Origin of the sequence: Paenibacillus sp. OK060, assembly GCF_900101205.1 — a bacterium.
Lineage (GTDB): Bacteria > Bacillota > Bacilli > Paenibacillales > Paenibacillaceae > Paenibacillus > Paenibacillus marchantiae.
Genome location: NZ_FNFR01000010.1, coordinates 115343 through 173013, shown reverse-complemented (window position 1 = coordinate 173013; position 57671 = coordinate 115343). Strand labels below are relative to the sequence as shown.

The 57671-nt window shown below is 40.3% G+C and carries 55 protein-coding genes, 5 pseudogenes and 4 CRISPR repeat arrays (2 of these 64 running past the window's edge); of the genes and pseudogenes, 17 read left to right on the top strand and 43 right to left on the bottom strand.

From position 1 onward, the window contains the following. The 10 genes from BLS14_RS32825 to BLS14_RS28420 all read right to left on the bottom strand — a co-directional run. Positions 1-12, bottom strand: the 5' end (the start) of a protein-coding gene (locus BLS14_RS32825) for a hypothetical protein (protein ID WP_176854821.1). Its footprint begins 144 nt before the window's first position; only the first 12 of its 156 coding nucleotides appear in the window; its start codon is at positions 10-12; the stop codon falls past the left edge of the window. 31 nt (positions 13-43) lie between these two features. After that, complete coding sequence (locus BLS14_RS28460) at positions 44-862, bottom strand: type II toxin-antitoxin system SpoIISA family toxin (RefSeq protein ID WP_090955123.1); 819 nt, start codon at positions 860-862, stop codon at positions 44-46. A gap of 673 nt (positions 863-1535) precedes the next feature. Then, positions 1536-3998: direct repeats of the CRISPR family, unit length 33 nt; unit sequence ATTTCAATCCACGCACTCCATACGGAGTGCGAC. A 193-nt stretch (positions 3999-4191) separates the two neighbouring features. Beyond that, positions 4192-4482 carry a CRISPR-associated endonuclease Cas2 gene (cas2, locus tag BLS14_RS28455; RefSeq protein WP_090955121.1) on the bottom strand — a complete coding sequence of 97 codons (291 nt, stop codon included), beginning with the start codon at positions 4480-4482 and terminating at the stop codon, positions 4192-4194. 9 nt (positions 4483-4491) lie between these two features. Continuing rightward, positions 4492-5523: a type I-C CRISPR-associated endonuclease Cas1c gene (gene cas1c, locus BLS14_RS28450; protein WP_090955119.1), complete on the bottom strand. Its 1032-nt coding sequence runs from the start codon at positions 5521-5523 to the stop codon at positions 4492-4494. Continuing rightward, positions 5520-6179 carry a CRISPR-associated protein Cas4 gene (gene cas4, locus BLS14_RS28445; protein WP_090955117.1) on the bottom strand — a complete coding sequence of 220 codons (660 nt, stop codon included), beginning with the start codon at positions 6177-6179 and terminating at the stop codon, positions 5520-5522. The genes cas1c and cas4 overlap by 4 nt, the downstream gene beginning before the upstream one ends. Continuing rightward, entirely contained in the window at positions 6166-7041 is an 876-nt protein-coding gene (gene cas7c, locus BLS14_RS28440; RefSeq protein ID WP_090955116.1) for a type I-C CRISPR-associated protein Cas7/Csd2, read from the bottom strand. Before cas7c ends, cas4 begins: the two co-directional genes overlap by 14 nt. Then, on the bottom strand, positions 7042-9066 hold the full coding sequence (cas8c, locus tag BLS14_RS28435; protein WP_090955114.1) for a type I-C CRISPR-associated protein Cas8c/Csd1: 2025 nt from the start codon (positions 9064-9066) through the stop codon (positions 7042-7044). It lies immediately after the preceding gene. Then, positions 9063-9785, bottom strand: a complete 723-nt coding sequence (cas5c, locus tag BLS14_RS28430; RefSeq protein WP_090955112.1) for a type I-C CRISPR-associated protein Cas5c — start codon at positions 9783-9785, stop codon at positions 9063-9065. The genes cas8c and cas5c overlap by 4 nt, the downstream gene beginning before the upstream one ends. 95 nt (positions 9786-9880) lie before the next feature. Then, a complete protein-coding gene (locus BLS14_RS28425) occupies positions 9881-10084 on the bottom strand; it encodes a hypothetical protein (protein WP_090955110.1) in 204 nt (67 codons plus the stop codon). Positions 10085-10321: 237 nt separating this feature from the next. Further along, positions 10322-12781, bottom strand: coding sequence for a CRISPR-associated helicase/endonuclease Cas3 (locus BLS14_RS28420; protein ID WP_090955109.1), 2460 nt, complete (start codon positions 12779-12781; stop codon positions 10322-10324). 369 nt (positions 12782-13150) lie between these two features. Next, a CRISPR array of direct repeats spans positions 13151-13386; the repeat unit is 20 nt; unit sequence CACTCCATACGGAGTGCGAC. 751 nt (positions 13387-14137) lie between these two features. Here BLS14_RS28420 and BLS14_RS32820 point away from each other — a divergent pair. Genes BLS14_RS32820 through BLS14_RS28410 form a run of 3 tightly spaced genes read left to right on the top strand, consistent with a single transcriptional unit; the run spans position 14138 to position 14939 of the window. Then, positions 14138-14305 (top strand): hypothetical protein, encoded by a 168-nt coding sequence (locus tag BLS14_RS32820; RefSeq protein WP_176854819.1) that lies wholly within the window; start codon positions 14138-14140, stop codon positions 14303-14305. Positions 14306-14313: 8 nt separating this feature from the next. Continuing rightward, the gene (locus BLS14_RS33365; protein WP_090955107.1) at positions 14314-14565 is read left to right on the top strand and encodes a hypothetical protein; all 252 of its coding nucleotides are present in this window, start codon (positions 14314-14316) and stop codon (positions 14563-14565) included. Beyond that, the gene (locus tag BLS14_RS28410; protein WP_090955105.1) at positions 14562-14939 is read left to right on the top strand and encodes a type II toxin-antitoxin system PemK/MazF family toxin; all 378 of its coding nucleotides are present in this window, start codon (positions 14562-14564) and stop codon (positions 14937-14939) included. The genes BLS14_RS33365 and BLS14_RS28410 overlap by 4 nt, the downstream gene beginning before the upstream one ends. A 659-nt stretch (positions 14940-15598) precedes the next feature. Beyond that, positions 15599-16036: direct repeats of the CRISPR family, unit length 33 nt; unit sequence ATTTCAATCCACACACTCCATACGGAGTGCGAC. Between the two features lie 273 nt (positions 16037-16309). Here the strand turns inward: BLS14_RS28410 and BLS14_RS28405 are convergent. Continuing rightward, positions 16310-16807 carry an AbrB/MazE/SpoVT family DNA-binding domain-containing protein gene (locus BLS14_RS28405; RefSeq protein WP_090955103.1) on the bottom strand — a complete coding sequence of 166 codons (498 nt, stop codon included), beginning with the start codon at positions 16805-16807 and terminating at the stop codon, positions 16310-16312. Positions 16808-18043: 1236 nt separating this feature from the next. On the opposite strand from BLS14_RS28405, the gene BLS14_RS28400 reads away from it, so the two are divergent. Continuing rightward, positions 18044-18415 (top strand): hypothetical protein, encoded by a 372-nt coding sequence (locus tag BLS14_RS28400; RefSeq protein WP_090955101.1) that lies wholly within the window; start codon positions 18044-18046, stop codon positions 18413-18415. Positions 18416-18719: 304 nt separating this feature from the next. Here the strand turns inward: BLS14_RS28400 and BLS14_RS28390 are convergent, their stop codons facing one another. From BLS14_RS28390 to BLS14_RS32815, 11 genes are all read right to left on the bottom strand, one after another. Further along, complete coding sequence (locus tag BLS14_RS28390; RefSeq protein WP_176854817.1) at positions 18720-19784, bottom strand: hypothetical protein; 1065 nt, start codon at positions 19782-19784, stop codon at positions 18720-18722. Between the two features lie 163 nt (positions 19785-19947). Beyond that, positions 19948-20253 carry a recombinase family protein gene (locus tag BLS14_RS28385; RefSeq protein WP_256336733.1) on the bottom strand — a complete coding sequence of 102 codons (306 nt, stop codon included), beginning with the start codon at positions 20251-20253 and terminating at the stop codon, positions 19948-19950. Between the two features lie 185 nt (positions 20254-20438). Then, on the bottom strand, positions 20439-20654 hold the full coding sequence (locus BLS14_RS28380) for a hypothetical protein (RefSeq protein ID WP_090955096.1): 216 nt from the start codon (positions 20652-20654) through the stop codon (positions 20439-20441). A 48-nt stretch (positions 20655-20702) separates the two neighbouring features. Continuing rightward, complete coding sequence (locus BLS14_RS28375; protein WP_176854815.1) at positions 20703-20876, bottom strand: tyrosine-type recombinase/integrase; 174 nt, start codon at positions 20874-20876, stop codon at positions 20703-20705. 167 nt (positions 20877-21043) lie between these two features. Continuing rightward, entirely contained in the window at positions 21044-21652 is a 609-nt protein-coding gene (locus BLS14_RS28370) for a hypothetical protein (protein ID WP_176854813.1), read from the bottom strand. A 230-nt stretch (positions 21653-21882) separates the two neighbouring features. Further along, positions 21883-22212, bottom strand: a complete 330-nt coding sequence (locus BLS14_RS28365; protein ID WP_090955091.1) for a hypothetical protein — start codon at positions 22210-22212, stop codon at positions 21883-21885. A gap of 498 nt (positions 22213-22710) precedes the next feature. Next, on the bottom strand, positions 22711-23610 hold the full coding sequence (locus tag BLS14_RS28355) for a tyrosine-type recombinase/integrase (protein WP_090955087.1): 900 nt from the start codon (positions 23608-23610) through the stop codon (positions 22711-22713). A gap of 476 nt (positions 23611-24086) precedes the next feature. Further along, positions 24087-24377 carry a hypothetical protein gene (locus BLS14_RS28350; RefSeq protein WP_090955085.1) on the bottom strand — a complete coding sequence of 97 codons (291 nt, stop codon included), beginning with the start codon at positions 24375-24377 and terminating at the stop codon, positions 24087-24089. Positions 24378-24396: 19 nt separating this feature from the next. Then, positions 24397-24576, bottom strand: a complete 180-nt coding sequence (locus BLS14_RS28345; RefSeq protein ID WP_090955083.1) for a hypothetical protein — start codon at positions 24574-24576, stop codon at positions 24397-24399. Between the two features lie 129 nt (positions 24577-24705). Then, on the bottom strand, positions 24706-24885 hold the full coding sequence (locus tag BLS14_RS28340; RefSeq protein WP_090955081.1) for an aspartyl-phosphate phosphatase Spo0E family protein: 180 nt from the start codon (positions 24883-24885) through the stop codon (positions 24706-24708). Positions 24886-25150: 265 nt separating this feature from the next. Further along, entirely contained in the window at positions 25151-25372 is a 222-nt protein-coding gene (locus tag BLS14_RS32815; protein ID WP_090955079.1) for a hypothetical protein, read from the bottom strand. A gap of 941 nt (positions 25373-26313) precedes the next feature. Between BLS14_RS32815 and BLS14_RS28325 the strand changes: the two genes are divergently transcribed. Further along, on the top strand, positions 26314-26952 hold the full coding sequence (locus BLS14_RS28325; RefSeq protein WP_090955075.1) for a glucosaminidase domain-containing protein: 639 nt from the start codon (positions 26314-26316) through the stop codon (positions 26950-26952). Between the two features lie 60 nt (positions 26953-27012). Here BLS14_RS28325 and BLS14_RS28320 read toward each other — a convergent pair whose 3' ends face one another. Continuing rightward, entirely contained in the window at positions 27013-27765 is a 753-nt protein-coding gene (locus BLS14_RS28320; protein WP_090955073.1) for a hypothetical protein, read from the bottom strand. 719 nt (positions 27766-28484) lie between these two features. Between BLS14_RS28320 and BLS14_RS28315 the strand changes: the two genes are divergently transcribed. Beyond that, positions 28485-29066 carry a hypothetical protein gene (locus tag BLS14_RS28315; protein ID WP_090955071.1) on the top strand — a complete coding sequence of 194 codons (582 nt, stop codon included), beginning with the start codon at positions 28485-28487 and terminating at the stop codon, positions 29064-29066. Positions 29067-29177: 111 nt separating this feature from the next. Here the strand turns inward: BLS14_RS28315 and BLS14_RS28310 are convergent, their stop codons facing one another. Both BLS14_RS28310 and BLS14_RS28305 read right to left on the bottom strand, forming a co-directional pair. After that, on the bottom strand, positions 29178-30092 hold the full coding sequence (locus BLS14_RS28310; RefSeq protein ID WP_090955069.1) for a hypothetical protein: 915 nt from the start codon (positions 30090-30092) through the stop codon (positions 29178-29180). 420 nt (positions 30093-30512) lie between these two features. Further along, positions 30513-30932 (bottom strand): hypothetical protein, encoded by a 420-nt coding sequence (locus BLS14_RS28305; protein WP_090955068.1) that lies wholly within the window; start codon positions 30930-30932, stop codon positions 30513-30515. 320 nt (positions 30933-31252) lie between these two features. Here BLS14_RS28305 and BLS14_RS28300 point away from each other — a divergent pair, with 320 nt between their 5' ends. Next, complete coding sequence (locus BLS14_RS28300) at positions 31253-31531, top strand: hypothetical protein (RefSeq protein ID WP_090955066.1); 279 nt, start codon at positions 31253-31255, stop codon at positions 31529-31531. 181 nt (positions 31532-31712) lie between these two features. Here BLS14_RS28300 and BLS14_RS28295 read toward each other — a convergent pair whose 3' ends face one another. Together BLS14_RS28295 and BLS14_RS28290 are read right to left on the bottom strand one after the other, a co-directional pair. Then, positions 31713-32429 (bottom strand): hypothetical protein, encoded by a 717-nt coding sequence (locus tag BLS14_RS28295; protein WP_090955064.1) that lies wholly within the window; start codon positions 32427-32429, stop codon positions 31713-31715. 24 nt (positions 32430-32453) lie between these two features. After that, positions 32454-32783: a hypothetical protein gene (locus BLS14_RS28290; protein ID WP_090955062.1), complete on the bottom strand. Its 330-nt coding sequence runs from the start codon at positions 32781-32783 to the stop codon at positions 32454-32456. Between the two features lie 290 nt (positions 32784-33073). Between BLS14_RS28290 and BLS14_RS28285 the strand changes: the two are divergent. Then, positions 33074-33187, top strand: a pseudogene (locus BLS14_RS28285) (universal stress protein); the annotation flags it as partial. Positions 33188-33521: 334 nt separating this feature from the next. On the opposite strand, the pseudogene BLS14_RS28280 reads toward BLS14_RS28285, so the two are convergent. Continuing rightward, positions 33522-34007: pseudogene (locus BLS14_RS28280) on the bottom strand (recombinase family protein); the annotation flags it as partial. Positions 34008-34218: 211 nt separating this feature from the next. Here BLS14_RS28280 and BLS14_RS28275 point away from each other — a divergent pair. The 3 genes from BLS14_RS28275 (at position 34219) to BLS14_RS28265 (ending at position 36246) form a co-directional block, all read left to right on the top strand. Then, the gene (locus tag BLS14_RS28275; protein ID WP_063568440.1) at positions 34219-34695 is read left to right on the top strand and encodes a hypothetical protein; all 477 of its coding nucleotides are present in this window, start codon (positions 34219-34221) and stop codon (positions 34693-34695) included. A 383-nt stretch (positions 34696-35078) separates the two neighbouring features. Further along, positions 35079-35552, top strand: coding sequence for a peptidoglycan-binding domain-containing protein (locus BLS14_RS28270; protein ID WP_256336725.1), 474 nt, complete (start codon positions 35079-35081; stop codon positions 35550-35552). Between the two features lie 40 nt (positions 35553-35592). Continuing rightward, on the top strand, positions 35593-36246 hold the full coding sequence (locus BLS14_RS28265) for a hypothetical protein (protein ID WP_090955060.1): 654 nt from the start codon (positions 35593-35595) through the stop codon (positions 36244-36246). Positions 36247-36320: 74 nt separating this feature from the next. On the opposite strand, the gene BLS14_RS28260 is transcribed toward BLS14_RS28265, so the two are convergent. The 7 genes and pseudogenes from BLS14_RS28260 to BLS14_RS28240 all read right to left on the bottom strand — a co-directional run bounded on the left by BLS14_RS28260 (position 36321) and on the right by BLS14_RS28240 (position 40351). Further along, a complete protein-coding gene (locus BLS14_RS28260) occupies positions 36321-36767 on the bottom strand; it encodes a hypothetical protein (protein WP_090955058.1) in 447 nt (148 codons plus the stop codon). Positions 36768-36888: 121 nt separating this feature from the next. Then, positions 36889-37362 (bottom strand): M23 family metallopeptidase, encoded by a 474-nt coding sequence (locus BLS14_RS33360; RefSeq protein WP_256336732.1) that lies wholly within the window; start codon positions 37360-37362, stop codon positions 36889-36891. Positions 37363-37440: 78 nt separating this feature from the next. Next, a pseudogene (locus tag BLS14_RS33620) lies at positions 37441-37515 on the bottom strand (lytic murein transglycosylase); the annotation flags it as partial. Positions 37516-37533: 18 nt separating this feature from the next. Next, on the bottom strand, positions 37534-37959 hold the full coding sequence (locus BLS14_RS33615; RefSeq protein WP_371121676.1) for a transglycosylase SLT domain-containing protein: 426 nt from the start codon (positions 37957-37959) through the stop codon (positions 37534-37536). Further along, a complete protein-coding gene (locus BLS14_RS28250; protein ID WP_090955056.1) occupies positions 37956-38552 on the bottom strand; it encodes a hypothetical protein in 597 nt (198 codons plus the stop codon). Before BLS14_RS28250 ends, BLS14_RS33615 begins: the two co-directional genes overlap by 4 nt. Next, a complete protein-coding gene (locus tag BLS14_RS28245) occupies positions 38549-39352 on the bottom strand; it encodes a hypothetical protein (RefSeq protein WP_090955054.1) in 804 nt (267 codons plus the stop codon). Before BLS14_RS28245 ends, BLS14_RS28250 begins: the two co-directional genes overlap by 4 nt. Positions 39353-39367: 15 nt before the next feature. Further along, positions 39368-40351 (bottom strand): CD3337/EF1877 family mobilome membrane protein, encoded by a 984-nt coding sequence (locus BLS14_RS28240; RefSeq protein WP_090955052.1) that lies wholly within the window; start codon positions 40349-40351, stop codon positions 39368-39370. An 850-nt stretch (positions 40352-41201) separates the two neighbouring features. Here BLS14_RS28240 and BLS14_RS32365 point away from each other — a divergent pair. After that, positions 41202-41285: pseudogene (locus tag BLS14_RS32365) on the top strand (IS3 family transposase); the annotation flags it as partial. A gap of 45 nt (positions 41286-41330) precedes the next feature. Here BLS14_RS32365 and BLS14_RS28235 read toward each other — a convergent pair. Continuing rightward, positions 41331-41936, bottom strand: coding sequence for a hypothetical protein (locus BLS14_RS28235; protein WP_090955051.1), 606 nt, complete (start codon positions 41934-41936; stop codon positions 41331-41333). A 170-nt stretch (positions 41937-42106) separates the two neighbouring features. Between BLS14_RS28235 and BLS14_RS28230 the strand changes: the two genes are divergently transcribed. Continuing rightward, the gene (locus BLS14_RS28230) at positions 42107-42835 is read left to right on the top strand and encodes a phosphodiester glycosidase family protein (RefSeq protein ID WP_090955049.1); all 729 of its coding nucleotides are present in this window, start codon (positions 42107-42109) and stop codon (positions 42833-42835) included. Positions 42836-43360: 525 nt separating this feature from the next. On the opposite strand, the gene BLS14_RS33350 is transcribed toward BLS14_RS28230, so the two are convergent. The 5 genes from BLS14_RS33350 to BLS14_RS28205 all read right to left on the bottom strand — a co-directional run bounded on the left by BLS14_RS33350 (position 43361) and on the right by BLS14_RS28205 (position 50728). Then, entirely contained in the window at positions 43361-43495 is a 135-nt protein-coding gene (locus tag BLS14_RS33350) for a hypothetical protein (RefSeq protein WP_256336722.1), read from the bottom strand. A gap of 119 nt (positions 43496-43614) precedes the next feature. Next, positions 43615-45136: a CRISPR direct-repeat array (repeat unit 33 nt; unit sequence ATTTCAATCCACGCACTCCATACGGAGTGCGAC). A gap of 352 nt (positions 45137-45488) precedes the next feature. Next, positions 45489-46310, bottom strand: coding sequence for a nuclease-related domain-containing protein (locus tag BLS14_RS28225; RefSeq protein ID WP_090955047.1), 822 nt, complete (start codon positions 46308-46310; stop codon positions 45489-45491). 758 nt (positions 46311-47068) lie between these two features. Next, positions 47069-47365 carry a hypothetical protein gene (locus BLS14_RS28215; RefSeq protein WP_090955043.1) on the bottom strand — a complete coding sequence of 99 codons (297 nt, stop codon included), beginning with the start codon at positions 47363-47365 and terminating at the stop codon, positions 47069-47071. Positions 47366-47978: 613 nt separating this feature from the next. After that, positions 47979-48140, bottom strand: coding sequence for an aspartyl-phosphate phosphatase Spo0E family protein (locus tag BLS14_RS28210; RefSeq protein WP_090955041.1), 162 nt, complete (start codon positions 48138-48140; stop codon positions 47979-47981). Positions 48141-49507: 1367 nt separating this feature from the next. Next, positions 49508-50728 (bottom strand): S-layer homology domain-containing protein, encoded by a 1221-nt coding sequence (locus tag BLS14_RS28205; RefSeq protein ID WP_090955039.1) that lies wholly within the window; start codon positions 50726-50728, stop codon positions 49508-49510. 2240 nt (positions 50729-52968) lie between these two features. Between BLS14_RS28205 and BLS14_RS28200 the strand changes: the two genes are divergently transcribed. Beyond that, positions 52969-53496, top strand: coding sequence for a GlsB/YeaQ/YmgE family stress response membrane protein (locus BLS14_RS28200; RefSeq protein WP_090955037.1), 528 nt, complete (start codon positions 52969-52971; stop codon positions 53494-53496). 160 nt (positions 53497-53656) lie between these two features. On the opposite strand, the pseudogene BLS14_RS33610 reads toward BLS14_RS28200, so the two are convergent. Then, positions 53657-53772: pseudogene (locus BLS14_RS33610) on the bottom strand (hypothetical protein); the annotation flags it as partial. Between the two features lie 133 nt (positions 53773-53905). Here BLS14_RS33610 and BLS14_RS28195 point away from each other — a divergent pair. Then, a complete protein-coding gene (locus BLS14_RS28195) occupies positions 53906-54391 on the top strand; it encodes a stalk domain-containing protein (RefSeq protein WP_090955035.1) in 486 nt (161 codons plus the stop codon). Between the two features lie 105 nt (positions 54392-54496). Next, positions 54497-55624, top strand: coding sequence for a hypothetical protein (locus BLS14_RS28190; protein ID WP_090955033.1), 1128 nt, complete (start codon positions 54497-54499; stop codon positions 55622-55624). Positions 55625-55652: 28 nt separating this feature from the next. Here BLS14_RS28190 and BLS14_RS28185 read toward each other — a convergent pair whose 3' ends face one another. Then, complete coding sequence (locus BLS14_RS28185; protein WP_256336721.1) at positions 55653-56318, bottom strand: SLOG family protein; 666 nt, start codon at positions 56316-56318, stop codon at positions 55653-55655. Between the two features lie 307 nt (positions 56319-56625). On the opposite strand from BLS14_RS28185, the gene BLS14_RS28180 reads away from it, so the two are divergent. Then, positions 56626-57671 carry the 5' portion of a hypothetical protein gene (locus BLS14_RS28180; RefSeq protein ID WP_090955031.1) on the top strand. Its footprint extends 61 nt past the window's final position, so only the first 1046 of its 1107 coding nucleotides appear in the window; it begins with the start codon at positions 56626-56628; its stop codon lies off the right edge, out of view.

Sequence of the window (57671 nt, the reverse complement as noted above, 5' to 3'; positions counted from 1 at the left end):
AAAAAGTGTCATAAATATCACCTCGTATACTTAATATACCACACTATCCATCTATGAACCAATCAAATATCTGTACTAGATTCACAATATTATTAGCATCCATCCCATTTAAAATGGCACCAGATTCCGCTGCTTGGATAGTGATAATGAAACTATTGGACGTTCCAAAGAACGGTACACAAATCGTATTTCCTTCCTCTACCACGTAAACTGCAGCTTCTGCTAATTCTTTACTCATTTCCTCTTTGTTCTCTTCAGGGATTAGGATACTGTTGCTTCTTTCAATTTGACTAAGAGAGTTCCTTATTTTATTCATGCGTATTTCTAGATCGCTGTCGAATTGAATCGATGTAGTTGAGATCCGTAAGCCGAATGTATCCGTGTAATATCGAAGATACTCTTTTAACATAGACGAGTACAAATCCCACTCTGGCAACTGATCCTTCTGCTCATCTGTGAGCTCGGTTAGATGATGTTGTGAGTATTGAACAACTGCAGTGAACTGTGCCGTTTTTTGAAAACTGGAGAGTATGATTCGTTCATTATCCCGTATTGTTTTTTCAATGATTTGGTCATTTTTTTTGAATTCTGTATTTCCAATCTTTTGAATGCTTGGCGTTTCTAAAATTGCCAGATCAATGAAGATAGCTATACTAGCGAATTGAACGGCTTGAACCCAATCATTTAATAGAATGTGACCGGCTAAAATCATCCCAAAGTAAATAAGAGCCATAATGGTATAGGACGTTTTACGGATGTTCAACAAATTGCTTTCATACCAAACACGATTGTACCAATGTGTTACTGTTGCAAGTCCCGCTATGGCCATAAAGCCAATGGCCATCCATCCGAAATAAAACATGAGGTTCCTCCAAACACTGTAGACTTCCTAATGTTGTACAACATTTAAACTCTATTGAATTTATGAATCATATTTAAATACAACATCCTATTCTCCTGTTACTTCATTAAATCCCTCTAATATCACTTCTTCTTTAATTTGATCGGACGCTATAGTTTGCTGAAACGTTTCATCACGAACAATTTCATGACCAGACCAATTATAAGCTTTTATTTTACCTGGACCTAACAGTTCTGGATGAGGTATAAGGAACAGTCATTTAACTTCTGTTACATATCTTTTAAATCCTTCTTCCATATCACTGTGAGGAAGTATAAGCTGGATTACTTGGTTCCCTGTGCTAAGAATTAATAAAGCATAGGGCATACCAGTAGGCGCATCTGGGAGCCTAAACAATATGTTTTTTTGGGGGTAGGAAAATACATGTAGCCCAGGTACCGTTTTAGTTAAAACGCATACTACCTATTTATTGTGTGATCACTTTGTATTATCCAATCTACTGTTTTAGAAAAATGTTTAAAATCTTCTTTATCCATTAGAGTTAAGGCCATTTTGACATATGCTTTATAAACTGCAATAGGTATGTAGATAGTCTTGTGACAGTTACTGTTAGTTCCCCATTATGCTTATAGCGAGTTTTTCCGGTACCATTGCATCGGAGAGGATCTTAGGAATTTCAATCCACGCACTCCATACGGAGTGCGACTACGTCACCATGCAAGGATTGGCTTACATGCTGATTTCAATCCACGCACTCCATACGGAGTGCGACGACTATAGATAGCTACATCTACAGTCTCTTGAGCTATTTCAATCCACGCACTCCATACGGAGTGCGACCTTCAGAACTTAGCTCATCGATCAGGACATCGGATATTTCAATCCACGCACTCCATACGGAGTGCGACCATATAACTAAACACCATAATCATCGTAGCCAAAAATTTCAATCCACGCACTCCATACGGAGTGCGACAAGTGATGGATTGGGTAGTTTACGACGATTTTTGATTTCAATCCACGCACTCCATACGGAGTGCGACTATGGGATTGGACGTTCTTCTGGCAAGTATTTCGATTTCAATCCACGCACTCCATACGGAGTGCGACCCTGGACATCGTTAAGTTAGTGACCACAGTTAAGATTTCAATCCACGCACTCCATACGGAGTGCGACGGTACAAGCGACGGATGAAAGCACTGTGTTATGGATTTCAATCCACGCACTCCATACGGAGTGCGACTCCTTGGTTACACCCGGCAGATGACTGGTGCAGACGATTTCAATCCACGCACTCCATACGGAGTGCGACGTTAGCACGGTGGAAAATCAAAATCCCTGAAAAAATTTCAATCCACGCCTCCATACGGAGTGCGACATGGTGCCGCGCCGTACATACCCACGATTTTTTATTTCAATCCACGCACTCCATACGGAGTGCGACCACAGTCCAGCGATAGTTTTTTCAGAGCTTATAAATTTCAATCCACGCACTCCATACGGAGTGCGACGATTACTTGAATCGGATGATTCGATTCGCGGAAGCAATTTCAATCCACGCACTCCATACGGAGTGCGACGCAAGTTGTGGGCGATTTGTTCGACAGTTAAAAACATTTCAATCCACGCACTCCATACGGAGTGCGACTGCTCACCAAGGTTCAGGAGAACAGCGCCAAGATATTTCAATCCACGCACTCCATACGGAGTGCGACCTTTTCATCATCCATCGATGTCAGATCATGTAGGCTATTTCAATCCACGCACTCCATACGGAGTGCGACCATTTTCAAATTGCATCCCCTGTTTGACCTGAGTCATTTCAATCCACGCACTCCATACGGAGTGCGACACGACGACGAAAGCAACGCATGGCATGTTGATTATTTCAATCCACGCACTCCATACGGAGTGCGACCAGATCGAGTATGGGAGCTCAGGTAGCCTACGAGAATTTCAATCCACGCACTCCATACGGAGTGCGACTAATACGGATCGTCCTCTCTTATTCGGGTTAGTAGATTTCAATCCACGCACTCCATACGGAGTGCGACTTTCATGCTTCGCAAAATTAGTCGAGATATCTATATTTCAATCCACGCACTCCATACGGAGTGCGACTTACAGGTAACATACCCTTACGACCGGGCTCATTATTTCAATCCACGCACTCCATACGGAGTGCGACACCAAGGTACCGTATCAACATCTGTAGTCATCACAGATTTCAATCCACGCACTCCATACGGAGTGCGACTGTATTACCGACATTTTATCTTTATAATGATTTTAATTTCAATCCACGCACTCCATACGGAGTGCGACTAAGGGAGGATTGGGTAAATGTCTGGCACTTATTAATTTCAATCCACGCACTCCATACGGAGTGCGACCCATTGTCACCAATGTATCCGGGTCAGTTTCAGAATTTCAATCCACGCACTCCATACGGAGTGCGACACACGATTAACGAAATCGATAACGACTTCATACAGTATTTCAATCCACGCACTCCATACGGAGTGCGACTACGTTCCATCTGTGGAGATGATAACATCATCTTATTTCAATCCACGCACTCCATACGGAGTGCGACAGAACGGAAGATATGGGTATCACATTATCAAGTAAATTTCAATCCACGCACTCCATACGGAGTGCGACGATATCGGTTCTTTTATGTACGAAACAGATTGGTTATTTCAATCCACGCACTCCATACGGAGTGCGACCCCGACGTGACCACCGGAGCCGACCTTGGTAACATTTCAATCCACGCACTCCATACGGAGTGCGACTTTTTTGGCGGGTTTAACCTTTTGCTAACAGCTGGATTTCAATCCACGCACTCCATACGGAGTGCGACCTGCAATCGAAGCTGAGATCGAACGCCTACGTTTAATTTCAATCCACGCACTCCATACGGAGTGCGACTCCATGTTCACGGTGTTTGTCACCAGTGAAAAGATTTCAATCCACGCACTCCATACGGAGTGCGACCCGATACCACTGAACACGCTCTTGGTCCACTCCCAATTTCAATCCACGCACTCCATACGGAGTGCGACGAGCGAAAAAAGCAAATATGGATATCAACCACAAATTTCAATCCACGCACTCCATACGGAGTGCGACAGCGAAAAGTGACGTAATAACTATGTTTCAAGAATAGCTATTAACGTATTTTCGATATTTCTACTAATTCAAAACTGTTACTAAAAATTTTCAGCCCTAAATCATTGCCAAAAGGTCACAAAAATGACCTTTTCGACAAGTTTCGAGGTGCGAATCCCCCAGGGAAATCATGTGAGCTTGGCATTCGCACCGGCTACAGTATTAATGGATCACCCATGTCATAGGAATCTTTCGCTCCTACATGTTGGACTTTACTTTTGTAATTATCACCTAAATTATAGAATCGAAGACTATCTGTATCCTTGTCAATCAATTCTTCCAATTCAAACCGTAATCGTCTAAACTGGGTAGCGTCCAGTATACATTCAAATACAGAATTCTGCACACGTTGTCCGTGATCTACACACTTCTTTGCCACTTTAGATAGCCGTCTTCTGCCCTCACTATCTATCGTGCTTACATCATACGTAATCAAAATAAGCAATCATTACACCTACTTCCACAGAAACGGAGGATATTCATCCAGATCTCCGCGTATATATCTTGCCAGTAGTAACGCTTGAGTGTATGGTACTAGCCCCCAAGGTATTTTTTCATTCAGAAACGGGTGCATAATCTTGTCCTGTTTACGATCTTGCCACGCTTTTAACACTTTCTTTCGTGTATCATCATCCATAATCACTGCAAGATTTTCTTTCACATAAAATCCTTTATCGCTAACTACCTTCTTGTTAATAAGAGAAAGCACAAATCGATCGGCATACACGCCCCGGAGCTCCTCCATCATATCCAGTGCGAGAGAAGCTCTGCCAGGACGATCCCGATGCAAAAAACCAACATATGCATCAAGTCCGACAGATTCAAGTGCAGACTTCATATCATTAGCAAGCAATGTATAGGCAAAAGATAATAACGCATTCACTTTATCTAAGGGAGGTCTCCGACTGCGTCCGTAAAAGTAAAATGACTCCTTTTGCTGTAGGATCAGATCATCGAACACAGCGTTATATTGAACAGCTGCAGAGCCTTCCAAGCCACGCAATACGTCCAATTGCTCTACCTCGCGTAACAACTTCATTGTCTCGCCTAGCGACTCCGTAACCTTCTTCATTCGTTCCGTGTCGATACGTAGGGCATAATCCCGTGTTGCACGTTCCAAAATCCACTTGTTGTTGTACAATTTGCCTGTAATCATATTACGAGCAACCCTCGCACTACGCACCTCATCGTCCGAGATACGATACTGTTCTTTGCGAAGAACCACATTTCCACGATCTTCACCAATGACCCGTGCGAGGAATCTCCCTGTTCGTGTCATAAACGTCAAACTAACATTGCGAGACGCGCAAGCCCCCATCAATGCTGGACTTACTCCAGCATAGCCAAAGGTGCATACAGCCTCCAAATTATGAAGCGGGTAGCGAGCAAGAATTTCTTCCTCCTGCTTCACCACAATGTTTTCCCCATCCAGTCCAAGGTATGTATCGGGTAATGTTACAAATAAGGTGTTCAGCAGCTTTTTCATTCATTCAACCTGCTTTCGATGTAACTTGAAACGGAACGCTTATTCAAGATATCCGGCACACATATATTGTTCAAGGAACAACTCAGGCAATGTGGTCCAGCCTTGGCTTTGGGCGTATGGTTGCGTTCAAAGTAGTGTCTCATCTCATCAATACTGGCCCTCACACGTTCCCGATCTGCCGCAGTAATTATGACTTCTACCCGATGCTTGATCTCGTCATAATAAAAATAGGCCTTGTGAATATCACATACGAGCATCTCTTCAAGACACATGACTTGTGCTACCAATTGGGAGTGATCGGAATCATTTCGTTTGGGTTTGCCGCGTTTGTATTCAACAGGACAAGGAAGGTATAACCCTTCCTCCCCTGCAAGCGGAACTCCAGCCGGATCACGAATGAATTCAACTACGTCACAGATACCTGTGATGCCAAGTTCTCTCGATTGTACCGGAAGTGCACGAACCACTATCTTATCTCCTCGTTTTTCACGAAGAGCTGGTTGATCCGCCTTTCGATGCAAATGATCTCCCTCAATGGTACGCACGTTGTCTTCCCACTGCTGTTCAATATGAATCAATGCCCACTGCCTTCTGCAAAAGTTAAAATGCTGAATACCTGATAGCAGCAGATAGTCCTCTTCGTTATAGTCCTTCATATTCCTGTACTTCCAACCCGTCGAGCGGCTGAATGTCGTAGGTATAACGTGCATACGTGTTTTTCTCAGCCTCGTTGACTTCCGGATTCTCTTCTATGATCAATGAACGATGTACCTTTGCAGAAGAGTATTGTCCCAGCTTAGATTTGTGCTCCCACCAATACAGCTTGTATACCTCCATGCTTCCGTCAGGACGAGCAGAAGATGTATCGTTGGCGAACAATGTGCGAAGCGCCTCCCTCAACTTTTCCGCATCCTCATATGTAAATCCAGTCTTCTCTGCAAGCTGTGTGTTGATGCTGCCATAGATCACGTACACGCCAAAATCGACACGGTGTTTCATGCCCATGGTGTCCGAGCCACGTTTGTCTGGATCTTTGGGAGAGGTAACAGAGTTGACGCTTTTCGTAATTTGCATGCTGCTAATATCGATCCGATCCTGACTTACCGCAGTATGAATAGATACCGGACCACGAATACCTACCGACACATCTGTTCCGCTAAAAGCAAAAACCTGCCCAAAGCTGCGTACATCTATCCAAGACTGGCATGCCGCATCTGCATATAATTCCTTATTCGCTTTTTTACCCTTAGCGTGTTCCTGTACGGCTTCATTAGCATCGACTCGATCCTTGATCGAACGGTGTCCATCATCCCGACGATCATCAGACTGCACCAGTATCAACTCGCCCATATCTTGCAGACGGTTACGCAGCTTGCGCTTGATGCAAACGTCGGAAATCTCTCCGTAACCATCATAATTCTGACGTGGACGGTTCCCGTTCAGCGGGTCACCATTCGGATTGGCATTGCGGACAGAGACTACGACAGCAAAATCTATTTTACGATCCAATACGCTCATTCAATTCTCCTCCTGTGTATCGTTATCTTTACCTTGTTGTGTGTCTGATGTGTCTGATATACCTGTCGCTTCCGTCGCTTTTTTACTGGTGTACAGATCGTTACGCTGGCTGTAGAAGCCAAGCAAATACAATCCAGTTAGCGGTTTGTCTGTGTAATCTTCCAGGTTGAGCATCGCACCTACCTCATCTAGCAAACTGTTGTAGTATATTGCATCCGTACCCATTTTAGCTTGATAAGGTTGTAAGTTCGACTGAATAATACTCCAGGTACGTCCCGGACGTTGGGCAAAAGCATTCATGTAACGAACCGCATTGCTGGCCCGTTTCTCTTCTCGTCCCAGCGCTCTTCGTTCCAGCACATCGGCAATCGCCAGCATCCGCCCAAACAAATAACTGCGATCCGTCGTTTCCGTGTTCAAGCCCACATCGAAGCCCTCCTTTTTATTCTCCTTATTCACCAAGGCACAAGCGATGCTCAGCGTCTTCTCCCATTCCCATGGTTCCATCCCAACCGGGTTCGATGCACGCTGTACAGCACTTCGCACGATATCAAGCGGCAACTCACACCCTACTTCTATAATACATGGCAAGATTCGCTCCATCAGACCTTTAACCAGTTTGTCACTCGCTCTAGGTCCATAAGCTGCAAACGCAATATCTCTCGTGGCAGGTGCTCCAGTAAAGGTCGTCCATTGGCTGTCCTTGTCCTTCCGATATCGATGTTGCCAGTAACAACTGGTATGCCACGCTTGCAATCGGTCAAGATAATCTTCATGATTCAAATCTTGGTAATACGTGATCGACATTCGACCTGGCGTCGCCGCATCCAGCACCATAATTGTGACATGGGCATAATGCTCACCATCATAACGGTAACCGCCGATAGCCTTCTTAATCTCTCGTGCAAAAGCTTTGGACGTCGTATCGCCTGCTGGTGCAACATATCCCGAGTTGGACGATTTATCGTCATTGGCACCCAGATCGAAATCCTCTTCGAACTCCGAGTCTTCATCATACCCCTGCAACTCTTGGGCAGCTTCCCTCAGTTCCAATGCATCCTGATGCGGTTCCGGCAACTCCAGCCGCTGGTTTCCCCAGACGACAAACACTTTACCGTCAATCGTAATGCCCTGTCTGTCAATCAGCCATTTGAGGGCATTATGTCCCTTTTGTGATGCCATGTAACTGACAGATGCTGCCTCACGGCTTGTCCGAAATCGTCCACGATACGTAAATCCAGCAGAATCATTCGCCGAGATCAGCTTGGATTTGTCACCAGAATGTCGAATGCGAGAGGTATGTTTATCCGCAACAGGCAACTTCTCCCCAGTTACATAACAGATATCCATATCCACCAAACTACTCTCATAAAACTGAACAAATGACTGCTGTACCTCAATATCCCGCCACAGTCTCGCCTCCGGTTCACCAGGAATGTTGACAGCGAACCGCACAAACGCGCTGCTCTGATCAGATGCCAGCACATTGAAGATCGGCGGTTTCTCAATCGCTTCCTGACTTGGGGCCGGAGCCCACTTATCCCGCAACTTCCCCTGTTCATCAACATGCAGGATACCTTCGGCAACGAGATCAGCAATCAGCGTTCCTTTTCGGGCATAGTCATACACGCTCTTCACTTTTTCATGGGAGTAGGGCGAATCGCACCAAGCCTTCAATTGAGCCAGATAATCCTCATAAGGCGTGCCCTTCACATCACCGCAGAACTGATTAAAATCCCCAGCCACATACACCAACTTGTCAAAAAGCGGATATGGCACCGGAGCGCTTGTTCTGCTGGCCGCAGCTTCGGTACACGGAATGATCGTGCTGCCCTCCACCTTGTCTCGAACGTAGGCGGTGACGAAGTTTCCTTTTCCATCCAGATGTACTTCGATATGTGCAGTCTGGGTTGTATGAGCAACCGGGATCAGAGCGTATTCGCGCCCATTCTTTTTCGTTTCAAATCGTCCTACTGACAATATGTTGTCATTGTAGGTTTGCGCCAGATTCGCCAGCCAGCTCATACCATATCACGCCCCTCAAACCATTCGTCATACAACTCATCCACAGATTTCATGTTATCTGTGTGAAATGCTTTGGATTTGCCTTCCCCTATACTACGCACCAACGTGCAATCCTCGGGACGATCGAAACGAATAATGCCGTTATTCATCTTGGCCCGCCACAACCGCACTTCCCGCTCATTGCGCCCTGTCTCATCCGGGTAGTTCATGCCATGCACCATCGTTCCAAAATCAATCTCTGGCACCTTGTCGTACGCGCCTTCTCCTTCGCCGAATAGACAAGGCTCCACATATGCCTGACATTCGCGAGTTCCGAGAAAAATATCTCTGCGTCCACCGACGTTCACTGCTCGCTTGGCGATATTATGGTGTTTGTGCTCATTTCGGTCGTAGGCCAAGTCTTCCCGATGGGGATTGAACCTGAAATGGGCTTTGACCTGATAACATACGTCTTTCAAATATGTATAATAGGCCAGCGTATTTCCACCATTGTATTCGATAGGGCGCATCCCTTTGGATTCGGTCTGGATTGGCTTCACGATTCTAACCTCATCCACGATCCAGATAATGGTTGGTTTCCAGTAGATGGATTCTACGATCCCTTTCAGCGCTTGATATGTCGGTACCTGATAGCTAAATTTCTCGCCTCCCAGCTTCGTCAGCGGATCGGTAAACAACGCATAGTTGCCATATACTTTGAATTCAATCTGGTTCCGCATTGCATAATCCTCCTTTCTGGATAATCGTTGGTGAAGCTTCGGGGAGTAGCATTTCATGATACTCCCCGTTGCCCAAAGCGATATATCAATCTTCTTTAAAGTTTAGAACTCCAGTTGATTTTAACTTCAATTTTTGTGTTACCAGGCACCTCACATAAAGCCTTGAGTAGTTCTTGAATCATCATTTCGCTTGCTACATGGCTGTTAGATATTTTTGATGATTTAAGATACTCGTTTCCTGTGTCACATTCCGTTTTAAAGAAAAGGTTCCCACGACTGGTGTTTTTGGTAAATATCATTTCACTCACCTCCCATCGTATATAACCCATCCTATGTTCGAACATACAATTTAATAACTTCGTGTGTTTTAAAAGATTGAATATGAAATTTATCTCTCCACCTATTTATGTTAAACTCTAAGCTGTTGCTACTAAGTCAGACTCTAATTGTCGCTATCAAGCGCGGATTGAAAAGTGTGGTTTGATGATTGGAGACTCGCCTTTGGCGAGTTTTCTCTCTTTACCGAGTCCTACATTCTAAAATACCATGCTCTCCCACTCTCCATTGCCCTCCAGTTGCATACCGAACTTTTTCGAGTATGCCGTATCCCGTAATGCAAAGGCTTGTCCGTTCAGCAATGGAATAATCTCATCATTTTTGCTAAGTATTTTCATTTCATGCTCGTACACATTCACCGTATATTGCTGTGCTTGGCGTAATAGTTCGCTGAGCTCGCCCGGGCCTAATTGACCGTTTAGGTCTGCAATTAGTTCACGGCCTATCTCATAATAAGGAACGATGACTGGTGTTGCTTTCAACGTGATGACTTCAAAATACTTCTCCACCGTTGCAATAGCAGACTTGTTTACTAGTTCAGGTAAATGACCATGTTTCTGTTTATATCCGTCGATGTTGTATGCATTACGATTTATCAGATCAAACAGATTTTGCTCCAATTTGGGCACTGGATAATGCACCTTCTCCCCAATGCCATGATAGTAATACCTGAAGTAACAAGTCATCGCCTCTGCTGATAACAAACTACCGCCCAACGCTTCTGGATCATCTCCGAACTCTCTCAACACACGTTCCGTCATTTCTGCACCAAGCTTAATTTCCCGCAAATGCTTCAAATTTTCATCAGCCGACCGAATAATATATACATCCCGTAGCGGCACTTCCCGGTGGCGGTTGCACCTCCCCGCTGCCTGCGCTATGGAGTCCAGTCCGGCGAGCGAGCGTATCACGCACTGGAAGCTGATATCCACTCCTGCCTCAATGAGTTGTGTACTGACGCAAATGACGCGCTCTCCATCTTTCAGTCCGGCAATAAGCCCAGCGAGCATCTCTTTCCGATGTGCCGCACACATATTGGTACTCAGATGCACAAGTCGAATATTCTCCGCTTCCATCCATGCCAATTCATTCAACTCCCGATACAATTTACTCACAGCCGACTTTGTGTTCAAGATGACCAGCACGCTGTCCACCTTATCCATCTGTTCTTGTACAAAAGAAGCCAGCTCCTCTGCCCTCCACCCCGTCGGGGCTTGAGAAGTCAAATCATGAATATCCACCCGCCTGAAGGCATCGCCAACATTGCGTATATCACTTACGATCTCCGCATCATTCGACAGTCGTAGTTTCTGTGGCACCTCATGTAACGCAGGCTGGGTAGCCGTGCATAGCAGTAGACTAGACTTACCGAAAATATGCAGAAAATTCAGCGCTTCGTTAAAAAGGGAAATACAATACACAGGCACTGACTGTACCTCATCAAAGACAATAACTGCGTTGGATAGCTGATGTAATCTGCGCACATTGCGAGTTCCTTTGGCATAAAACGTATTCAAAAACTGTACCATCGTTGTGAAAATAATTGGACGATCCCAATGATCCCGCGCCAGCTTCAATTGTTTGCGTTTCATATCATAACGTTCGCCATCTTCATCGTCTTGTCGTTCATCATCCTGGTTATCTACCACATTGGAATGGTGTTCCAGAATCATGCCTTCCTCATCATCGTCCCCCAGCAAAATACGGCGGATCTCCGCAGCATTTTGTTCGATTATGGTGGTGTACGGTACAACGTAAATAATGCGTTGCTTGCCGTGTTCCAGCGCGTGTCTTAGCGCATAACGCATACTCGCAAGCGTCTTGCCTCCACCTGTGGGAATAGACAAGGAGTAAATACCCGACTCACGAAATGCAAACTGTTCGCATTGATCGGACATCTCCTTACGCAACGCCTGAATCGGATTAGTCGAGTCTGCATTCAAGCTTATCTTATGAAGATGGTTCATAAGTGCATCGTAACACTTTTGAAAAAAAGGCTTGTAATCCGGCACCTCAGCCGGAGGCTCGTTCTCTTCAAACTCACGGGTGTTACTTCGGTCTGCATCGATCAGACAACTAAATATGTATTTCGTCATGAGTGAAGCTGTGATCAGCGGCAATCCATGATGTTTAGCTTTACGATAAAAATTCTTCCATTCTTCGACGGCTTGAGCAAATAAGTGGTCAAGTTCTTCCGTTGTTACATGCTGATGAAATTGTTGCTTAGCTTGCTCATAATGAGGCAGAGCATTATCCTGGACACGTTTCAGATAAGGAGATTCCCGATCCGGAGATACATAATCCCGCAGTCCCTGATGGTGTGAGATGATGCAATTCGCCAGCCATTCTGCTGTCATCCGATTTGGTACCTTCTGGTCAGGTCCACCATACCGTTGATGCAACAGTCTTCCGCCTGCTGTCGAATGATCCACCGATCCCCTACGAGGGGCCTGATCCGATTGGGCAACGGCAAGCTGGATATAGTTTTTGAATTCATCGGTGAACTTGCCCATATCATGTAGTAATCCTGCCAGCGCTGCCAGATGTTCCACGTCCATTTTGGCCCCGGCTCGTCCACTGCCTCTGCTTACCCCCAGCAAATGCTCGACCACCGTCTGAGTTGCCCAATCCTTGACTCGTATATGCGCAATGTAGGTCACAAGTGTCCCCCTCATTTAATTTGAAACAACACAATCTTACTTCGGTATTCAGGAAATTCGACTTGTATTTTACATTTCGACAAGAAGATTCGTTTTCCTTTATATGAAATTGTAAAATTTTGTAGCAGATTAGGCGAAAAAAATCCCCCAGGCCAAAGCTTGAGGAAAGGTTTACTTTTATTAAAGGAATGTAAGATTCTATAACCGAGAAGTTAGAAAAACCCTAAAAAAAACGGTATACTCGGCGATTCCAATGACAATTCCGAGAAAAAGCCTCCAGTGTCGAATTACTGGCCTTGCTTCAATCTCACATTTTTAAACAGAGTGCTAAACAACCATGCCGTAGCTATTATGTGAGATCCTTGATTTATTTCAATCTACGCTCTCCATACGGAGTGCGACTTTAATTCTTCTGCTTCTACTACTTCTGATGTAGGCATTTTAATCCACTCACTCCATACGGAGTGCGACTGTGAGTCTTTCGTAACAGTCCAATCTTGCTTAGATTTCAATCCACACACTCCATACGGAGTGCGACGTATCGCGCTGCTGCTTGACGAGCTGATGGGTTCATTTCAATCCACGCACTCCATACGGAGTGCGACATCGAAAAAAGACGCAACAAGGGTTCGTTTCAGACCGTTACTACGTATTTCCACTTTCCTTATCAAATAAGATCAATATTCATTATGAAATTCAGTACATCCATTCAAGATTATCGTTGCCAAAAGGACACGAAATGACTTTTTCGACAACTTTCAAGGGGTGAATCTCCCAAGGAAATCATGTGAGCTTAGAGTTCGCACCTGCTAATTTATCAGCGGAGCACCCGTATCATATGAATCTTTGGCTCCTACGAAATCCGCTTCTTGCTAAGAGAATATCCGCAATATCAAATTGTTTTTTACCGGAGCTTGTGTTTGCATTAAAACTTTCAAAATGATATTAGTTTTGTTTAGTCTTGTTATCTTCTTTAAATATGTAATTCATTCCGTTCACCATACAATTCATTCGGATACAGCTGCAAGAATCACAATTAATTTCTTTAATTTGTTGAGCAGATCATCCTGGAGCCTTCTGAATATATGGTTGCCTATACTGACAACAGCCATATTTACTTTGTTGGACTTCTTTTTTTATAGTCCTTTATTCTATAAGCCCTGAATTTTATAAACTGTTTCTACTATATTATCTTTTAATATTATTCTCTTTAATTCTAGCATTAGAGCCGCGTATATAGTTAAATAAGTATATTAAGAGTATTTATGAAATCCTTCAAAACTGCAACTATAAAATAACATTAATTTGATTACCTCAGCATACCTTAGAACATTAGTTTCTAAAGGGGATGCTAGTATGGGTAAAAAACGAGGAGTGAAGAATATGTCTCCTACATCCATCATAGATTTAGCAACTAAGAGACGAGAAAAAGCTTTGAAAAACTATCCGGCTCCTAAGCCTATCAAGAGATTGACAGAGGAACAAATGAAATCAACTGAAGCAAAACGCAGACGAGAGGATTGATTGCTTAAATGCCTACTGCTGGTCAATACAACTCCAAATTTATGGATAAGTCCAATTGGGCTAATATCGAACATGGCTGGGTTTTTGAAGCTATAGTTCCCTATGTTGGTGAAAGACCATTAGACTTCTTTATCCCTGATAAGAAGACCAATTTTCACGGAACCACAACCGGGACACGAAAAGTGAAACCTCCAAGAAAAGGGACAAGTGTTGCCACCTCTGAGGATTTGCTCGTGGCGGGGAGTTTGAAGTTGTCATGACCGCAAAAACAAGGAAGATTGTTGTCTTATCTAACGATGATTTGAACAACAGTAGTATTCATAGCACTGTTATGATTGCAAAAATCATTAGCATTGAAGACTATGAAAAAGAAGAAGACTGGTACCATCTGACTATAGAAGGTTCACACCCTTTCTTTGTTCATCTTGATGAAGGATTAACAGGTAAAGAGTGTTACATCGACATGGCTAGTATAACCACGATACATAAGAATCTTCTATTTCAGGAGAAATTTGATTTAGGCGCTAGAATCATGGCTGTTGTTTCAAGCAGACTTGATTATTGCTTTAATCTTGGTCTGTATAGACACAGCATAGCTATTGGCAATACTGCTACTGGCAACAGCTCAATTTAATATCTCTTTTGAAAAGACCAAGTGTTTAAGCATCTGGTCTTTTTTTGATTTCTTTAGAAAAGTGTCGATACTTTCTACCCGGCTATCAAATATATTCATAGTAAACACCTTACAAGCCTTACATTAAAGGAGATAGTACAGTTAAAAATATATCTACTAAATCAGTTTTTAGCGATTATATTTACTAGCAAGAACTGAACGACCATACCCTTGTTCTGAATGATTCTGTCGATGAATTTATCGTTAAGAAATGATGCTCCCTATCCTCAAATGGAACAAAGAGGACGAAGGCAATCTTAATGAAGACCAAAAAAGCCAATCACCTTTTTATATTAACTCTCCGAGCGACGACCTGTTCGTTGGTCTTGTTCTGGGGGAAACATCAAAAAATCAGAAACACCATTTCACATTGTGTTTTGACAATTGCCATAAGCATAGGTTCTGTAATACACGTGCCTGGCCACAAACGTTCCGAGCAAAATCAAACGCCTAATTGTTGCAGAAGATTAGGCAGCTATTGCGATGGTTACTAGAATTACGAATCTACAGGCAGTATCGATGAAGGATACAAATATCGCGCCTCATACTCATTTGACTTGAACATAACTCATGAATGCAAAAGGATCCAACACGGCGACATTCCTTCGGTTCGATTCTATATATAAATACACACACTCCATGCGAAGTGCGACACAAGTCACCCACAAGCCCCAGGGATTCGTCTGTATTTCAATCCACACACTCCATACGGAGTGCGACATGCCGAAAACCTACGTTTTCAACCTATCACTTTTATTTCAATCCACACACTCCATACGGAGTGCGACAACACCCCAACCCCTCAAATTTAACTTTTCCCCGATTTCAATCCACACACTCCATACGGAGTGCGACGACTATTCCTTATCCGCCTTGCTATTGGTTTTGATTTCAATCCACACACTCCATACGGAGTGCGACTAACTACGGTGGTACACGTGATTATGTCGACACGATTTCAATCCACACACTCCATAAGGAGTACGACGTTATGACAACCTGAAGTCCTAACAGGCCACCATCACATTTCAATCCATGCACTTCATACAGCTGGGCTTGGCGAGTAGCCTGGCTTCACTACTCGAATATGAGGTGAAACCCAAGTACCCCAACTGTTGAAATATCCTACATAAAGTGTATCCCTCACTTTATATCTGATATGTGCAATCAAGTGGCTTGGAGGCTTATTGATTCAGTTCGGAGGGGGGTTGACGAAACATCATACTTTATTTTCCTAGTCTACAACCTTATTTTTCCAGTATAGTATTTGTTTTTTTCAAACAACGGATTGAAAAAAGACGCTCTTGGAATCCAGGAGCGCCTATCTCACTCTAGTTAGTGTTATTCAATTTTTGTACCAACTGACTGACTCGCCCCTGAGATATACCCAGCAGCTCGGCCCACTTTTTTTGTGGTGCCTCCGGGTACTGTTCCATGACCTTAGCCAGCCGGAAGAGTGTTTCCTTGCTTCGTGCCCATTTTGGTTTATTCGCTATTTCTTTCCCGTTGCTTACTTCTTCCAACATAGCCACTTCCGGACTGGATGCCGCTTCCCCTTCAGGCAATTTCTCGTTTCCGGAAACCTGTTCCAAACATGAACCACAGATGAAATAATCCTTAAAATAAGACAGCCCTTCCGTGGAAGAACAAAACATGCATTCCAGGGTTCGATATTTCCTCAATGTCAGACGTTCACTTTCATCATCTACAAAATATTCAAACGGATCGCCAATATCAATCCCAAGTGTGCGCCTCAATTCCATCGGTAATACAATACGCCCCAAGGCATCCACATTACGTACCATTCCGGTATTTCTATCTTTCCTCATCACTTCTCCATCTCCTATTTTTTCCTTATTATACTATATAAACTAAAAATCCTCTTATAAACGGTACGCTTTATGGTAGAATGGGATAAGCACGAAAAGGAACATACGCTCTCTTATAATAGGGAATAGTTTAGGATCTGCTACAATGCTTACAGATTTAGAACGTAAGATTTATCAAATCCTCTACAACTATTCCCTTGCGCGTAGGAGAATGCCTTCAATGCAAGAGCTAATGAATTTAGATCATATTTGGTTAGATAGATTTAGCTTCTTTGAATTTGATATCATGTTAACTTCAATTACCTTCTAATAGAACTTAGATGTATAAAAATTTCACTATATGCGTAAATACGTCATTCGAATTGGAACAAATTTTTTTTGATAAATCTTCAAATCTTCCAGTCCTTTTCCCTTGCGGAATCTCGGCATTTTTTGAAAACTCGGAATTACGCTTCTGCCTTCCCACCCTGTTTACAAACACTATATGTTGGGTTACAGTAAGGTATAGGACTAAATGTAGTAGCAGCCGCGCCCCTCTATGATAAGGGGGTGAACGATATAGACAAGCTTATCATTCTGGTTATCATTATTTTTAATACGACAAGATTTGCCACTGATCTGCTGAATCTCGGAACTACATTTCTAGACTCTTGGGAACGTTTTGCATCCCGAATACAGCAGATAAAATCTCGACGCAAAAAAAAGAGACACAAAAAAAAGAAGCGCTAACAGCTACCAACTGTTATACGCTCCTTAATTAAGTGCTTCACTACTAGGAAAACTTTCCACGGAGATCCTAGATAAAAGAGTGTCTCGGCTGCTGCTACGGTTCTAATAAAACCGTAGCTTTTTTATTATGGATAACCTTACCCATAACATTAGTGAAAGTATAGCACTACATAAATTCAAATGGAAGTCTTGAATATATAGCACTCTTGATGTATATGTAAACTTGATACTTTATGATGAAACAAAATCCCATAAGACTGCCACTTTTCTAGCCTTTCAAATAATTTTTGAATTTTTAAAAATATTTAGCTTTGGAACAAAAAAAGAACCCCACCAATGGATAGGATTCCTGCGCTATTGTGGATGTAGCTTCTTAAATATAACCTTCAAATACATCGCGCGGTGTGTTTGTAAATTGACTGGATTATAATTTATAGTGAAAAAATAACCAGAACCTAATTAACGCACAGCCAAATAGAAAAACAGCCATCAGGAGGGACGTTTTTTATGTACAAAATATGTTTACTGTGTTCTTACATATCTAAAGTTGAAAAGGATCAATCCTTTGAATGTGATAAATGTTTAAACAGAGATGAAGCGTGTACATCTCTCTTTCCTAAACCAGCCGCCCAAAATTTTTTAAACCATCCAGACAGTATGCTATATGACCTGGAAGATCTTGATAACAGGATTGAACTCTTTCATTCTAATGGATTTGAAACATCTGGACTTTTTTTATGTTCCGCTTACGAGGTTCTGCTTGAGTCAATGATCAATGATGTATTAAAAGCTATGAATACGAACGAAAAGGCCTCTGAGTTGCTGTTAAACTCGAACCAAGGACAGGAAAGAATGGGAAGGCTCTTGGCTTCACTCTAGAAGTAGGAAACTCCATGAAAACGGTGTGCAAAAGAATTGAGCAAGAAGAATTTTATAGAAAAATGCAAAAGATCATTAAAGTTAGAAATTCTTATATCCATGGCGATCATAAAGCGTTCAGAGATTCGGAGGTAGAAGCTGAGGATTTAAAGTATGTATGCGACACAATAATTGACGTCTTCGTTACACTGAATAACCAATATGTCTACAGCGGTACGTAACCTTGCTGACACCGAAGGCCCCTAGGGTTGCTTTTTTATTCTGTTCTCTTCCGGATCGGAGAGAGCGTGCTGCGTGATTGTGCTTAAGCTGGTGGGATGAAATAGGGTTGTATGAATTTAGGTTGAATTTTTTCTTGTCTTTTCTCGAATGATTCTCTTACTGGCAGTTCATTGATTTTTTTTAATTCATACAACCTACGATGCTCTGCAAGGTCATCCATAACATCAATAAGCTGTAACCGCAATTCATCAAAGATTGACATGTCATACCCCCCATCAAGCATATGAAATCCCTCACCATAGCAGTACAAATCTTCTATTAGGATTTGTTTTCTTTCTTCAGATAAGTTGTTATAAATACTTGGTTTAATCCACCATTCATCGCTCATTACCATGAATCTTTCAATTAGATTTAGTATATAAATGTCATCATCTATGATAGCAGCTAGATAGTCTGAATGCTGAGTATGAAACTCTTTGTCTGTTATGATAATTAGATCTGTCGTATATTCACCTGGCATACAATTCAAAATGATATAATGATCAACACTCTCGCTATCATCCCTAAATGTAAAACTAACTTTCGCATTAATAGCTACGGGAACTTGAAAACCAAGCCTCTTATACATTACATATACAGGATATAGAGAATGTGTGAAATCTGTTAAAATATACGCATATCTTTTATCGTCCATAATGTCTAATATTTTTTTGACCTCAAACCTTTGCTTATCAAGTTTTTCAATCCTTCTATTAGTTTGTTTAACAGCTTTTGAATAACCTAAATCCAATTCAACATGTGTTTCTTCATCTTTCTCGTTATCAAGTTTCTCTTTAAATTTGGGACGGATAACCTCAATTACCTTTTCCCTAAAAACGTGATAACTCAAAGATCTAAATACTTGACGAAATATATCTTTATTAGATTTAATTCCTGATTTGTCTAGCCGAACAAACATTTCATCATGAAGCTTACAGAACCCCTTAAAAGTTGACGCATGGGGTATTCCACAATCTTCAATTAACATAGACTTATTTGGATATGCTTTTCGGGATTTAGGTGCAAGTAAGTTACGTATATCTCCTTGTTCATTGAGGGTTTCAAGCGACTGTTTTTCGGATATAGAATGGGATTTGATTGCTTCCACTTCACAATCAGGATACATACAGATTCACTTTTGTTTTACCATATATCTCTGTATTGCTTTATCTACGGCCGTATCAAATTTATATTTTTCGGTTTGATTCATCATTTTTCTCCTATGTATAAGCAGATTTGTAGCAGATGCGGTTGATGTAGGGCAATGCGTTCTAAGCAACTCTTTTTGTGAATTTTTCCAGGGTGTTCCTCTGCGCCGGTGTGAGAGTATTCAAATTTATTTGTGTCCGCTCCAGGTGCTTTACTTTTTTCCTGGCTTCAGCAATACCTTCAGCCTGTGCTTCCTTAATGACATTACGTTCCTCTTCAGCAAGCCAGCCAAGTATCTGAAGCACAAGATCCATAATCAGCTGCCCGATCCCCTCCAACTCCTGGTATCTCCGCGTATCGAGAATTGGGATGTGGATCACCACAACATGAATTTTTGCATCGATTAGCCATTGCCACTCTCTGAGAATCTCTTGTTTATTGCGGCCAAAACGATTAATTGATTTTACAAAAAGCGTATCCCCTCACGCATGACTCGCTTTAATAACTGATACTCCGGTCGATCAAAGTTTTTACCACTAGCTTTGTCTACAAATATGTATTCATTTTTCGAATGTCCGGATTCGACCATTAAAACAGGTATACCCTTTCCTGTTTATAATTTCTTTTCGATATATCTGATTACCTCATCTGCTGATTGAAATGATTCCTCTTCTAAAAGCACCATGCGATCGTACATTTTAACCGTAAATTTCGTATCTGTACTGTTTACTTCAAACCGGATATTTTCTCCTATAACATATCCTCCTACAGTTACTTGGTCCCATGCCCCCATATGAAGGATATTGGCTTTAGCTGTTGGTGTGAGCATATTTACACTCCCTTTCTTCAATTGTTCTTATTATGTCCAGCTGATCAACTACACCGCATCCTCTAAATCCTCTTTGCTCGGTGTGGTATAGATCATCGTCATTTGGATATTTGGTTCGCCAATTTCCTTGTAATGCCCCATCAGGTTAGCAACCTTCTGCAGATCCTTCGTGGCCTCGAGCAAATCGTGCCCAAAGGTATGCCGCAGGCTGTGGCAGTTCAAATGCTTAATCCCTATAAATCTGCGGCTCCCTCCAGGTACCATTAGATGTATATCGAGAATCTGCATTTAATGGCACCTTCCGATCCCTGAAACCTTTACCACGCACTTAGACACTACCTGAGTCAGACCTAGTATCAGTGGGGAGGTTAAATCTCAGAACATCAGAACTAAACTGAAAAATTAAAATCCGCGACTTCTTTATCATATTTTCCGTTCAGTAACGAGCCATTTACCATAAAGAAATCATTCATTATTTTTGCAAATGAACTTAGAAACTCTTTATTGAAGCCGGAGAGTAGAAAAAAACTTGACTCAAAGTTAAATTGTGATACGCCAACTATTTCACCTAGATAGTCATATCCTAATACTTCGTTAGCTACATCTTTAATTTCAGTTGTTACTCCATTCATAGGAAGTAAAGCATTTACTTTATCATTGGCATTTGCAAAATTATGGATTATAGAATTTCTCAAAGCAGCGCAATTTTTCATATGTGTCCATTCAGGCAACTGATTTGGAAAATGAATATTTACAACACTCAAAATATAATTACTAGCTTTCTCAATAGTAGGTCCATAATTGTTTTTATCATCTATAAAAGATTTAATACTTCTAGTAATCTTTTTGGTTGCTTTTAAAATTTTGCACATTTTAATAAGAATATGCTCTAAAAACCCATAAAGTGTAACAAAAACTGAATTTCTTAATGTTATCGGGAACCAGTAAGATTCATTTTCCAAACCATAAAAATCATAAGATTTACCCTCATGGGTCACTGTATAATGTGAATTTTTGACTATGTCTTTTATCTGGAATTCATTAGACTCTATGTAACTAGATGTCTGACGTAGGAAATCCCTTATTTCAAGTTTGAGCTTACAAAACTCACTTATATTATTATTCAGACAGTTTCATTCCTTTCATCCAATCTATATCCATGAATTGTTAATCACAGATCGGACACTGTATTTTATCGTTTAGATGTCAACTAATCTAAGTACATACTTCAGCCTAAATCGTCAAGCCTATACACATTTACTTTTGCTTCTACATTTAATTTTTCTAACTCGGAGATTTCTCTTTTAGTGTTAAAAGCCGAACGCTCCTCGGATCTTGTACGTTGGTTTCTTAGAATCTTCTCCTCACCCATTTCTTTCTTGCTTGGCTGATAACAATCTTCGATGAGAATAGGTGCCTCTACTAAGTTTCCAGGTGTTTTTTCCCATATCACCCGATAAGAATCACCTTGAACACCAGTCACTGTAAAGGTTTTGCCCAAATGTTGAGAATACCAATACTCGTTACTTTTAGCCTTTTTTACTTTAACAGATTGCACAGATCTCGTCCCCTTCTTTCAAAGCAACCCTTACATACAGCTGATCGACTCCACCACACCCTCCAGATCCTAAAAGCTTGATGTCGTCGTATAGATCTTCATTTTGAATAATTATTCTACATTATAGAATGATAATAATAGGCCCAAAATAGTTACTCCATTAATAACATGTTCAGAAAACGAGTGTTTGTATGTAAACTTGAAAAGGAGAGTAACTACGAATATTATTAGTGATACAATTGCAAACCATCGAATTAATCCTGTTGCACTAAAAGCTAGCCATAGTATAGCCATAGGTCCAGCTACCCAAGAAATCCACTTTATTGTCGTTTCCAGTCCGTGGAATGATTCATTTATCTCCCCCATGTTCCCCCCCTTTTTAGTGGCTATCATTCCATACAATTGGATCACCACTGAAATCACCATACAAAAAATGAAAAAAAACTGAGATGAAGATACCATATTACTCCTCCTTACTCAAATATGATAATTGCCCTTTTATGTCCAACTGATCGACTCCACAGCTTCCTCCAGATCCTCTCTGCTTGGAGTAGTGTAAATCATGGACATTTGAATATTCGGCTCACCATTGTCTTTGTAGTGTCCCATCAAGTTGGCCACCTTCTGCAGATCCTTTGTCGCCTCGAGCAAATCGTGGCCAAAGGTATGCCGAAGACTGTGGCAGTTCAAATGCTTAATCCCTGTAAATTTGCGGTACTTCTCAATCATGTGCTGTATTCCGCGTTCCGTACATTTTGGCGATCGTCTCGATACAAACACATATGGGCTTTTATCCTCCCGAGTATCCAAGTACGCCTGAAGCGCGGTTCGGAGTTCGGAACTTATCGGTATCTCCCTATCTTTGTCACCTTTACCTCGAATATATGCTATCCCTTTGCGATCACTCATGGTCAGCTCGGTGAGCTTCAGATCGCAAAGTTCATACACACGTAGCCCCATCCGGAGAAAAGTTAATACAATGGCATGCTCTCTTATGTCTCCTCGAAAACGAACTTCCCGATGTAATGCATTTTGCTCATTCCTGGATAACCACTTCGGCACCCGACGTGCCCGGGGTGGTTTCCTAATCGGTCCTACCGGGTTGTTGGGAATATAACCTGCTTTAGCAAAGAATCTAAAAATTCTGTTCAGATGAACAAAGGTCAAATTCTTTGTTGATGGTGCTGCCGGCTTCCCTCCCTTTCCTCCAGCATTATCCAAATGACGTTTGAAATCAGCGATGTCTTTCTGAGTAGCATAGACGGGGTCAATTTCTTGTCCCTCTCGGTTTGATGATTGAAGCCAGGTGTCGAACCTTTTCCAAGTAACTTCATAGCTCTTTATTGTTTTGAGTGATAAGGCTTCATCTCTGAGGTGCTGTACAAATTCTTCAAACATATGAGGCCCCTTTCTTACCTAGTACATAACACGACGAAAAAAAACGCGCTTATGAAACGGTCCAATGCGGTCTCGTTTCTTCCATTATATCACATTTTCGTCGTGTTATGTATAGAGAAGACGACGAGAGACGGAATACTTCCTCCAAGATCATTTAGAGATCCCCAGTAAAATTCCGTTCGGAAACTTACTAATAGGGAAGAGGATCCAAATTAGGCACGTATCTACTCTTGATCAGTTGATCCATTTCATACATCAATTTCCTTGTTTGAGAAATTCTCAGTTATTATCGATTTCTCCTGTACTAAAAAGTCCATTGCATAAGCTAATTGGATATTCGCTCATAGTCAGTGGATCTTAGTAACATAGACAAGTACTTACCTCGACGCGAGGGTATCGTCTAATCCTGGATATAGCTAAACAAAGACAGCTGCAGGAGCTGATTCCGGATCTATTTTGAAACAAATCACGAACAATTATTTTGTAGAAAAAGTCATCGGTTTCTCATTACTTTGCTGGACTTGCTCAATGATGCCATTGAGCATATTATCAGTTATTTTTGCTGGATAGTAACCGCCTCTATCGCGTAAAATGTTTTCAATAATCCACGCTTTACGAGTCCAATAGCGATAATTCCGCGCACCTTCATCTTGTCCAGACTTAAAAGAAGATTTGCCTGGTTGTAAGGCTGCTCCTTTATTAACCACTCTCAGCAGATTGTATGCGCGCTTGCGTTCATTTCGAACCAGCCTTAAAAGTACAGTCAAATAGTAACTGTCTTTCTCCTTAAAGCTCTTGTGTCGATCGTTCAGCGCCTGAAAGCAAAACCATCTCATCAGCTCGTACCGGTCTTCTCATTCCGTTATTTTGTATATCGTCCTGGTAGACTTCCATATCACAAAACGCGAGCAATACATCGCGTTTGACTGGTTCAACTGCGCTTCCGCAATACGCACATGTCTGCATGAACTGGACTCCTTCCTCGCATTTTAATTTAAAATTTATTTACATGACTGCAACCCGTTTTCGAGCTTGATCTGTTAAAATAAAGGGGCGAGTGAACCCGGCAAAAGTTTCTCACCCAGAGTCGATTGGTCATACAATCGGCTTTTTTATTTGCTCTCCTGCTCTATTATACTGATTAATTAATTCATCCAACACCATAGATTGCTTGATTACAGCAGGATGCTGAAAATCCCCGTATTTTTCTGTCAGGACGTAAAGGCGATTCCTGGCACGTTCAATACGTAATTGCATGAGCATGTTTCTTGTCATAGAACACATCTCCTTTGTGATATTTTAGGGTTTACTGTTAGATAATGGCATTATCTTTTAACGGCACAAAAAACGATAATATGAACGGTTAGACATTGGCATATCCAGTCGCAGTATGGTATACTTTTACATGTAAGGGTTGAGAAAGCATCTACCTCTTACCCAACCTTTAGCAGAGGTTGAAACCATTTATAAGTTAGGGGCTATAACCGTTGCGAGCGGTTATAGCCTTTTTTTATTGCTTGTCCACTTACATACAATCGTTTTAGTATTCTTCGTAACATTCTGCGCAAGGTGCCCCTACCTTCGTCGTTTTCCCCTGCTTAGTCAGTTCCAGAGCCTTTTGGTAGGATGCATCTTCATCAAAATCCAAGATTTTAGTATCACATCCCCCAAGCTGGCACATTTCTTGTGGTAACAGCCATTTACCAAGTTCCACGTCATAGTAATAGTGAAACTTAGCTCTTGAGATTCCATTGCACTTCATCCTTTCTCTTATTGAATTGGGTTTGGGTGTCAAAAAAGATTTTTTGGACGTTGCCTGCCGCGTGGCTGGCATCCCCAAAGGGGAATTTTTTTCCCTTTTGACGCATGCTTGGGAACCCGGGCAATGCCAAGCGGTCAAGGGATCAGCACATAAAAGTTTTTCTTCCGCTTTTTCTTTTCCAATGGGAAGAAAAAGTTTTGTTGCCCCTTGAACGACTGGCCGCCTACTTAGTGTCCGGGAGGGGGAGGGGCGAAGCCGGAGGCTCGGCCTGCCGGACACTTAGTAGGCTTTGCACGGGTTACCATGCGGAAGGCAAAAGGAAAAAAATGCTTCTAATCTAAAAGAACCGGCGTATGCCGGTTCTCTCCTTCCTTCTCTGGAATCAGCTCACGGATCGCACGATGATGAAGCGGAGCGGACATGATGCCGCTATGCCCTCCCTGAACTGCCTCGGAACGCCCTTGACCTTGGCTCCGTGCGGGGTGTAAAGCGCGGCACAGGAACCTAGAGCGCCTTAGCCGGGGCGCTCTGCCCCCGATTTAGGCGCTCTGGTTATCGGGCCAAGTAACCCCGCAGCGGTGCGTAGCGGCTCTTAGGTGGCCGATCTTGCCGCCTTAGAGCTGGTAGCATCAGCCCTAACGACTTAATTTCCTGTCCTGGTCTTCTTCCTTCGTTTGACCGCCGCAGCGGTGCCGCGGAATGCGAAGAGTTAATTTTCCTTCCGATCCGGGAGCCCTTACTATATTCATCAAAAAATATAAATATAGTATTGCGTACCGTTACGCTATATGATATTATAATCTCAACTAAACATCCCTTTGTAGAAAGTAAACTTTGGTGGGATCCAATCCTTTACTTTCATATCCCTACAAAAGTGCTTTTAGTTATATTGCGTTACGATTCGTAACAAAACAAAATAAAAGATTAAAGGAGAATTTACTATGCCTTGTGCTTCTAATATCAATAACTTTGTCAATGGCTCAGTCACATATAACGGTACGCGTTACGATCTTCTTCCATTAGCTAAATGGGTGTCTTATCAAAGTTGGAGAAAAAGTGGTGGCAAAAATGGCCTTCCTGTCTCCCTAATCATTGCACAATGGGGATTTGAGCATTCCTGGAGCACTACATCTGTGCAGAGTTCATACAATTTCGCTTACCAAGACGGTACCTGTGGGGCAACTTCTGGGGTATACGACCCTAATAACTCCACCCCAGGTAAACGACTGAAATTCACCAACATGCTGGACGGTATTCGCTCTTATGCTAGATTGATTATTGAAGGTTATATTCATGTTCGTTATGCATATACAGGCAAAGGAGGAAATGGCCCAGGAGCAATTGCAGCTGCAAATGCTTTAAGTGTAGGCTATTGGGCAGACTATGAGGGCCCTGCTACCTCTTATTGCTCCAGTACGTCGTTTGCCGTTAAGAGCGTAAGTACAAGACGCCTTTGGGCTGAAGCAGGATACAATGGAATGGATACAACTATTACAAGCTCTAATAACACTTGTTTGAACACTTTGCACTATATTCAGAAAACTGATCCGAACGTATATGGGTTGTCGGACATTTACTAAGCCTTGAATAACTGAAATAGAAAAAAGAAACTCTTCCGATTATAGCGGAAGAGTTTCTTTTTATTCAGCAATTAACTGCTTTTTGCTCAAATCTAATTTGTAAATCACGTCTTTCATGTCTTCCTCGGGCGTGCCAGCACCAACAGGTGGATGAACAACTAGACCATCATTTGCGACACTTAATGATGGCTTAGATTCAGAATAGAGAAGTGTCTTAGAAACTTGGTCCTTTTTAACAATCTCCAATGGGAATCCCTCACCACTTTGTTTATCGATCGCGAATACATACCCTTCTAAACCATGTCCCGTTTTATATTGTGGGGTAAGGACATAAACATCAGCATCTTTAAAACTCATCTTTTCAAAGGTTATTTTTTTGTCAGATGGTTGGACAAATAAATAGGCCGGTAGTTCCAATAAAACTTTATCTTGGCCATCGTATCTGTAGACGATAGAATAATTACTCTGGAAGGTCTGATCACCCTCTTGCCCCAGCGTACTCGATACGTTCAAGTGTCCTCGCTCTTCTTTACCATTAGAAATCATAAGCAGTGTTCCCTTATCAGTTTTTTGTTCTGCTCGAATCGATTGGTTTTCATTAACTGAATCAATGGTAATTGAATTGGTCAGAACAGACTTAGGGAATACACTAGCTATATCACCCGAAGGGTTTTGTTTTTGAGTAGATGAATTGTTAGAATTTTGGGCCGCTTCTTGTTTTTTGGTATTACTAGGTGTGGTCGTTCCAGCGTTTTGTTGATTATTACAGGCAACAAGCAAACTAAATGATAAAACCGACGACGCTAACAGCAAAGCATGTTTATTAATTGTAATCTCCCGCTTTCATATATAGATTTCACCTTAAATTATACAGATACATTTATCCAATAAGTTTAAAAAATGTATTTCTTTGTTGAAAAATACGTAATAATTTGATTCCGATTTCCCTTCTCTTTTTCACCTCCACTTCATTTCCAGGTAATCCCCTGTTCTTATATAGAAACGGAAATAAATGAAAAAAGTTGCTATTTTGAAAATTAAAACGTAGCGTATCGTTACGCATTATTATATGATATAAAAAAACACCTTTTCTAAAAAAAAGGAATTGATAGAAAATGGATTCATTATTATTTCTTTTTTTATGATTATAAAACATTATAAAACAATATTTGATAAAAATAACAACAAAACGTCAATAACTGCTCAACTGGTCAGCTAATAAATACCGCGAATAGGAACACGCGGCAGCAGTGCCTAATTCGTTTGCAGGATCAGCTCTTTATGTCTTGGGACGGTAAAAGACAAATGGATTCAGTTTAAAATACAACAAAGCTGGGATATGGTTGAATCGAATCCAAAGCTGTATGAACGATCAGCTGCAGGAGCTGGCCGGAATTACAAAATAAATCAAAAGTGAACATTGGACTCAGCATCAAACATTCATATATGTTGACATATATATAAAACGAATGATATATTTTTAATGTAAATATTTTCAAATAAAATACAATATTTAGAAAAGAGAGAATCGAGTGAACAAGGTTACAAAGGCACTAGGGTCGCTTGTATTAGGCGCCGCAGTCGCAACAACTTCTTCTGCTTTTGCAGATCCAACACTGCAGTCAAACGCTGCAGCAAAAATTTCACCTAAAAAAGATATTCCTGGCAATGTTATTACGGTAGATACTTCGGTTAATGATAATGCTATCCATGGAGAAGTAGGTGATATCCTCTTTGATGGCACTTACTACTATGAGAGACTTCCAGATAATACTCAAATAGTCCCTGACGGACCATCTCCTATGGCTTCAACTGAAGGATTTGTTGTTAGTAACTTTGCCGGTAATACAAGTTTAGACAAGTCTATCGTATTGTCTGGTACATATGTTTACTGGAAAATTTGGATCAAAAATACGGGTTCTTCGGCTATTACATTAAGTATTGCTGGTGACAAAAACGGTCCTCACAGCATTCCAGGAGGCGAGACATGGAATATTTGGAGTGATAATGCTTGGGGTACTGGTACTTACAAAGTAGGTTTTACAAATGGTAGCGGTATGCAAGGGCAGGCGGCAGCTCGTATTGGCGAAAGCATTGCAGATCTGAGTCTTTAATTCCTTCTAAAACTTTCTTTTAACAACGTTTTTTCACTCTAATACTAATAAAACGAGCAGAACGGATTAATCGTTTTGCTCGTTTTTTTATACAGCTGATTCAGGTTTTAATCAGGACTCTGCTTTTAGAATGAAAGGATAACTGAAAACAACATAAGTTTTGAGGAAACTTCCTTCGTTACTAAACTGCCAGGGACTAATATAATTATAAGGAAGTTTTTCGTATGTTTCGAATAAAGTATCTGGCAAAGTACTACCTGTAATGTGATATCCCTTAGATATGAGGTCGGTATAAACGAGAGAAGGAACCTCATGTAAAAAATCTATATTAAAATTCGCAGCTTTAAGAATTTCTTCCGATCCCTTTCGCCAGGTATCTGTACTTTCATTATAACTAAGTTCAAATGTATCCGTAGAATGAAAAAATAGCCCCTCTTTAGATAATATCGTTGATATAGACTGGAATAGCCCATTAATTACCCTCTCAGAAAGACGGTTTACCGCCATATTATACTCCCAAGAAATATTACCCTTCATAGCTAACATTTCCATCATAAAAAAAGGAGATACTAATTGTGTTGTTAGATGACAAGTCATGATGAAGTCAAAAGAACCCTCCAACTTATTTGTCCACTCATCCCTGTATTCAAGTTTATCAATCATCTGAATGATTTCAAGTTCGGTCAACTTCCGGAGAGAAGGAATTTGTGATCCAACTCCCGAAACGTCAACATGAACGAACTTGAATTTTTCAGGGCAAGATACTTGTTTTAGAAGTTCTTTAAAACTATCAGTATCGATGTCTACAACCACAATTGATTCATAATTAGCTTCCAGTTGCGACAAAGGTAGATCATAACCATTTCCAGCCCCAATAAGAAGAGCCTTTCCACCGTAGGTTGGACGGATCTCATTCAATCGATTGTGAATCAAACTCATACGATCGCGAAAGTTTGACCACATTGCCCCTATTTTAAGGTTAGTGCGATTTGAGTGTTGCTGTTCTTTTTCTAATCCTGATTTCATCAGCCTTATCCTCTCATAGATGATATATGTTTTCATCTAAATTATAGCACATTAGAAGTCAAAATCTGGTAGAATCATACTCCTTTAAAATCTTATAAAAAGTATTCTTCTTCAGGCCCAACCTTCTCATAAATTCTACCGCCGAAAGTTCGTTATTCTTCCGGCGATAATACTCAGCATCCAAGATGTTCCTTTGCTCAGGTGTATGGGTACTCAAGTTGATTTGTGTCCGACCCAGTTAGCCTTGTATACAAAAATGTAAAATGTAATCATCTTGAATTCCTTGGTCACGGAGTACAGTTAACTGCTGGTCTTCGTGGGTACTCTAGCGTATCCATATTTGGTTTTACAGTTAAAAGGATGACTACACTATTTAGCATAAAAAAGCACCCTCTTTAAGGGCGCTTCTAAAGCTCACAACTACTTATTCTTTTTGAACCAAAATCTAAATCCTATCTCGCTAGAATTATCGCAATATATATAATACTTAGGGTTCTCCATTCCAGAAGTCGTATTCGGTTCTGTCATAGATACATTAAAATCAAGTGTACTAGTATTGCCATCTAACTCCACTTCAAGCTTAAGTGGTAACACCATATTACTACTATTAACGAAAGCATCAATATCAATTAGTGCATCAAGCAATCTGTATGTAGCAGATCTCCCATCACGATTACCCATTACTTCGAGACGATACTCTTGCTGAATTGCTAAAGTAAAATCTTCAAGCAAAAATGGATCAAGTTGTGATATAACTCTATTGCTCTTAGTTTGTAGCTCCATACTAACATTAGTTGCATCGATTCTTGTTTGTTGCTCTTTAACTGATCTAAAACCCATGGAAATCGCTCCTTTTGATATTATTACAATTTTTACAAACTAGTGATGTTTCTTGATTATCCGTTGAAAAGCTATTTTATATCTGAATTAGAAGATATAGATTAGAAGATATAGAATAGTGTCCAATAAGTCAATATATTGATAACAAGTTCATAATCCTCAATCATTTGCACTCTTGCTCATATTATATGTAATTGTTATTTCTGGATTCATATACGCGCCGATATAATTTCTTCATGTATGTATAATTGATGTATAGATACTTTTTGATGACTTAGTTGACTACTAATAAATTCGATATTCGAATGGAGGTAAGTGCTATGGAGTACCGATTTGAACAAGGTTACTTTTTGATTTATTTTCCTGCTAGAAGTACCAGTACTGGAGACATTATGGTGGTAAAATTATTAGACAGACCATTTAAAGATAGACTTGAATTCCTTATAAATAGCAAGAACTATGAGTGCACATCACGTTATGAATATTTAACGTTTGAGCCAAATTCAAACAATAAATCTGAAAAGCCCGGTGCATTCTCAGCGGTACGAAGCGAGTACAATCGAATGTGGGCAACAATGAATTCATATTTTGAAAAGTAAAAAGCTCATCGTCCCGATTTGGAACGATGAGCTTTTCCACTATTTAGTATACATCAAAATTTAATTGGCAGTTGGGAACGACCTCCGTGGGGGTAGTTAGGTGCTATGGCTATCAGGCCAACTTTCAGAAGATGATTTTAGGGTTTTCAAATTCAACTGCATATCATCTAAGTTTTCGGCCTTATCTACCGAAGCTTAAGATTCCTTTACCGGAATCAGCTAAAATTATAAACTTTCCATTAGTTTTGTGTTTGTATTTATGTGCAGCAGTTGCGCCACTACTTATAGTTTCATTATAGTCATTGGGGTTAGCTAAAACATCATCTCTAGTAGTGCCAGCAGCTAACAAATAAGCGTATAAATTAGTTGTACCTACTTCACTTTTATGACTATTAAAGTGGTATTCTAAGGACTTCCTACGATCGACGAATGAACCAGCATGCCAATTTAGAGAAGCTAATTGTGCTTCTGAATATTCCAATCGGGCATTTCCTGTTAAATTTCTCGTACCGCTACCGTCAATAACTCTTATTTTAACATCGTATATCATTGTAGTTTTAGTCATAGGTACGTTCCAAACAAATGTTTTTCCAACTACTGCGGGTACACTTCCTGATTTAGGAGCTAATGCGCCATAATCAGTTACTGTACCACTCACTGTTACATTATCCAAAGCGTCTACGCCGATATTCCCAACGTACACTCCCAAGCTACTATAAGAGGGAGATACTGTAATAGGTATTCCATTGGGAACGAACAGGGCTTCATTTTGTTCATATGTAACCGTTGGGGCATAGGGATCATTAGTATTAGAAGCAAGATCCTCTGCAAATACAGATGTACTAATGGAAAATAACATCATAAGGGTCAAAAGAGAGCTAATAATTTTTTTATTCATTCATAGAACACTCCTTAGTTTGGATTACAATCCACAGATAGTGAAGCAAGGGTACTTCTTGAAGCAGACATTTGCCCACTCATCAATCTCGGTTAGAAGTTGTTTCATTTGTACAGAATCAGAAGACAGTACAATTCGTTTGATATTTCCCCAGTCGGTTTTTCCAACTTCTGTGGGACCAAAATAGTTAAAATTCACTAGATTATTGGCCAATACTTCGACAAACCCTGTTTTACCTATTACTTCTTCTGTCAGATAGATTGAACTCTCTAACCAATGTGTTTTATTTAGTTGCCCTTGCATAAATTCAAATACATCGTGCCCTGAAAGTTCATCTTTTTTTAAGATTAACATTTACATCCCCCATATTAAGCTCTCTTAGAGATAATATAGCATGGTACAAAAATAGAACAGATAGATTACATTCGGCTATAAATTTTATAACATAGCATCCGTCCTTTCACTACACTTTAGAATTTGATAAATGAAATTTATTGATTAGAATATAAAATAAAACAATATAGACCATTTATCTGGAATTATTTTATCATATATTGTATTTATATGTAATAAAATTCCTGTTTCGTGTAAATTTTTAGATAAAAAACAGGCTGATGATGTTATAGAGAGGTCCCCTGGACGTAGATCTCATCATTATTGGCAGTCGTAGACTAAATTCGCTCTAGGAATTCGTTCTGGGAAGTATAAGCCACAAAGTCGTAAAGAGAGCCACTTGTCCCGTAATGGTTGTAAAATAAAAAGGAATTTTAATAAACCGGAACTATTTACAAAGTAGGTTTTACAAATGGTAGTGGTATGCAAGGACAGGCGGCAGCTCGTATTGGCTAAAGCATTGCGGATCTGAGTCTTTAATTATTCCTAAAACTCTCATTTAACTAAGCTAACTTTTTTCGTTTAGTTTTTAGATAAAGATGATAAATTTTTGTGTTGCTTATAATAGTTGCCTATGAACCAGGTCTTCCCACAGTATCGTTCGTCGATCAACAGTTAAATATCTTTTCCTAGTGAGAGAGAATTTGCTTCAATAAAAAAACAACAGGCTATAAGATTGCCCTGTTGTTTTTATTGAATTTATAGAGCATTCCTTTTTTCGAATTCCTTCACAATTTTATAGAAGGTGTTCTTCTTCAATTCCAACTTTCGCATAAATTCTACAGCCGAGAGTGTGTCATTCTTCCATTGGGGATACTCAGATTCTAGTATGTTCCTTTGCCATGGTTTAAGAGTATTCAAATTGATCTGTGGTCGTCCCAGGTGCTTGCCCTGCTTCTTTGCTTCAGCAATTCCTTCAGCCTGTGCTTGCTTAATGCCATTACGTTCCTCTTCAGCGAGCCAGCTAAGTATCTGAAGCACAAGATCCATAATTAGCTGCCCAATCCCCTCCAACTCCTGGTACTTCCGCGTATCGAGAATTGGGATGTCGATCACCACAACATGAATTTTCGCTTCGATCAGCCATTGCCACTCTTTCAATATCTCCTGTTTATTGCGGCCAAAACGATTTATTGATTTTACATAGAGGGTATCTCCCTCACGCATGACGCGCTTTATTAACTGATATTCAGGTCGGTAGAACGTGCTATTTCAAGTTATCCTTAAAGATATACCTTTACGGACGGCGAGCCCCCTAAGGCGTCTTCTTGAAAACTCCCAGTTCTTAGTCCACTATTTATTATCAGAAATCTCACAACCTCCGAGTAATTTACTACGTTATATAAGTAGACCTAAGGAAAAATTAAAAATAACTATCGAAAAGGAGCCTCGATCCATGAAGAGAAAAAGATTAGTACCTCTTTTGCTTGCTGGAATTGTTGCTGGATCTATTTTAGTAGCATCTACTACAACTGCGGAAAGAGTTGTTGCCCAAACTCCGATGGAGGCAGCAATTGAGTACTTTGATGCTTACATTGCTAAGGATGCTGAGGGAATGATGTTCTATTCAAAAGATACAAACTATTTGGATGAGAAAAGTCGTAAAGAAGGATATGTAAAGGATTTTAAAACCAATCCTACTACTGGGTATGAAATTGTGGAAAGTAAACAAATCAACAGTAATGAAGTTCAACTTTATGTAGTTCAAAAGTATGCAGGACAAAGCTATGAACAGTCGCCCCCACTCCCATTTAAAGTTTTCAAAAGCGAAACTGGATGGAAGGTTTTAGTAGAGCCATTGGAAATCAACACTGCGACAGGTGAAGTCACTAAAGGTACGCCGATACACGCTAGGAAGTATATGGATAATTAGTTTTTTCTTGAAAAAATATGGATAGAGAGGTTCATGTTTAAAAACGCTTTTGTGGATACCACAAAAGCGTTTTTTTCATTAATAAATGAGACTAGTTCTTAATTCTAATAGTAGCAGTGGCTTGAGCTGGATACGACTTTTTAACTCAGCAGGAAAAAAAGGATATAAAATTATACCTTTAGGGAGGGCTCAAAAAACATTTTAAATTTTTGCCAACTTTTTCAAAACTGACAACGTTATTTATTTAGTTGAACAAATTTAATCAGCAATATGATCAGATCTGTTACATGAAATAAACAAACAGAACCTTTTTCCCTATTTCGGTAAAAATGGTGAATTTTAACTCTCATTATGGTAGATTTTAGTAGAAACATACAATCATTTTGAAGAAAACAGGAAAAGCTCTATTGGCTATGGCACTCTTATCCGTAACTGTGTTGGGAGGGGTTGCATCAGCAGCAACTATTAGCAAAACAACTTGGCCTTCTGTAAAAGCTGGCTCAAGTGGTGGCTTTGTTAGTGCGTTACAGGCTGATCTCTGGTCTTCTGGTTACCAGAACACAGTTGGTACTGTTGATGGCAGTTTTGGTAGCGGAACCACCTCTGCCGTTAAATCCTTCCAGACTGCTGAAGGCTTGACCTCTGATGGTGTTGTTGGTAATGGCACATGGTCAAAACTGGATAATTATATGGTGTATAATACCGCTAATAGTCGTTTTTATCGAAACTCTGGAAGTACAACGTACCAAACCTACTATCTTATGCTTGCTGATGGATCTAGAACCATTCTAAACTATTTTTTAGAGTATCGCTCAAATAGAAACACAGTAAAAAGCGGAACTGTTTTTTCTGAATAGAATCAAACTATTATATTGAAAAATGAGAGGAGCATTAATAATGAAAAAGAAGAATACGATTGTTGCAGTGCTTGCTACGGTTACTCTACTGGGTGGTGCTGGCTTTGCTTATAACCAAGCATTCGCTTCAAACTCGGACGAGCAACCAACCACAAATTATGAATCGTCTTCAGTAGCTGAAGTGCAAATTACTACTCCTACGATTGAAGAGGGAACACCGCTAGCAGAAACTCCTGAAGGTCAACTTGCTGAACGTAAACAACTTGAGCTAGAGGATATTGGTGAAGTGAATATCCCTTTAAATTTGGATACTTCTTCAGTAGCTGGTATTATGTCTACAAATGAAACTGAGAACAACCCTATTGTAGAGCTTGTTGAAGTTCAAGCATCCGAGAATATTTATGGAAAAGAGGTTTATGCCACTTATCGATTGGCCGAAGGTCAAGAGATTTTCATCTCTCAATCTGAGGATGTTTTAGAGAATGAACAAGCAACTGTGGAATTAGCAAAATCCTGGTATGATCCAAACAATGTTTCTACTCAAGAAATTAATGGCGCTACTGCTGTCATTGAAAATGGTGAAACAAGAAAAACGGTTCACTTGATTAAAGACGATGTAATGTATACTATTTGTTCAAATGGCGCGGACAACCTTGATCAGTTAATCGAGATTGCAAACGGAATCCAGCCTTAAGGAATTATAGAAAAAGCATCTCCTTCAGGAGATGCTTTTTTGCTACGTTTATGTCTCCAACATGCATTCTTACCCTACAAGCACCCATGCCAGAAAATAGAATCGTCTGTTTTGAAATATATAGAGTCTGTTTCTATTGAGCTTTTTCCGGCTCTAACCTCAAATATCTTACTAATGCCCTTGATCATCTCATAGACTTGATCAATTCGCCTAAGATTCACCGATTCATTTTCTTCCAACTCCCTGGCTTTACGCCATAAATACTGATTAAAGAGCATCAGATCCGCGCAGTGGCTTTCTATACCTTGATTTTCCATAACAGTCCAATATAGTTCTACATCTGCCCCATCCTCTTGCCAATAGGCTTCTTTAATGGGCATAAACCGTTCTGCAAGCCCGTTGAAGTATAATCGGTACCGTTCTTCCTGTTCGATCCATTGGCGCTCTGTGGAGCGTTTGAACGGCTCTACAAAGTCACTTCTACTAAGCTTATAGCATGTAAGATACTCAGCATCACTCAAATGACCTATTGGATTCCGGAAAATAAAAATATCACCTTGCCTGGCAACCCAACGGTCTTACCCTCATATCCAGGGACGTGTTCCTTTACCCGCACAATGATTTTTTCATTTAGCACGTCTCTTATCCCCCCACAAACGGCAAAGGATTTACTTTTCTGCCATTGATAATGATTTCGAAATGTAGATGGTTCCCGGTGCTGCTGCCGTTTGACCCACACCCGCCAAGTACAGTTCCCGCAGCTACTTGATCCCCTACACGAGCATTGATCGAAGACAAATGGGCATAGGTAGTCACATAGCCGCCCCCATGATCCACACGTACATACTGGCCGTAACCTTTACTGGGGTTACTCGCATCTTGCCAGCCCGCCATAATAACCTTTCCAGCTTTAGAGGCTGGTATCGGCTGTCCGTGGGAACAAGCAAAGTCTACACCTTCATGCGGTTTTCCTACTTCGCCAGTAACGGGATGTGTACGCGGGCCAAATCCGGACGTAACCTGGCCGTTGACCGGACGACTAAACCCTGCTTTACCCGGTTGCGGTATCGTAATAGCATCGTACCCTTCAGTTACGTAAAGGGTAGCGTACTTCATTACTTCAGAAATATATTCCTGGCTGTGGTTGTATTGGTATAGCGCTGCTTCAAAGTTACCCGAAGCGGCACCGTTTTTCCCGAGGTAATTGGCTGCGGAAAAGACAGCATCCTCTAAATCCCACATATCTGCTTTTCCATCACCATTCGCATCTACGCCATAGCCGCCATATCAGTCAATGACGACCAAGCTGGTTTTTTCTTCGGCACTGAAATTCCCTGCTCCTGAACCACTGCAGGAGCTATGCCCCCATCCGATAAAAGTACATGGCATGAACTGCATGTGCCCTTCTGCCCCAACGGATGAAATCATGGGATCTAACGTAGAGAACCGGGTTTCAATTCGGTGTACCGCCGCCAATAGATTCCAAGGAACTCCATATTTCTCTGCGGCAGCTTGATAGATTGGGATATACTCCGCTGGGATCTCAGATTCGCCCAGCTCAGATATGATTCCACTGCCCCATCCTGCACCGCCCCCGTAATCACCAGAATCTGAGCTGCTGAACATCATAACCATAAACATAAGTACAAACAGGACACCAACAAAGAAAATCGGAATTAAGGCCAATCCCCCAAATATAGTGAATTTCTTCATGGATTCCACGCCCTTGAACGTACACCAAGATCATCAATCTTCCATTTTCCATCTATCAATTTGACCTTAATGATATAGGCTAACGTACTTGCACGAGTTTGGCCGTCCTGATCGGTATGCTCCACCTCAATGTCTGCATTCCACCATTGTTCCTGCAATCCCTCTTTCTGCGGTTCCAGGTCTACATTGATCAGCTTGGTTTTGACGATCGTTAGTGTAGCCCGGCGTTGCTCCTGTTCTAATGCTTTATAGAGCTTATCAGTTACATAAGGCTTAGACTGTTCCAAAAAATCAGTTGGACTTTCAACATCGAACGGTACGTACGCCTTCAGAAATTCCGGAATAACTTTCTGGATCTCCGTTTGCATTTCTTCCGTTGGGGCCGCTACCTCTTCAGCCTCCTTCTCTGATACGGCTTGCTCATTTGGGGTGTACTGGCGAACCGGCTTCTCCTGAGTAACAGGCTGCTGCTTCTGTTCAGCAACAGCCCGTTCTTTTTCAATGCGATTCCCTTCAAAAATCGATCCAATAAGTAAGGCTATCATACCTAAAGCTATAATTGAGCCAAGCCATGTTTTCACTGGTCCCTTCATGACTCGTCGCCCCCCTCGTTGTTAGAAGGATTTAACGGAATATTCTGCACCCGGTTTTCCTGTTGTCCAGAACGTATAGGTGTGGAATCGGCATGATCTGCTGCTTGACGTTCTACGCTTCTGTTCCCAAGAGATTCTACCCCTCTGGATGTTCGTATTCTCTCTGGCTGCGGTCTTCTTGGACTTGAGCTTTGGCTTTGTTCCCATCTTGTGCCAGGAATGACGTTAAGAGGTACCGTCTGTGGCGCTTGTCCACTATTAGTGGTGCTATGCGGCACACGCGAGTCTATTGCTTGATCCTCATTAGGCAAAGACGCAAATAATGAAGCGTCATTCCCTGAAGATCCTTGGCCGCCTGATAAGGACTCAGGTTCATTCCGTAAATTCCCACCGCCAGTGAAATAATCACTCGATCTAGTAGGTTCATCATAATTCGCGTTCCCTGGTGCTGCCCCTAGGCCGCCTGATAAGGACACAGATTCATTTTGTAAATTCCCGCCGCCAGTGAAATAATCACTCGATCTAGCAGATTCATCATAATTTGCATTTCCTGGTACCCCTACGCCGCCGTGTAGCGGCGTAACGTTAGAACCATTACCCATTCCCTGAACACTTCCAGACGAATGGCCGTTATGCGGACTCTGGCGCATGAAGGCTGGTATTGCCAAGTCTCCCGCAGCGCCAATGCTGCCTTTCGTATCGTTTAAAGACACCGTTTGTGGCACACTCGCGGAGCTTGTCGCCGCTACTTCTGCTCCGGCACTACCCGCCATTACCCCAGCTAACACCTTGGCGCTCACGCCGCTTCCACTGGCTCATAGTGGTGGCGGATCTCCTAAACTTTCAGTTTGCAACGGCGCGTTATCGTCAAGATCGTTATCTGTATCAGTACCGGCAGTAGCATTAATATCTGAAGCGTCCAGGCGTTCATTCTCCAATGCTGCTACGGTGCCTGTATCTCTGCCGCTCTCCATACTATCTATTGCTGCTCCCGCCGTAGCTCCCGCCGCTGGTCCACCGGCCATGGTTCCTGCTGCTTGAGCAGCTCCACGTGTCACCTTATGCCTAGCAGCGTTCATGCGACGGTCAAACTGTGATGCTTCCATAGCCAATTGCCGCGCAGCTTGGTTGCCGGCAAATAATATTTTGATTAGGCGATTACGAATCAGGAAGATCAACACCAGGATAACAAACTCAATGATGGCAACGGCAATGTATCCGATGCTGTCGCTATTCCCCTCCTGATACACGACCTCCGACATCGTAAATACAATCAACGCTATAAACGATACGCCCAATTTAAGAATGAGCGGCAATGCCAGTTCCTCCGTATATCGGCGGAACACACCTCCACCCGCCGGAAATGCTGCAATGAGTAAGTAAAACGGTGCAAGTGAAGCCACGGCCAAAAACCAAAACTGAAGCACGATGATGAGTAATGCCAAGGCAAATATCGGAATGGATGTAATCCCATTAACTACAGTGTACAATCCAGTGAAAACCAAACGCTCCGGTACTTGTACATAAGTCATCATTCCATTTCCTGACTCTTTGACTTCGTTCTTTTCTACGAAATCCTGCCTCACTTGTCCTGGCGGCTTACTCAAAAGTTCATCAACCCGACTTTCTCCTACCTCACTTTCCTTATCCGTTCCATATTGCATATATAAATAGGGACGATGTACAAATAAATCCCACATATTGTTGCCCATGCTTTGCCTTGCGCTTAAACCGTCTTCACTTAGGGACGAACCGGCATTGTTATCTGACAGTAAGAAAACCTCTTCATTTTCTTGCAATATAATCTCTCCATATCTCACATATTCATGGAGTCAAAGGTGTGAGACCAGGCATTTTTTGACCACATATTTTTTTACAAATATATACAAAATTAACTATCGGTCAATTTTCAAACAATCAAACACCTTTGTAAAAAAGGTAAATGGGATGTATATATTTGGTAACATACATCCATGAGGGAGTGAGCCAGCTATGTTAAATGAAAAAATCATTGTGCGGGTCAGTGATCACGTACCTGGATATTAAGAGAAAACAGTGGGTGTTACCCGGCAAGGTGACGTTTTCATATTTCGCAGCCCGATCGGTAATTTAAGTGATGCTGAGTATCTTACATGCCATAAGCTAGTAGAAGTGATTTTGTAGAGCCATTCAAACGCTCTACAGAGCGCTAATGGATCGAACAAGAAGAACGTACCGATTTTATACAGCAACGACTTGCAGAACGATTTATGCCCATCATAGAAGCGTATTGGCAGGATGGTGGGGAGATAGAATCCTATTGGGCTATGATGGAGAAACAAGGCATCGAAAGCCATTGCGCGGATCTGATGCTTTCAACCAGTTTCTGTGGCGTAAAGCCAGGTAGCTAGAAGAAAATGAGTCGTCTAAGTCTAATCTTAAAAGAATTGATCAGGTGTATGAAATAATCAAGGGCATTAGTAAAATATCTGAAGTTAGGGCCGACGAAGCTCCATAGAAACGGACTCTATATATTTCAAAACGGACGATTCTATCTTCTGGCATGGGTTGCTTATAAGGGGGGAGAATGCATGTTCAAAGCATATAGGTTTACAGAGTGTGGTGGAAATTATTTCCCCCTGATCCGGTAGAGACAGCTGCAGAGGTACCTACTACAACCACTATAGATACCAGTGGAACCTAAAAAGAATGACCCCTGTACAATACAGAGATCATCTTCTTGGAACAGTATAGTTCTTTACATAGGGTACAGTTTACAAGAGGGAGCCGTCTTAATTCTTAATTACCATCCATTGTTGCAATGAGCCATGTTCCGCTATCCTTATCCTCCAATAAGGAATAGGTCATAACTCCTTGCTCAATTTGTTCTTTTATATTTCTAGAAAAAGTAACAATCACTTGAATACGTTTTGCATCTTCATCATAAGTAATTCCATTTAGTTCGTTAAATTCAAATTTCACTCCATCTTCATACTTATAATTAAACCAATCCATATTTACTTTGATGGAATCCTCATCAAGCATGTTTTCTTTAAACTTTGTTTCATCATGCTGAACAATAGCTTTCATATTATTTTGAACTTTGTCGGCTATGTCCTGCGTGAAGAAATCTTTCACATGCTCGGATAAGTCAATGGAAACCCCTTCTTTAAAAGTTGAAAGATCAGGTTCTTTTTGACTAAATTCTTTGTTATATAGAATGGTCTTGCTTCCTATTTTATCCGCAGATGTATTTGTTGAACCCGTTGCATCTTGGGTACTTTCTGATCCATTACTTACCTCTTCTTGACTTACATTAGTATTCTTTGATTCTTGGCCGCATCCGGATGCAAGGGCGATGGATAGAACGGCCATCACACTAATTATGCTTTTTTGAAATCTCATCTACATCATCTCCATAAATAAAATGTATAACTTTTGCAATTTTATATTGCGTAACGTAACGCTATATAATATAATAAGAGTACAAGAAATTATCTCATTTCGTTGAGGGACGAAATTTAAGATAATTCCCTCTTCTTGTATAACCACAATTAGAAAAGGGGAAATCAAATATGGGACAAGCATTATATCGTGGTAATACAACAGTTAATGGCGTTAGCGGTGTTCATTATATCAGTGCAGATTTAGCCGATGTATCGGTGCGCTCTATTGAATCATCAGTGTATGCCTCAGCGTACCCTGGCATTAATGGTACTTTCTTTTCTGGTGCTACTCTTGTTGGTATTGCTGCAAAGCAAGGTGGAGTACAAGTTGCACCTAATGGAGCATCTAATGCAAATGCAACTTATGATCGTAGTACATTGGTTTCTTACAATTATGGCGGTGCAAACTGTGGTGTGTCTCTTCTCAAACGAATCAGTGAATTTCCTTATGGATTATCCAGTATCAATTGGGCGATTGGCGGTATTGGTCTATATCTAAATGATACTTTCTCTGGAGATACCGAAGAAAAACGAAGACAAGCTTACATTGATAAGTGTGTTGCAGTTGAACACGCTCAATCTGTTAACTCCTTTACGGATAGTGCTAAAATTAACCGAACGGCTATTGGCTATAAAAACTCAACTAAAAAAGTAGTCATGTTGTATCTGCAAAGTGGTTCAGCATGGGATTGCAGAAATGTATTGAAAGCTCTTGGCTGTGATACCGGTATCCTTCTTGACTCCGGAACATCGTCTCAAATGAAGGCAAAAGATTCTAGCTTTAATGTGATCAAAGTGAATAGTAAAACTAACTCTGTTTATAGTATGGTTGCAGTTGAGCCTTCCTCTTGGGCTTGAGTATCTCACTCCTTCCTTGATATATGATAAACGTTGGATTACAACAAAATGTTTCAAAAATACTAACATATATTATCAGTTTCGTTACTGATTCAAAAGCTAAAATGGATTGATGACATAGATCATCAATCCATCTTTTTTATGTTTCATCATCTTTTAAGTCAGCTATTGAGCACATTAAAGTGACATAACATACATAACATTCAACGGGACAGTTATAAATAAAGCCGGTCTTCAGTAAACACAAAAGGGATACCCCTACGTATAAACCCCGTTATAACTAACACGGAGTTTAGATACGCATAGAAGAGAATTAGGTATCAACCCTCTCCCTTTTTATCTTGGCAAATAGCTGTTCTTGGGGTTGTACTTTGATGAAACGTCCTAACCAACAGATTCATCGTCTTATCAAGTTGAGCCAGGCGCTTCTCTAATCCATCCATTTGTTTGTTGAATTTAACAAGTAAGGTCTCAAGCAGGATAAGACAAAGAGCAAAAGGGAATCCAACGTTTCCGATAGTAAGTTTACTTCATATCGATCTGCTTCATTGCATCGGTGGTTGTTACATGTTCTTCTTTCCATTGCTTGTATACTTGAATAAATCTATCATCGATCTCTTGTCTTGGTCTACAAAATTTTACTCCTGCTGTTTTAGCCACTTCAATATCTTTCGCCTACCATTGTCGATTCTTTTTTCGTTCCTGCTCAGCTACATACGCCAGTAAACTTTCTGCTGTATAATTTATGAGAAGATTGGGTCTGATGGAAAGTAATCGACTATTTCAATCTACGGACTCCATGCGGAGTGCGACTCAACCGATCAAACCTTTCCTGAGATTCCCGAGTGATTTCAATCCACGCACTCCATACGGAGTGCGACTCGTCAATTATCCGATCACCGCATGCCACTTCAGAATTTCAATCCACGCACTCCATACAGAGTGCGACTTTTATGCGATAATATTTAGCCCTATGCCAGCATAATTTCAATCCACGCACTCCATACAGAGTGCGACCCATTAACCTGGCATCGGATCTGGCCGAAGTGCAATTTCAATCCACGCACTCATAAAGAGTGCGACAAGGTGCCCATTGCATATGCGAACATGAAAGACTAGTTTCATATCACGCACTCCATACGGAGTGCGACTCGTTCAGCCGATCCGTGATCCAGCCATGATCGAGATTTTAATCCACGCACTCCATACGGAGTGCGACGGTTATGCGTGGGGTAGTTGATCGGATTGATCAATTTCAATCCACGCACTCCATACGGAGTGCGACTGCTGCCTCAATCAACGTGCTTCACGATCCTTTCTATTTCAATCCACGCACTCCATACGGAGTGCGACATCAATCATTCAGGGTATCCTAAACGTCAAGGAAGGATTTCAATCCACGCACTCCATACGGAGTGCGACGAAAGACATTGGGGAGTATTTGATGGATTCATGGATTTCAATCCACGCACTCCATACGGAGTGCGACCCAACTGAGCTGTATGTCTCACCCTTATCATCAATATTTCAATCCACGCACTCCATACGGAGTGCGACGTCAACCGTTGAAGATATGTCACCTAAAAAAGAAGATTTCAATCCACGCACTCCATACGGAGTGCGACGTGATCCGCACCGTAATTCCAAGTCAGGTTCAGGATTTCAATCCACGCACTCCATACGGAGTGCGACTTCGGCTGTTTATTTCATCCGAGTGTCTGAAGGCATTTCAATCCACGCACTCCATACGGAGTGCGACAGTCGCAAGGAGGGCAATAAATGAGTAACACTATATTTCAATCCACGCACTCCATACGGAGTGCGACGTCCTGGCGTTCGTACGTCGGGTTAACCTTGACGATTTCAATCCACGCACTCCATACGGAGTGCGACTGGATCGAGTCCGACGAACGTCAGTTTATTCTCAAGATTTCAATCCACGCACTCCATACGGAGTGCGACGAAGTATAAACTGTTGTCGGTAAATCCGCTGTATTATTTCAATCCACGCACTCCATACGGAGTGCGACCCAGAACCTTCAAACTTACAAATTAAATATGAAAATTTCAATCCACGCACTCCATACGGAGTGCGACGTGATCTTGCCCCAGTTGTCTCGGATAGCCGTATAATTTCAATCCACGCACTCCATACGGAGTGCGACGCGAACGTGGCAGGCAGCGTCTTGGTGAGTTGCTATTTCAATCCACGCACTCCATACGGAGTGCGACGAAGATGGGTCCAGTTTGCTGTACACCACACTTACAATTTCAATCCACGCACTCCATACGGAGTGCGACAGCGAAAATACACGTATCAAGTTATGTTTAAAATACCTTCATACGTAATTCCGATACTTTTTCCACATATTAGCTCCACTATATCCCACAACAGCATATAAACTCAATATCCTTGTTACCAAAAGGTCACAAATCTGAAGATTTCGACAAATTTCGAGGTGCGAATCTCCCAGGGAAATCATGTGAGCTTGGCATTCGCACCTCTACCTGGCGATTATCCAAATAGCTTATAACATAGCTTCCCTAAAGCTAAAAAATAGAAAGCATACTTCCTCCCCACATATTATTTCATACCTTGGAACCCATCACGTGAATCCTTCGAAAACTGGATTCAAGCTGATTCAACTTTACATTACGCATCTTTACGACGTTGAACGAATTCCAAGTGCTTCCTTTTTATTTCCTCCGATACCTCTGTTTGTGGCAGCAGGGAATCATAAACGACTATCGTACTTTCGTCATTTAAAACATCAGGAAGGATGTGAAATAGTCCCTGTAATTGGCTTGTTAGATTTATATGTTTCGTAATAACGGTGCCTTTTGATTTAACTTTGATCATATCGATATTTGAATCGTTATTAAATACGATAATGGAATGGAACGGTATGTCTTTATAGCGTTCACCCAAAAAAAGCTTAATAGCTCGAATATGCCCCGCATTCTGCATAATTGGATTGTAAAATTCATTTCGATCCTCAATAAACGCTTGATTCCATATGCGTTCATCTTCATTCCCAACAATCACTCCCCGATAGTTTTTGGATTCAATTACATAGATTCCTGTACTATGGATGGCAACTAAGTCCACTTCAGTGTATTGTCCACTGCTTGTTGTTACATAAAGAGATGAAAGACATTTGATATCGGGGTGGCTTTTTAGAACAGCTTCAAGCACAATGGCTTCTCCCTGCTGCCCCTTATCCAAAAGAACTACTGGAGTATCTACACATGAGCTACTTTGCACGCCTTCCCATTCCTCTTTCTTTCCTAAACTCCTTTCTATGCTTCTTTCCTGTTCTTTATGGGTAAGCGAGCGATTAAGGTGGGTGCGGCTTGAGAAAATCCCCCTAAGTATTCCTATTAAAGCTACAATTCCAAACAAAATCCCGACAACAAGTCCAAGGTGATCAAAAATCCACGTCACAATGGTTGCAGTTCTTGTTAGTAAATACACCTATCTATCACCCCGTACTATGTTCTATTTCACCTGAACGTTCTATACAACTTCTGTTTAATACAAAGATCTTTTTTAGATACTTCTCAGCCTTATAATCCTTACGAAATGTCGTACAGTGCACTACTATTTACTTCGCTCCTCCAAAAGCATTTTTGACTCACCTTCAATGATATTACGAGTCCTAACGATATCATCCTTTTAAAAGGCTTCGATCATATGTATTAGGTCAGTTCGATCTATGAGCTTCATATAATTGATTTCAGCCATTTTTTTATGTATCTTTCTTTCTCTTCTCGAATGCGATCCACGAATAATACGTTACCCAGAATAGTAACGGAAATATCGCTACTGCAGTATAGCGTTTACCATGAGGGAGCGTAAAGATAGCAACAATGGAGATCGGTAATATAATGGCAAGTAGAATTAGATATTTGTCCCAATGTCTTTTTAATATCTCCAACCCCTCCTTAATCGAAGATCAAAGTCAAATTCATATGTACTTCGTTTGCCCGCCTTCGCTCAACATTCCTTCGTCCCAATCAAAACGGGTTTTAAAAGAGCTGTTGCGATGCTCCCAAATGTCTGGGACATCTGCAAGCGAATCCTGATTCAATAGCTTTTAGTGCTGGATATAGATACTCGGAATATCATTGTCATACTACACTGCACATACTCATTTTCTCCATCGTTCTCAACACCACTCTTAACTCCCGTTCATTCAATACGAACTCATCGTACACTCCTTATCATCAAGCTCACACTTCATCATTAGCAGATAAAGCTGGAATATGTGCTAAAGTTCGTCCATCTGTCAGTTTTTCAATTCTATCTTTTTGTACATTACGAAATATATCTGAATGGAGAAAACGCTCCGTTGAGCCAATGACACTTTTACCATCCAAGTACATTTGGTACTCTTTACTTGAATGAAAATAGATAAGTACTTCACCGTTTTCATCTGCAAGTTTATCAATATCGTATCTAGGGTTTACCTTGAGTCCTTCTTCTCTTTCTTTTTCCAATCTCTTCAATATTTCCGTTACACTTTCCATTCACTCAAACCTCCTATTGAATAGATTCGATTAAATCAACTACACCGAATCCTATCGTATCTCCAACGTATTATAAATCAAGTAAAAGCAATCTCAAATGAATCCAATTCCCCCATCGGGTTCTTATATAGTCTACCATTTCTCAACATGCTATGGGTATACATGGGAATCACTTGTTTTTCCTTTCAGCGTACATTTTGCGTGCATACTCCGTTACATGGCACTTTATCAAAATATTTTTACACATAAAAATACAGAGATCGTTTTATTTACTCGTAAAGGCGTTTTGAAATGGTATGCCTAATTTATCTACTGCAGCCTGTTTTTCCTGTCCTGCTGCTTATACAACTACCTTCTTTTCATCTTTAAACCTACGTAACTAACTGCCCACATCAGTCGTGCTGTTATCTATGGGCTGTTGTCAATTGCAAGACACTCTACTCCTCGAAGTATTGCTGTCCCATTGGCTCACCATATCGTCAGAGGGACGATAAAACACACGATAATTCATAAACCCTCCCTCACATTAACTTCTCCTTTATGTGGTATAATAAAGGGGCGAAGGGGTCCAAATCTTCGCCCTAGCTCGTTTGTTGTACTAAACAAACGGGCTTTATTTATTTCTTTGATGTTGTCGATCATACTCATTAAGTACGTTGTCCAACTTCTGCGATTTTTCCACTACTTCCACTGCTGTTAAACCCATCCGTTCCGCTAATTCAATGAGCTCTTTTCTCAACTCTTCAATTTGAATACGCAACGCTTCCGAACCCATATTGAGTTCACCTCCTTTCAAATTCCCTTAATTTGAACAGACTTTTTTCCCCTAACCCTCATTCGGCACCGTTTGCCTGTCTAGCCCTAGCGGCGATGAGCGGAATCTTTTAAGGTTGGTGAGCAGTTATCTTGCGAGCTGACTTGCCTTACCTTATGAAGTTTTCAAAGAGAAAATCATTCGTTTACCGTAGCCGTCGCAGATTTAAGATCATATAGGTTCTCGTAGTGCAAGGCTGCCCGAAGGGACGACAAAATTATGTTGAATGATATTCTCAACATAATTTTGTCGCCTTGCTCGGAGAGGTTCAATATGATCCCATGCGGTTAGATGGCTAGGGAATACGAATGATGTCTTTGAAAAACGAAATATGGTAAGGCTGCACGCAAGGTATGCGAACGTGCCTTGTTTTTTCTTCTTCGATTATGCAAACAAGGGTTTTGCTTCAAAGGTCTACACAAGCGTTTTTGAACGATGAAGGAATGAAGCGAAGCGTAATGGAATCATGGTTCCTTATTTGCTTCGTAGTACATGGTGGGTATTGTGAAGTGGAGTGAAAAGGAGCGAAGCAATGCCCATGATGTATGAGCATTGCCCCCAAATCTTTTGCTTCCTTGCTAGTCCCGTTAAGAATTCCAATGGAACCCGGACGACTTATCCGGGTTCGCTTGGGATTTAGGGACGGTGAACTGCGGGAATAAACACCTGCTATCTACATTCTTTAGATTTTTGTGTAAATAAGTTTGCGCTGGTATTTGCTGATGGAAGTTAAATGCACTCCTAAACTACTAATCTGACCTGACCTCGGGTCTGAAGCGCTGAAATGTATACAGAGCTACAACTATCAATACTGGCTATAATATCAGTAGAAGGCAGCGTGTAGGAATGATAGCATCTTCACTAAAGCCATTTTATCTTTTATAGCGCGGCTTCATCCGGTAATCTTACGAATTAGTATGAATTGAGAAGCATATAACAAATATGTTTTCGTAACGGCAATACTTATGTATATATCTTACAACTTTATCCAAGCACATATTTTCAGCATAAAACGATATTCAAGTTACTGTTCATCGTGTAGTCATTAGTATCAATTCCAATCCATATATGGCTCATATCAGCACGAACGAAATCGAGACGAAATGCTGCACATTATTTGTGATGAAACAGAAAACCTTTTGCCGCACCTACTTCAAAATAACTATCACATTCACTTTATTACTTACATTTACGTATACGTAGATGTATAAATGCACAAAAGGCCATCTGCGAGTTGCAAGTGGCCTTTTGTTTGCTATTAATAACAAAACTAAAGAAAACAACCAACATACTGTTCGTTAGAAGGAGTATGCTGAGTCCGATAAGCATTAGATGTCGTCGCGAGTTCCTCTCAGACTAAGAGGGACAATTTGAGTGAAGCGATTTCCACTTGCAGGGGTTTGCAGACGGATTTCTAGATTTCCATATTCTTGTACAGTACCCGTTTTTGGAATAATAACTGCTGGTACGTCGAAGTAGCTATTACGATAAAGTCTAGCTATTGCATTCAGTTCACCTTTGGAAAACGCATTGAGATCAGGACTACTAAATCCATCTACACGGAATTGAAGATCTTTTGAAGAGTTATATTTTTTTGTATCTTTGTTGTAAACTGTTCCACCTTTGAAATACAGAACATAACTGTTTTTCTGATCTTTGACCATCAGATTCATAATGGAAGGACGGTTGTTAAACCATTTGAGCGTGTTGATTGGCGCAATCAGACCAAGGTTCGGGTCGTTAGGATCTGAAAGATCAATAGCGACAAGGGCGTCCAGCTTCCCTTGATACAGTCCATCTTTCGATGTGATCGTCATAAGCTTTTCGTTCCACATTTCTTCCACCGAGTCTTTTCTAGCTTGTCTCAGATCGGATTCTGTTGTTACCCATATTTCCGGCATCACGGTGAAGATGTTTGTGCCGTGCCAAGCGATTTCAGCACTGCTCACCGCATACTTATCGGCTTCAAGGGACGCGCCGGTATTCTTGGAAAGAATACGTTCGATGACAACGATTGCCTGCGCACGAGTGGTCAGCCCTTTCGGAGCGATCTGCCCTATACCGACGCCTTTAATGAGACCGGCTTTCGTAGCGAGGTACATCCATTTGTCATCTTCCTTTGTTGTTTCCCCGATCGCACGAGCTGCAACGCGGGCCATTTCTTCGCGTGTCATGACTTTTGTCCAAGCCGTTTCGTTATCGTTGAAATCGGCAGATGCATAAAGACCTGCTTTGCTTGCGGCGTCAACGTACTCAATGTACCATTTACCGTTTGATGGCGTGGTTTCTAGTTCCATGGCCGAGACGACCATCTTCACGAATTCTACGCGTGTGACACTGGCGTCTGGCTTAAATGTACCGTTCGTGTATCCATCGACATAGCCTTTGGAAACGCCATTGGTTATGGCGCTGGCTCCCCAGTGGGTCGATTGCACGTCGGAAAATGGTGTTGTAGCGGCTTGCGCGTTAGGTATTGTGATGCTCATCGTACCTATCATAAGCGCTGCTGCCAGTGTGATTCCTGCGAATTTGATAAACTGTTTTTTCATGAACTCTCTCCTTTTGATTCAGCGCTCTTGATTTAGGAGAAAACTCCTCAATATTCATTATTGTCACTATGGGCTTAGCGGTTAAATGCTCCTTGCGAAAGCAAGTGGCTTTTTTGTATCTAAAACTTTGGTTGAGCTTCCCTAAAGGTACACAAAAAAGGATCGTCAACATTTCTGCAACGATCCCTATTGTCCCGCTAGTTGAAAACAGTCGTTGATCACTTGTGCTGCTTCTTCCCGAGTCAATCCACGCTTAGGCATGAGTAACTTGACTGCTGTTACCTGCCAGGGATGTTGCGATTACAGTTACATTGAAAGCAATAGGAAGACGGCAAATTACCGTAAGTTTTAGAAAGATTAGTTACAGAATACCCGATATCATAATTAATCGTAACTACATAACCAGTGGCATTGGTTACCGCATCCTAGCTTACCGTAATACTATTCTCTGTTGAGGTTCCTACCACGTTAATAGGAATATTCACTTATCCTATATCGTAAGCGTAATCGTGAAATGAGTCAGAAGGCAGTAAAAAGCTAGTAGTATCAAGGTTTTTTCATATTGGTAAAATTTATTAATTCACGATAGAACTTTCAAAAAATACGGGCAGGACAAGGGATTACAGCATTTTTTTAAACTTCAATCTTGAGGTAACAGGATTATCTAAAATGATGACTTATTAACGCAATATTTTCATATTTGTTCACGTATCTTAACCATGTAGCACATCAAGTTATTAATAAAACCTTTATAAATAGAGAAAAAATCAAGTAAACTTTACCGAAACAAAAAAAGGAGTTGCTTGATCGCAGACTCCTCTTCTCTATGTGAAACACTGGCTTTACCTAAGTATGAATATACTCAAATCACTCTGCTCATTATGTAAGAGGCTTCTCCAGATATTTTATTCTCTTCGTCTTTGAGAACAAGTAACCATCCCTATTTACCTAATGAATTCAATACATCTAAGAATTTACTTGAATCATCAAAGTCCTTCTGTAACTCTTCTCCATTAATAAAGTATGATAAAGTCCATGAGAAATCGTTTCTGTCAAACCTTTTTATTAACTTTCCATATTCATATACCACCATACATTTCCCCCAATCATTTGGCGATATTAATACATAAGAATGAACCGAATTTTTGATATAAGCTCTCATTTAGATACTTACTTGGCGCAATACAGCCTATGCTCTTTTGAAGTCAACCCAATTAACCAATTTTCTGTGAAGCATCCCTTCTCTAATAGTAACTCAGAATAGGACTTATGAATTGAAATGCCTATTTTATTTTTGAGAAGTCTACTTTGTATGTCACTGAGAGTTCTTTCCCAGCATACATATAGATTAATTTTGAAATGTAAGAAGTGTTATATTTCATGTTTGAAAGGCAACACACTAAACTATGAATACATAGAATGTGAGACTAAATAATAATGTCAATCGTTGATCAATCGTAGTCGACGTTTTTTCCTTAGCTAAATTGAAATTACAGTAAATATGAGAGTCTAGGAACAAATTTGATAATAAATACTAGATCGTAACCTCAATCGTAAAGAATGCAGCATTAGAAAACTCAGTAGTATCAATACTTTTCCACATCCAAAAAAAGTTAATTTCACGATTGGAATTTAAAAACGTTGATAAATAAGGGGAAATCAAACAAGTCTTAATCGCAATCGTAACATAACAATTAAACGTTAACGGAAGACATAATTAAGGAATATTTACAATGATTTCTTACCGTCTCCACAACTAAGAGAATTAGACAAGAGATTTATTGTTGTTTCTATTTCCGAACTTCTACTATTTCCTAAGTAAATAAGGAGTTGGTCAGCTGCAGTCTCCCTATTGTATGTAAAAGTAACAATTATTGAGATAAACTAAGTAACAAATCACCAGAATCCAGAACAAAATTTATTAGCAATTCCCTGCCCATGCCCTCTCATTTATATACCCTATGTATACAAGTAATAGTTTAATCGATTATCCTAAAGATATCGCTCTGCTAATGTTGTTATTGAGATATTTCACGCAAATAAAAACATTCACACATTCTGCTCGCTCTATTCCCCATCCTATCTGACAGATAAGTAAACCTGCTCTGCTTTTGCAGAATGTCCAATATATCTGACAGTTACATCGCCATAATCAATCACTTTTCTAAATACTTCTTTTATTAAGAATTTTCTATTTACATCCGATAATAAAATGTACATATTGATTTGGAGGTGACAGAGTGCAGAAATACTTAAATCTCATACATAGTAAAGGCTTACCTAATGTAGAACCCGATCAACAAGTAATGCTTATTTATCAAGAAGACTCTATTCAGTTTAATGCAAAGCAGATTATCCCATTTGAACGTCTGAAAGGAATATCTCGTGGAAGTGAGTCCTACACTATTCCTGGTGGCCCCATTAGATCTGCAATCGGTTTTGGCATAGTATCGTTGATTGTTGGGGGAATATTGGGAGCCATAGTTACTGGTGATAACGCAAGCTTTGGAATAATAACTGGTATCGTTGGCTCTATAGTTGGAGCCATAAAAGGGTTACAACAAGTAGAACGAACCAGAGATGTACTAACTGTATACTACAATTCGATTAGTAATACTGAATCCGAAATTCGTCTACTGTCATTCCAAAAAACTGATACACGGACTTTAATGGCAATGGTCAAATCTATTAATGACAAAGTTGGATACACAGACTCTAATTCTAGTTCAAATACAAAATCTATGAGTACAGAACCGTATGAAATTTAGAGAGCCTTACCGTAGGCTCTTTTTTCTTTGTATAAGATTCCTTTCATAAACTTATTCATTTATTCTTTCTTAATCTTTGTTTTCTTTCATTACTTTACGTCTCAATTCTTTTGAAATTTTAATAAACTCATGATCTGATATGTAAGAAAGCATACCGCGTTGCAACTGCCAATGGTTTATTTTTGTACTGAGGCATTTTCGCCTTTTCTACACTGGCATAGAACGATTCATGTCAATCAACATAACTGTCCGCTCTCCCGTTTCACATAAGAACATTTGTTTGTATAAGTATTATACACCGAACATACGTTCTTTATGCAACAGGGAATTTTTATAAGCGACTTTAATCATCTGGAGGTATAATGAACTTTGAGAAATTAACTACATTACACAGGGAGAGTTTTAAAATATGAAGGATAAAGTAAAAGGATTGGTTGTTGGTATTCTGATAGGTTCAACAATTACAGGAGCAACAGCTTTTGCAGCAAGTGGGATATCCGTTAAGGCAGTAATTCAGAAGGTTAACTTATATGTAGATGGGACAAAGAAAACAACTGCAAACGCAATTACATACAATAACACTACATATGTACCAGTTAGAAGCATGAGCAGTGCATTGGGGCAAAACGTAGCTTTACGCGATAACAACCTTTATATCGGGAAGATTCCTAAGTTAAACATTACAGAAAAAGAAGCAGTCAAACTTGTTAAGAACAAATATGGCTACAACAGTTCATATTTAATCGTTGAAGTTGATAATGAACTAGATAATCAATATGTAGTTCATGTTTATGAAGTAGTTATTGATGATGAGAAAACTGGAGAAGGTCATACAGCAACATATGGTTGGTATTATGTCGATAAATCAAGCGGGAAAATATCATCAATGTTCTAAACAAAAAAAGGGCTCTTTAATGAGCCCACTTCTTTGTAAAACTTGTCTTTTATTCGCATTTTTTAGAATAGAAACACAAAATAATAAATACAGGAGCTGTATCTCATGTACAAACTAGTAAAGCCACCATCTTTAATTGCGTTACTTTTATTTCTGGCCGTTTTTGTTTATTATCCCCAAAAAACTGTTGCAGCATCTAATATTATCCCTTCGGATGTGTATCTTTCAGGGGAGATCGCAATTTTCCTAAATGGAGAAATAATTATAACACGAGAAAAAACCTATTCGTTTGATGGAATTAAGAACTCTGGCATTTATATTCCGCTTAAATTATTATCAAAAATTGATAATATATCTGTCAATTACTCTACACCCATCACCATTAATTCAATTGCTGGATCATATAAAGTAAATAATTCTAATTCAGTGCTCTATGACAACACTACTTACCTAAGCCTTAAAAACTTTTACACATTCACAGGCCTATCCGGGGAATATCTCTACGAAGCAAATTCATTGTTTTTATGGAGTGACTTAGAAGGACAGACCAAAACCAAAAAATTGATAAAGCAGATTAAAAGTGTCAAGTATGATTATTTAAAATCATTCATGGGTCAGAAGGTATATGTTTTCGAAGGCGAGAAGGTCGGATGGGTTGTAGAAATGAATTATTTCAGCAAAGATATATTTGAGTATAAGATACTTCTCACTTCTGGAAAAGTCATTGAAGGGTTAGTTGTGGGTGAAAGACCAGATTCTTTCATTACATATTTAGACTATGAAATGATAAATAATCTCTATTCAGGTAAATATTATTGGGCTAATAAAAATCAGTTACCTTCATCAAATCCGCTACTCAACATAGAAAAGGTATACTTCAAATCCACAAAAATAAAAGGAAGTGATTTGGTAGTTCAAGCTAATCGCGCAAATGGAGCCAATATTACATTCAAACTTTCATTTTTTAATGACCCCAGTGAACCAATAAGAAACGGTTTTTACACTGTAAATCCGAAAACTCTCTACCCTAAATGGACATCCGACATTTGGACAAAAATCTCACAACAAAAAATAAGCATCGGTATGAGTCAAGATCAAGTAAAACTCTCTTGGGGAAGCCCAAATGATATTACTTCTTACACCAGCAGTAACCTTAGAATGGATCAATGGGTCTATGAGAGCACTTACTTGCATTTTTATAATGGAAAACTCGAATCTTGGACTGATTTGTAAAGAGCAGCTTAAGCCGCTCTTTTTTCTTTTAACTATTTGACCCATATGTTATATCTAATTCAAAGTCATATTGCGGTTTCAAATTATAAAGGGTCTTGCCCACTTTACGTACATATCTACAGCACTTACCTGTTCCACCCTTTGTCCCATCCCCAGTTGAAACAACGATTCTACTCTGATCTACCATGCACTCATTACGTTTTTGCATTTTTGCAACATGATAATCACCATTAGGTACACCGTCAACTTTGTATTCTGGCAATTCATCTACATAAATAACTTCATCGGCTACATCAATCATCTTATTATACCAATGTTGAGTTTCACGATCATTCCATTTGATTGCTTGGTTCTTGAAGGGTACAGCTACAATATTTTTGATATTTGAATGTGCTGTGTTTTTTAATCCTTGTACAGTCCAAAAGGCAATCTGGTCGAATCCTATTGCTCCACCAGACACAAAACGTTCAATTCCATCATTCTTAATGAGTTCTTCTAAAACTGGTTTCAACTTGCTGCTTATGTATTTGGATTGACTATCTGTAAGGCTATAGCAGTTCCCTAATTTATTCGGACGATGACCTGTAAATGAAACATTTTTACGCTCAAGCTCTTCCTGTGTTCTTCGCTCTTCACGTCTTCTGCTCATCTCTTCTTTTCCTTCAGGAGAATTGAGATATGCGAAGTCGACCATATTTACTTAACCTCCTTTTTTTAGATGATATCAAGTCTTTGTAGTGTTGCGATTACCACAAAAGATACCATCATTACATAGAAGTATGCTTTATGTGAGAATTTCGACTTGTTAGTGAAACTTATGAAGCGACTAGGAAGATATACTAGTGCCATTGTTCCTAGCATACCTATTGCTGTGTTAAAGTAATTTATCAGAATGATTTATAGCTCCTTTCTCGGTGAAATGTTCATTTCATTCAATATTCTATTTATTATATGGCTTGTGTGATAATATACATGTTGATTCTCAAAATTTGGAGGGAAACATGCGAAACTATATTAGATATTTAGTTGGTTTATTTTCGATTTTTTTATTCTTTTGTATTCTGCCTACACCTACAAATGCAGCAAATGGCAACACCCTTGCTAATTCTTATGCACCAGAGGAAACAGCAGTCTTTTTGGATGGAAACATTAAAGTATTAAAGCAGAAAACTTATCTAGCTGATGACAATAATTTATATGTACCTGTAAAGTTACTAAATGATCTAGATAACATCAAAGTGAATTATAGTAATAACATCAGCATAAGCTCTACCAAAGGTAGCTTTATTCTCGACAAGTCAAATTCTCAGATATATCAAAATACAACTTACATATCTTTAAAAAAGTTTTTGAGTATTACAGGTTATTCAGCTAAACACATTTCAAAAGGCTTTTCAGTTTTTATTTGGACCAATAAAGACGGTCAAACTAAATCTAATAAAATCATCAATAACTTTACAAAGATCCCTGAAGGGGTTAAATACTATCTTGGGTCAAAAGTGTTTATGTACGATACCAACAAAACAGGATGGGTTATTGATCTTAAATACAGTGGATATTTGACATATGTCACTATTCTCCTGAATGATGGAAAAATAATCGAAGATACAATTCTTGATTCAGAGCCTTATTCCTTCTGTCACTTTTCCCAGTACGAATTAATTAAGAGTGGGTTTAAAGGGAAGTATTACTGGGCGAATTCCAATAGACTTCCATCATCAAGTCCATTACACAACATTGAAAAAGTATATTTCACCTCTTTGGATTTGAAAGATGGAAACCTTGTAATTAAGGCTAACCGTGCAAATGGGAACAAAGTAACTCTAAAATTGCCTCTGCATGGATATCCATCAACAGACATACACGACTTTTTTTACTTTTCAAATCCAAAAAATTCTTACCCAAACTGGTCAAAAAAAGTGTGGGACAACATTGCTAATAATAGGATCTTTATCGGCATGACGACAGAACAGGTACTTATGTCTTGGGGGAACCCTAATGATATCAGCACCTACCGTAGTTCACTTGCTACAACTGATTTGTGGTC

What these genes read in the sequence shown, in the direction of transcription:
- BLS14_RS28460 (WP_090955123.1), bottom strand. Translation starts at nt 862, where the DNA reads ATGTTTTATTTCGGATGGATGGCCATTGGCTTTATGGCCATAGCGGGA.
- cas1c (WP_090955119.1), bottom strand. Translation starts at nt 5,523, where the DNA reads ATGAAAAAGCTGCTGAACACCTTATTTGTAACATTACCCGATACATAC.
- cas4 (WP_090955117.1), bottom strand. Translation starts at nt 6,179, where the DNA reads ATGAAGGACTATAACGAAGAGGACTATCTGCTGCTATCAGGTATTCAG.
- cas7c (WP_090955116.1), bottom strand. Translation starts at nt 7,041, where the DNA reads ATGAGCGTATTGGATCGTAAAATAGATTTTGCTGTCGTAGTCTCTGTC.
- cas8c (WP_090955114.1), bottom strand. Translation starts at nt 9,066, where the DNA reads ATGAGCTGGCTGGCGAATCTGGCGCAAACCTACAATGACAACATATTG.
- cas5c (WP_090955112.1), bottom strand. Translation starts at nt 9,785, where the DNA reads ATGCGGAACCAGATTGAATTCAAAGTATATGGCAACTATGCGTTGTTT.
- BLS14_RS28425 (WP_090955110.1), bottom strand. Translation starts at nt 10,084, where the DNA reads ATGATATTTACCAAAAACACCAGTCGTGGGAACCTTTTCTTTAAAACG.
- BLS14_RS32820 (WP_176854819.1), top strand. Translation starts at nt 14,138, where the DNA reads ATGGGTAAAAAACGAGGAGTGAAGAATATGTCTCCTACATCCATCATA.
- BLS14_RS33365 (WP_090955107.1), top strand. Translation starts at nt 14,314, where the DNA reads ATGCCTACTGCTGGTCAATACAACTCCAAATTTATGGATAAGTCCAAT.
- BLS14_RS28410 (WP_090955105.1), top strand. Translation starts at nt 14,562, where the DNA reads ATGACCGCAAAAACAAGGAAGATTGTTGTCTTATCTAACGATGATTTG.
- BLS14_RS28405 (WP_090955103.1), bottom strand. Translation starts at nt 16,807, where the DNA reads ATGAGGAAAGATAGAAATACCGGAATGGTACGTAATGTGGATGCCTTG.
- BLS14_RS28400 (WP_090955101.1), top strand. Translation starts at nt 18,044, where the DNA reads ATGTACAAAATATGTTTACTGTGTTCTTACATATCTAAAGTTGAAAAG.
- BLS14_RS28380 (WP_090955096.1), bottom strand. Translation starts at nt 20,654, where the DNA reads ATGCTCACACCAACAGCTAAAGCCAATATCCTTCATATGGGGGCATGG.
- BLS14_RS28355 (WP_090955087.1), bottom strand. Translation starts at nt 23,610, where the DNA reads ATGTTTGAAGAATTTGTACAGCACCTCAGAGATGAAGCCTTATCACTC.
- BLS14_RS28345 (WP_090955083.1), bottom strand. Translation starts at nt 24,576, where the DNA reads ATGCAGACATGTGCGTATTGCGGAAGCGCAGTTGAACCAGTCAAACGC.
- BLS14_RS28340 (WP_090955081.1), bottom strand. Translation starts at nt 24,885, where the DNA reads ATGACAAGAAACATGCTCATGCAATTACGTATTGAACGTGCCAGGAAT.
- BLS14_RS32815 (WP_090955079.1), bottom strand. Translation starts at nt 25,372, where the DNA reads ATGAAGTGCAATGGAATCTCAAGAGCTAAGTTTCACTATTACTATGAC.
- BLS14_RS28325 (WP_090955075.1), top strand. Translation starts at nt 26,314, where the DNA reads ATGCCTTGTGCTTCTAATATCAATAACTTTGTCAATGGCTCAGTCACA.
- BLS14_RS28310 (WP_090955069.1), bottom strand. Translation starts at nt 30,092, where the DNA reads ATGAAATCAGGATTAGAAAAAGAACAGCAACACTCAAATCGCACTAAC.
- BLS14_RS28305 (WP_090955068.1), bottom strand. Translation starts at nt 30,932, where the DNA reads ATGGGTTTTAGATCAGTTAAAGAGCAACAAACAAGAATCGATGCAACT.
- BLS14_RS28300 (WP_090955066.1), top strand. Translation starts at nt 31,253, where the DNA reads ATGGAGTACCGATTTGAACAAGGTTACTTTTTGATTTATTTTCCTGCT.
- BLS14_RS28295 (WP_090955064.1), bottom strand. Translation starts at nt 32,429, where the DNA reads ATGAATAAAAAAATTATTAGCTCTCTTTTGACCCTTATGATGTTATTT.
- BLS14_RS28290 (WP_090955062.1), bottom strand. Translation starts at nt 32,783, where the DNA reads ATGTTAATCTTAAAAAAAGATGAACTTTCAGGGCACGATGTATTTGAA.
- BLS14_RS28275 (WP_063568440.1), top strand. Translation starts at nt 34,219, where the DNA reads ATGAAGAGAAAAAGATTAGTACCTCTTTTGCTTGCTGGAATTGTTGCT.
- BLS14_RS28265 (WP_090955060.1), top strand. Translation starts at nt 35,593, where the DNA reads ATGAAAAAGAAGAATACGATTGTTGCAGTGCTTGCTACGGTTACTCTA.
- BLS14_RS33360 (WP_256336732.1), bottom strand. Translation starts at nt 37,362, where the DNA reads ATGAAGTACGCTACCCTTTACGTAACTGAAGGGTACGATGCTATTACG.
- BLS14_RS33615 (WP_371121676.1), bottom strand. Translation starts at nt 37,959, where the DNA reads ATGAAGAAATTCACTATATTTGGGGGATTGGCCTTAATTCCGATTTTC.
- BLS14_RS28250 (WP_090955056.1), bottom strand. Translation starts at nt 38,552, where the DNA reads ATGAAGGGACCAGTGAAAACATGGCTTGGCTCAATTATAGCTTTAGGT.
- BLS14_RS28235 (WP_090955051.1), bottom strand. Translation starts at nt 41,936, where the DNA reads ATGAGATTTCAAAAAAGCATAATTAGTGTGATGGCCGTTCTATCCATC.
- BLS14_RS28230 (WP_090955049.1), top strand. Translation starts at nt 42,107, where the DNA reads ATGGGACAAGCATTATATCGTGGTAATACAACAGTTAATGGCGTTAGC.
- BLS14_RS28215 (WP_090955043.1), bottom strand. Translation starts at nt 47,365, where the DNA reads ATGGAAAGTGTAACGGAAATATTGAAGAGATTGGAAAAAGAAAGAGAA.
- BLS14_RS28210 (WP_090955041.1), bottom strand. Translation starts at nt 48,140, where the DNA reads ATGGGTTCGGAAGCGTTGCGTATTCAAATTGAAGAGTTGAGAAAAGAG.
- BLS14_RS28205 (WP_090955039.1), bottom strand. Translation starts at nt 50,728, where the DNA reads ATGAAAAAACAGTTTATCAAATTCGCAGGAATCACACTGGCAGCAGCG.
- BLS14_RS28195 (WP_090955035.1), top strand. Translation starts at nt 53,906, where the DNA reads ATGAAGGATAAAGTAAAAGGATTGGTTGTTGGTATTCTGATAGGTTCA.
- BLS14_RS28190 (WP_090955033.1), top strand. Translation starts at nt 54,497, where the DNA reads ATGTACAAACTAGTAAAGCCACCATCTTTAATTGCGTTACTTTTATTT.
- BLS14_RS28185 (WP_256336721.1), bottom strand. Translation starts at nt 56,318, where the DNA reads ATGGTCGACTTCGCATATCTCAATTCTCCTGAAGGAAAAGAAGAGATG.